Below are 44,332 nucleotides of genomic sequence, written 5' to 3'. Positions count from 1 at the left end.
CCTTCAAACGTCTATAAGCAGCTTGAGACCGCTGAGGACCGCCTTCGGAAACTGCTCGCAGCCCCTACTTCTCATGACGGGGAAGTCAAGAAGGCGTCGCTCAAAGTGGGAGGGCTCGAAGATGAGGCGAACACTATAGAAGCGGAACTGGCAATGCAGCACAAGCTTCTAGCTGATGCGCACAGTGCTTTTAAATCGAAATCATTGCGAGCGAAATTCGCAGCCCCGAAAGCAATAGCGAGCAAGTTGGACGAAATATCGACTCAACTGTCGACCATCATCTCAGAAGCCGACGGGGATGCCGGGGTGCAATATGTAAAGCAAAACCAAGATAGAATTTCTTCTCTTGACAAAATGCGCGACGAGTTGGCGTCCATCGTAAGTGGCTGGGTTCACCAGTGACTAAGGCGGGCTCAGTCGCACCGGAAAGTAACCCGCTTAGGCACTTCGTCAAACTAGCGCTCTCGGAAATCCGGCGGCCTCGACTGTCACTTTCGCATTCGGACAGACGCAGTGAGCTAAGGCGAGCTGGTTTGGCGCAACGCAGTTAGACTACGCCACTGCGGGCGCGAGCGGGGCTCTGCCTGGTGCGGGCGTGACTCTTTGCCGGAGCAGGGTGGGGGTCGAGCGAGCTCATCAGATAGGTAGGGCGGAAGCCAGTGCGGTGGGAGTGTGCGTCTCCAGCACCGCCTTTTGGTCTGCTTTGCCCGAGGGGCCTCTGTGCCAAACTGCTTCTGACACGCACCAACCACGCCCCACCCCCCTCGTCCGGCTGCCGCCGCCCCACATCTGTCGCATACTCCCTATATGCGATCCATCTGGAAGGGCGAGGTCTCGTTCGGTCTGGTCAACGTGCCGGTCAAGGTGTACGCGGCGACGGAGGACCACGATCTGCACGCGCGGCAGGTGGACAAGAAGGACGGCGTCCGGATCCGCTACAAGAAGGTGCGGGATGACAACGGCGAGGAGGTGGAGTTCTCCGACATCGCCAAGGCGTATGAGTCCGAAGAGGGCGAGATGGTCATCCTCACCAAGGAGGACCTCGCCAGCCTGCCGGTGGAGCAGAACCACGAGATCGAGGTGACGGAGTTCGTCCCGGCGGATCAGGTGGATCCGGTGGCGTTCGACAACGCGTACTTCCTGGAGCCGGCGTCGCGCTCGAACCGGGCGTACGTGTTGATGCGCGAGGCGCTGCAGCAGACGGACCGCCTCGCCATCTGCACGTTCACGCTGCGCAACCGCACCCGCCTCTGTGCCCTCAGGGTGTACAAGGACGTGCTCATGCTGCAGACGCTGCTGTGGCCTGACGAGATCCGCCCGGCGATCCTGGAGGGCTTGGATAAGGAGGCGAAGGTCCGGCCGCAGGAGGTCAAGATGGCGGCGTCACTCATCGAGACCATGGCGGCGGATTTCGAGCCGGAGAAGTACGAGGACGACTACCAGAATCAGCTCAAGGAGTTGATCGAGGCCAAGGCGGCCGGCGGTGAGGCGTTCACGGTGGAGGAGAAGGACACCTCGGGCGACGAGGACGGCGACGACGAGGTGGCCGATCTGCTCGCGGCGCTGCGGGCGAGTGTGAAGGACCGGGGCGGAAAGGCGGACGACCCAGACGACCAGGACGACCAGGACGACGACGAGGACGACGACGAGGACTCCGGCTCCGCCAAGAAGACCGCCAGCAAGAAGGGCGGGAGTAGCTCGGCAAAGAAGACGCCGGCCAAGAAGACTGCGGCGAAGAAGGCGCCCGCCAAAAAGGCCGCGGCAAAGAAGTCGACGGCCAAGAAGTCGACGTCCTCCAAGTCGGACTCCGGCAGCTCCGGCTCGGGCACCGCTAAGAAGTCGACAGCCTCGAAGTCCACGGCCAAGAAGGCGCCGGCGAAGAAGTCGACGGCCCGCAAGACGCCGGCCAAGAAATCTGCCTGATGGCAGGCCCGCAGTTTGCGGCCGAGGTCGCCGAGTACGTCGAGGGCCATCTCGACTGGCTCCGCGACCTCTATCGCCACTTCCACAGCCACCCGGAGCTGAGCATGGCCGAGCACGCGACGGCGGACCGGATCGAGCAGGAGCTCACCGCGCTGGGCCTGGAGCCAAAGCGGATCGGCGGGACCGGCGTCGTGGCGGTCATCAGCAACCCGGCCCACGCCGGGGCCGGGACCAGCGGCGAAGTCCCCACCGTCCTGGCCCGCGCCGACATCGACGCGCTTCCGCTCCAGGAGGACACCGACCTGGAGTACGCCTCCGAGACGCCGGGCGTTATGCACGCGTGTGGCCACGACGCACACGCGGCCGCGCTACTTGGCGCCACCCGCATCCTGGCCGAGAACCGAGACGCCTGGTCCGGCACCTACATCGCGGTGTTCCAGCCGGGGGAGGAGACGGCCGCCGGTGCCCGCGCGATGGTCGACGACGGCCTGCTCGAGCGGGTCCCGCAGCCGGACCTCGCGCTGAGCCAGCACGTCATGCCCACGGCGGCGGGCACGATCGGCACGGTGGCGGGCCCGGTGCTCTCGGCCGGCGACTCGCTCAAGATCACGATCCACGGCCGCGGCGCGCACGGGTCGATGCCGCATACGGCGGTGGACCCGGTGGTGTTGGCGTCGTCGATCGTCTTGCGCCTGCAGACGGTCGTCTCGCGCGAGGTGGAGCCGGGGGAGTTCGCGGTGCTGACGGTCGGCTCGCTCGCAGCGGGAGCCAAGGCCAACATCATCCCGGACTCGGCGGAGCTGCTGCTCAACATCCGCACCTACGATCCGGCGGTGCGCGAGCAGCTGATCTCCGCGATCGAGCGCATCGTCCGCGGAGAGTGCGCGGCCGCGGGCGCCCCGGCCGACCCGGAGTTCGACTACTACGACCAGTATCCGCTCACCCGTAACGATCCGGGCGTCACGAACACGGTCACCGCGGCGTTCGTCGAGCACTTTGGCCCGCGCGCGGTGTACGAGGCGAGCCGGGTCACGGCGTCGGAGGACTTCTCGCTCGTCCCGGACGCGTTCGGGGTGCCGTACACGTACTGGACCGTTGGCTCGGTCGATCCGGCCCGCTACCGGGACGCGGTCTCGCGCGGCGCGGTGAGTCAGGAGATCCCGGCGAACCACTCGCCGCACTTCGCGCCGGAGGAGGAGTCGACGCTGCTCACCGCTACGCGCGCCCAGGTGGTGGCGGCGCTGGCCTACCTGGGCGCCGAGCGCGGGTCCGTGTAGGAAACGACGACAACGACGACGACGAGAACTCCGGCTCCGCCAGTTAGGCCGCCAGCACGATGAGCGCGAGCAGCTCGGCAAGGAAGACACCGGCCGGAAGTGCCGCAGCGACAAAGGCGCCCGCCAAAATGGCCGTGGCAAGGGAGGGCGAAGAAGTTGGACTTGTGGGGACCACCGAGTGGTCACACCCGCTCAGGTTCTCGCAGGACGAGCGGTCCGAAAAGCTGCCTTCGCGACCACTCGGTGAGCTGCGCGGGTCCCGCGGCACCGGGAACGGGCCGCTCGCGCCCGCCGCTCAGGCGTGCGCGGCGACGACCTCGTCCATCGAGTCCCCGGTGTGTGCGGCCCACCGGCTGAAGACCGCCGCTGTCATGGCCGCGGCGGCGTAGAGCGCGGCTGCCGGCCCGTGTTCGCGGACCACGGTGCGGATGCCGGTGGCGGCGTCGCAGTCGAGCAGCACCGCCTCGCACAGATCGGCCATGCCCTCGGGAGCGTCAGCCACACGTGCCCGGTCCTTCACCGCGCCGATGACGTCCGCCGGTAGTTGCGGCGCCAGCGTCTGGGCGAGCTGGGCGAAGCGCGTCGCCACGGTCAGTGCGTCGGGGATCGGCGGGGGAGTGGTCTCGGCGGTCAGCTCCAGCTCCTCGAGGAGCGCGCCGGCGGCGGAGATGTCGTCGCGGGCGTGGGCATCCAGGACAGCGCGGACGCGGGCGACCGCGGCGGCGTGGCGCTGCTTGGCGCGCTCCATCCCGGCGTCGAGGTCGGCGACGGTCGCGGTCCACACATCGACGCCCTCGCGGGCCAGGAGAGGGGCGAGGAGCTCGAACTGGGCGCGCTGATCCGGGGATGCCATGCCCCCATTGTCTCCGGTCGCTCTGCCGAGGCGTGGCCGGCCGCCCCCGCCTGCCCGCTCGGCCGCCGGTGCATGCGACCGACCTCCGGCAGCCCCCGCATGCGTGCCCGCAGCTCGCGCCCGCCGGACCACCCGGCTAACCCTCCTCGCGCCGCCTCACATTGGCGAGAACCCGGGACACGCCGGCCAGGAAGTCCCGGCTGCGCCGCGCGGCCTGCTGCTCAAGGAGCAGCAGATCAAGCGCCCGGATCACCGCGGACAGATCGGCGCCGGCGCCCAACCGATCCAGAGCCACTGCCGCCGCGACCGCCTGCCCCTCATGGAACGCCAGATCCGGCAGCACCGCCTCGACGGCCCGGGACAGCTCGCCCGCGGGCCGATCGTCGAACGCCGCGCTCACGGAGACGCGGTACTGCTCGAACCGGTCCCGGGCGGCGTCGAGCTCCTGGCGTAGGTTCGCGGTCGCAGACATGGTCGTCAAGCCTACGACGACGACGAGGTCACCCCGCCTTCACGGTCCCGCGGTCACCGCGACTGCGCGAGCGGTCACGCCCCGAAAGCCGCGGGATAGCGGATGACGCCCTCCGGGACGGCAGGGGAGTCGTCGAGGGGCAGGGCCATCAACGCCTCGTCGGGGACGTCGAACGACGCGCGGATACCGAAGCCGGAGGCGCGGCGGAAGCCGAATCGCGGGTAGTAGCCGGCATGGCCCAGCACCACGACGAGCGACTCGCCGATCGCTCGTGCCGCGGTCAGGGCCGCGCGGATGGCGGCCGAGCCCGCGCCGGTGCGCTGGAACTCGGGCAGCACTGAGCACGGCGCCAGCGCGAGGGCGGGCTCGTTCCCGACGTGGCAGCGGGTGAGCAGCGCGTGGCCCACCGGATGCCCGCCGGCGGTCGCGGCGATCATCGACAGCCCGTCGATCCACGCGGCCGGGTCAGCACGGAGGGCGTCGACGAGGTCGGCCTCGGCGGCGGTGGGAAAGGCCCGCAGGATGATGTCGCGGATCGCGGGGATGTCCGCGTCGGTCTCTGCGCGGGTGGTCCAGGTGTTCATGCGGTTCCTATCCGGGACGTTCCCGGCGAGAAGAATTGGGCGAGGTCGCGAACGTTCCGCCCGGGCGATACCGCTGGTCGCTGTCCGCGTCTCGGATCGTCGGAACAGCGGACAATGAAACACTTAGCTGTGCTCCGTATAACTGACGCTTGTGAACTGGCGCGGCCGTTCCTATAGTGGGCCTCGTTGGCGAAACATGATCCCCCCTCATGTCGCCGACCCCGCCGCGTCGCGCGGCACACGCGGACCGTCCCCGGTCGCGAGCCGCGCCAGCTGCTGCTGGCCAGCGGGGCGATCGCGCCGAACGAGGCCACCCTGCCGGTCCCCTCACGCCGGGCCTGCCAGAAGTCGTACGAGAGCTGGCGCCTCCTCGTCCATTACGACCATCGCGCCGTCTGACTCGGTGTGCGGTCGCGCGCCGCCCGGGATGGGACCGTCCACGCCGTCGAACGGACAGTGGCGCCACGTGGTCGGCAGGCACGACACCAGGTGCCGCGGGGTGCCGGCGTCGGCCCAATCGCGCCGCCTCCGCCCGGTCCCGTCGAGGTCCGCGTGCCCGCGGGCTCCCAGTCGATTTGCGGGCCCCGGCAGAGCGGGATCGTCCACCTGGCCTTCAGTCACGCGCGCCCAATAGTGAGCACGGAGTGGGCGACCAAGCCGAGGGTGTGCGCCAAGGCGAGTCGGGGCTTTTGGTGTCCCCGGGTGACGTGGCGGCGCTAACCCGGGCGCTGGAGCGTCTGCTAGCGGATCCGGCGGAGGTACGGGGCCAGCACCGCCAGCGCGACGCGGACAAGCCCGGGCACCTCGCTGAGCGCGTGGCGAGTTCGCCGGTCCAGGTTTGGCCGCCTTTGGCGCGCGTACGGTCGAGTTCATGACGACCTTAGTGTTTCTCCCCGGCCTGCACGGCGATGCGCAGACGTGGTCCCCGGTCATTGACGCCCTGCCTGACGGGTCAAGTGCCACGGCGCTCGACTTGCCGGCCGTGGCAGACCTCGACGCGCTCGTCGACCAGGTGGCGGAGCAGGTCGCGGCCGGCAGCGTGGTGGTCGGGCATTCGCTCGGTGGGGTGGTGGCCATGCACCTGGCGGAGCGTTATCCGGCGCTGCTGGCCGGGCTCGTGCTGGTCACCGCGCCGGTGGGGGCCGAGGACCCGGAGTCCGCGACAGCGCGGGCCGAGCGGGCGGCGGGCCTGAGCCAGGCGGAGTACGAGGAGATCGCCCTCGACGGCATGGAAGCCGTCTACTACGGCGACCGCGGCCACGACCCTCAGGTCCGCGCCGAACGGCTGCGGGCCGCGCGGGTGTACGGGCCCGAGCGATTCGCCGCCCACTCGGTGGCGATCGGGTCGCGGCCCGACCGCTGGGACTTCCCCGCCAAGGCGTCGTGCCCGGTGCTGATCGTCGGCGCCTCGGACGACCAGGTGGTGCCCACCGACGAGCAGCGGGAATGGGCCGAGGCGAATTCGGCGCCGCATGTGACGTACGTCGAGATCCCTGAGACCGGACACATGCTGCCCGTGGAGGCGCCGGGCGAGCTGGCCAGCGCGCTCAGCGACTGGCTCAGCTCCCTCGAGGGCTGACCCCGCCAGACCCGCGGCCGTGTGGGGTTGCAGGTCGGCCGGGGGAGGTGGAGCTCGTCGTCGTCGCCCCTTCCCGATGCTCACCCATCAGACCGCCGCCGCTCGGATACCCCGGCGAGAAGCGATGTAATGAACGGGACGCGCGTAGGGCTCAGCGGTACAGGGGCGGGAGGTGCGGCAGGAGCTCCGGACACAGAGAGCGCACCGCCTCGGCATAGAGGCGCCTGTGGTGCTCCACCTGCTCCTCACTCGACAGGCCGTGCGCGTCCAGCCGCATCGCGACCCACGTCTTGCGGACCCCCATGTAGAAGCCGCCGAACCCGTCATAGTTCGGATCCCGGATGTCCTCGCACGCCCGCACGCCGTACGCATACGCCTCGTCGATCGTGAAGGTCCACGGCGTCAGGTCGGTCGCCGCCTTCATCGCCACGGCCTGACCGGACGGGGGAGTAGGGGACGGGGACGCCTGCGCGGCCTCGCCGCCCATCCGGGCCAGACCGGCGACGACGACCAGAAGGACGAGGACAGCGCACAGGGCGCCGACCTCGAGGCGCACGATCCTCTTCCGCGACGACGTGGACACCCGGGGGTCACTCCCGCCCGGACGGGCGTCGCGCCTCGCGGGGCCAGGGCTCGGCGTCGTCCGGGTGGATGCTGCGGGTCTCCGACCGGACGTAGGTGCGGGGCAGCAGATCGCGGACGTGGATCTTCGGCAGCGTCTTGGTCACCGCCAGCGTCACGTACATGACCGTGTTGATCGCGACGAACGCCGCGAGGACGGCGAACCAGTCCGAGGACAGCACCGACTCGGGCAGGAGGAGCCCCGCGAGGATCATCTCGTGCGGCGCCCCACCGCTGACGGGCGCGCTCACGCCTCGGCCATCCGGGTCGCGCCGTCGGCGTCCCGCACCACGTGGCCCCAACTGGCCTGGCGGGCGAGGAGGATGTCGACCACGCCCTTGAGGAACACGACGTTGAGGAACGTGGCGTAGACCAACTCCGGGATCAGCGTGAGGGCCACGACCTTGGCGCGCAGGTCGGACCGCCACACGCCGACGAGCCGCCGGCCGGCGTCCGCAGGGGTTGACCCCGCCGGACCCGCGGCCGTCTGAGGTCGCGGGTCGGCCGGGGGAGGTGGAGTTCGTCGTCGTCGCCCCTTCCTGATGCTCACCCGTTAGATCGCGGGTGCGATCGGTTCTTCGCGGGACGGAGTGGTGCTGGGAAGTGCGGTGCTCTGGGTGGCGGTCGTGTCGGTCCGCTCGGTGGGGCCGGTGGCGCGGTGCTGGGCGGGGTTGCTCATTGTGAGCGGTGCCTCGGTTCCGGTCTGGGAAAGCGCCGGCTCGAGGAAGTCGCGATCCCGCTGGCCGGTGGTGGCGGGGGAGTCGGCGCGGAAGTAGTCGTTGACGTCCGGGCGGTAGAGCAGCGCCAGGATCGCGATGGCCACGAGCGCCACCGCGAGGGAGGTGAGCGACATGAACGTGGGGTGTGCCGCGGCCAGGATGAGCTCGCCGCTGCCCAGCGCCGCCGCCTGAGGCGCCACCGCGCTCCACAGTCCGATGACCGTGCTGCCGGCCAGAAGTGCGGTGAAGATCGCCCGCCCGGCGCGCGAGCCGCTGAAGGCGTACACCGCGATCGTCGCCCACGCCGTGGCGACCACGAACGAGGTGTCGATGATCCAGCCGGCCGACGACGCCGCAAGGCCCGCCGCCTCGTCGACCGCCGGCCACGAGTCGGAGAGGAAGCGGTTGATCGCCGTGGCCTGCACGACGCCGCGGAGCACGAGCAGCGTCACCAACGCCGCCGACAGGCCAAGGACCAGCCACAACTGCCAGGGGCGGGAGGTGGGTGGTCGGGTGGGGACGGGATCGCGGTCGCCTGGCGCGGGCTCGCGGCGGATCGGGCCGCTGCGCGGCGTGGGACGGGTGGGGGAGACGGACGTCGGGCGGCTCATGGCGGACACCTCTCGGGACGGCGGCCGCACATCGAGGGGCGGGTCGCGCGGGGTAGGACGAGGTGATCGTCCGTCGAGGGGTGGGCGCGTCGATAGCGTGTGGCGCACCTGATTCTTAAGTCAGGAGCCGTCCGGGTCCAGCCATCCGGGGCAGTAGGCGCCGGTCATTGCTTCGACCTCGTCGCCGTATTCACCACGACTCGCGGCACAGGCCGGGCCACGTGTCGTACCCACCCGGTAGAAAGACCGTCGAGCAAAGGAGGGCACGTGCCTGAGGAGATCGAAGTCCGGGTGGTGACCGCGTGACCCTTCTCGACCAGCTGCCCACGCTTTCAAAGTGGGACCCCGGCGTGGCCGGTGAGAGCGGACTCGACCCGCTGGGACTGGCGCCGATCGCCGACCGGATCGCCGACCGCATGGCGCCCGGCTTCCGCGCCCGCATGAACCACCCGCACTTCCTCACGCTGTCGGCGATCTCGGCAGTCGTCTGCCAGCCCTTCAGCGAGGAGACCGGACCGGACGGCACCACCAAGCCCGACATCGCCGCCGAGTGGGTCCTCCTCATGCACATCGGATCCGGCGATCCCTCGGACCTCAACGGATTCCCCGGCCGGGACAAGACGCGCGCCGCGATCACCACCGGCACCCCCCTCTCGCCGGCCACCTACCTCCGTGGCCCGCGGGTGTTCGGATTCACCGGCGTGTACCGCCCGCTCGCGCAGGACCTGGGGATCGTCGATCCGGAAGGTTTGCCCCTCGCCGCCGCCGAACGGCTGGTGGAGGCCTGGGAACGCGACCAGGGACTCGACGGATTCCTCAGAGACGACCCCCAGACCGCCGGAGGGCGGGCGCGGCGAAGCCTGGACCGGCGCGTCCGGGCCAGTCTCAAGGCGGGGCACTGTGACAAGACCCGGGCCGTCACCGGGCTGAACCGGAAAGCCCTCGTGGCGAGCAACGCGGGGCCGCGCACCCGGCAGGTGCTGCGCGAACTCATCAGCGGCGGGGACCACGACCAGCGGCCCGAGCTCGTCGGCCTGATCTCCGCGGTGGTGGAGGACGGCTCGGGGACGGACTGGGCTGATCACCAGCTGGCCGCGGCGGCCCGATTCGGCGCGGAATCCGGGCTGCAGGCCACGCTCCGGGCCGCCGACCACTTCGAGTCCCTGGCGCGCCGGATCGACCACGCGTTCCGCACCCACCTGACCTCCTCCACGGCCGTCACCCACACGGGGCTCGAGTCGAGCACCGCGCTGCGGCAGGCGAGCGACGGGATCGCGGAGGCGTGCCACGCCGCCATGGCCGCCGTCGAACGGATCGACCGCGACGGACCCGAACTGGCCGAGCGGCTGGCCGAACTCACCGGCGAACTGGAGTCGGCGCGCGGACCGGTCGACCTGTTCGATCGGCTCATCGTCTCCCACCACCGGGTGCAGGCCGCCCGACGCAAGGCCCCGTGGTTCGAGCAACTCAAGGACGGATGGATGCCCCGCGGCCAGCACCGCGCCGACGCCGGCGATCCGGGCGACGGGCGCTGGCTCCACCCGTACCGGCTCACCACCATCCGCGACTTCCTGGAGCGCGTCCGATGAGCGCCACCACCACGCCCCTCCTCGACCACTGGGCGCCGCCCGCCGACGCCGGACGCCCGGTGGCGGTGCTGGCCACCACGTTCGCCCTCGACGAGGACTTTGTCGATCGCGACTGCCTCAGCCGATTCCTCTCAGTCAACGCGGTGGAGGAGTCCCTGCCGGGAGCCGAGGACGTCGGCGGCGGGCGGCCCACCTCGCGGTCCGTCGACGACGTGGTTGCCCGGCTGGAACTGGAGGAGAAACTCGCGGACGCGGCCGTCACGGTGATCGCCGACCGCAGCGCCGACGCGCACCGCTCCACCCTCCGGTGGGACCTGCTCCAGGTGGCCGTGCCGGGCGGCGCGCTCCTGCACTCCAAGGTGACCGTCCTGCTGTGGGAGCACTCCGCCCGGGTGATCATCGGCTCGGCCAACCTTACCCGCGCCGGATACCGCACCCAGGCCGAACTCGCGCTGGCCGCCGAGGTCCGCGCTGACACGCCTTGCCTGCTCCCGCGCGCAGACCTGCGCGAACTGGCCCGCGAGCTCGAGTCGTATCTCGGTCTGCTCCCCGGCAGGACCGAGGGGGTCGCCGCCGTCGACCGGGCCCGGCGCACGCTGGCGGCGTTCCGCGACCGGATCGACCTCGTGCCCGCCGAGAAGCGGGGCGGCGCGCTGCGGGTCCGCCTGGCGCCCACCTCGCCCGAGGTGCGTCCGCTGGATCGGTTCGCCGACGTGTGGGGCGGGGGCCGCAAAGCCACCGAGATCCGCCAGGTCTCCCCGTTCTACGACGCCGCCTCCGATGCGGCGGGCGAGGCGATCCGTGCGACTACCATCGCCCGCAACGGCGCCGGACGGCACCGCCACACCGTGCTCACCCTGCCCACCCTCCGCGGCACGCTGCCCGTCTCCGAACCGCTGCGCGCCCGTGCCCGGCAGGGGCTACTGGAGGTGCGGCTGCTCGACGACCCGACTCGTGAACAGCGCCAACTGCACGCCAAGTGCCTGACGATCATCGGACCCGACGGCACCGCCGTGCTCATGGGCAGCTCCAACCACACCCGCTACGGCCTGGGGCTCGACGGGCAGCGCCAGCACCGCGAACTCAACGTCTGGCTCCACGCCCGCGCCGGCTCACGAGAGGAACGCCGGCTCCAGGGCCTCACCCCCGTCGGCGAGCCGGTCCCCACCGACCTCGACTGGGTGGACGGGGACGACGAGGACGAGACCGACGCGCTCCAGCTCCCGGTCGCCTTCCACCTGATCATCGCCCGCCGCGCCACCGACCGGCGCTGGACCCTCACGTGCACCGTCGACCCAGAACGACTCGCCACACTGGGACCGTGGCGGGTGACCGACCCCACCGGGACGCTCCTCATGAGTGCGGAGCGGTGGCGCGCGGAGGGGTGCCCTGCGCAGTGGGTGAGTCAGGTGGGTGGCGACGACATCCCGACCTCCCTCGCCGTCACCACGGACGCCGGCACCGCGCGATGGTCGGTGCTCGTCGACGACCGCGGTGAACTGCCGCCCGGCCCGAGCGTGAAGGACCTGACCACGGCCCAGCTGCTCGCCGCGCTGGCCCGGGGCAGCACCCTGAGCGCGGCGGTGGCCGAGATCCTCGCCGGGCGGCTCGTCTCGCCGGGGGAGGAGTCCGACGACGACGTGCTCGCTCGCTACGACGACCCGGCCCTGCTGTTCCGCCGTGGACGCGCACTCGGCGCCGCACTCGACCAACTCGAGCAGCGGCTCGCCCGCAGACTCAACCAGGTCGACCCGGTGGGCCACCTGTCCAGCCGGCTGCGGACCCCGCTCGGTCCGCTCGGGCTGACCGAGCACGTCCGCGCCGACGTCGAGGACGGCCGCATGGACACCCCCGAGGCCGTGTTCACGCTCGCCGAGATCGCGCTGGCCATGGGGCGGGTGGACTGGGCGGCCCTGCTCGCGGCGCCGGTGCGGGGCGCCGGAGCCGACGAGCTGGCGGCCGCGTTCGACGGCCTCGAGCTGGCGATCGACGGGCTGGGAGAGCTGCCCGCGGACCTCGACGACTACGTGCGCGTCGCGGTGGGACGGAGCCGGGAATGTCTGGAGGCGCTATGTGGGAGCTGAGTCCGCGGGTGAAGGCCGAGGCCCCCGCCGAGTATGCGGCGGGCTGGGAGAAGCAGCGACGGGCCGCCGCGGAGATCCTCCGGCGATTCGGCCGCCAGCCCGGCGTGATCCTGGCCGACCAGGTGGGCATGGGAAAGACCTTCACCGCCCTGGCCGTCGCGGTCTCGGCGGTCCTCGCCGACCCCGGGCGGCCGGTGGTGATCTCGGTCCCCAAGGCCGTGGGGCACAAGTGGATCAACGACTGGAACCGCTTTGCCAAGACGTACCTCGACCCCGACACGGCCCGCGAGATCCGCGGCCCCCAGGAGCCGATCGCCCGTCCGGGCGCGTTCTTCTCCGCCCTCGCCGAACCCCCCGAGACGCGGCGCCACCTCCTGGTGGTCACTCACCAGGCGCTGTCCAACAACGCGATCGGGCAGTTCGCCGAGCTCGCCGCGGTCTGGGCGGCCACCGGCGGCGACGACTGCGGCGACGAGGGGTGGGCCTACCGCCGCCAGTTCGCCAAGTGGTCCGGGCGCCGCGAGTGGGCGGTCACCGGACGCGACGGCTTCTCGCCCGAGACGGTGAGCGAACTGCTGCAGACCCCGCCCGAGCAGTGGAGACGCCGCTGGCAGGAGCTGACCGGACGGCCCCTGCCCTGGGACCCCGTCCCCGCGGCGGTGATGCGGGCACTGCAGCGGCTCGACCCGGCGCCGGTGCTGGAGTTGCTCGACCGCAGCCCCAAGAGGCGGTCGGTGGACGAGGCCAGGGACGCCGAGCGGCTCGCCGAGACCGGCGGCGCCCTCAAGGATCTCAGCCGGAGGCGCTGGCAGGAGGCGATGGTCGGCGTCGACAGTGACCTGTCGCTGCTCATCCTCGACGAGGCCCACCACACCAAGAACAACGGCACCCAGCTGTCCAGGCTGTTCGCTCCGCCGAGGCCCGGGACCCCCGACGGGATCCTGTACCGGGCGGCCGACCGGATGCTGTTCCTCACCGCGACGCCGTTCGAGCTCGGTCACGACGAACTGCTGCGGATACTCGGGCGCTTCACCGCCGCGCGGGCGAAGGACCTGCCCGAGGCCTTCACGGACGAGACCCAGCACGACCTGCGGTCCGCACTCATCTCGGCCCGCCGCACCTCGAGGCAGCTGGAGCGCTCCTGGGGCCGCCTCACCGAGGACGACGTCCGCCACTTCGACACCTGGACCGTCGACGAGATCCCCGACGACCTGCCCGCCGACGTCCGCACCGCCTGGGGCGACGCACAGAGGGCGGTGGCCGCGAGAAAGCGCATGAACGAGCTGGTGCGCACCTGGGTCATCCGGCACGAGAGGCCCCGCAACCGCACGGCGATCGAGGGCGCGCGGGTCATCCCGGGCGTCGATGCGGCCACCGGGATCCCGATCGACGACGAGCTGGCCCTGCCGTTCCTCCTGGCCGCCCGCATCCATTCGCTCGCCTCGCGCGGCAGCGCCAACCCACCCAACTTTGCGTACGGCATCGCCTCGTCCTTCGAGGCCTACCTGCGGCTCAGCGCCGGGGACGGCTCCGGCGCGGACGAGCCGGTCGCGGACGACCCGGGCGCGGACGGCTCGGCCCTGGCGACGGCGTCCGAGCCCTCCGCCCTTGACGCGGAGATGCGCTGGTACGACGAGCGAGTCCGAGCGGCGATCGGCATCGGCTCCGGCGTTGGCGTCGGTGCCGGCGTGGGCGTCGCAGCCAGGCACCCCAAGGTCGAGGCCACCACCCGGCGTGTCATGGACCACTGGTTGAAGCGCGAGAAGATAGTCGTGTTCTGCTGGTTCCGGCGGACCACCCGCGCGGTCCACTCGTCGATCGAGGCCGCCCTCCGCGACGAAATCAGAGCCCGCGGAGCCCGCGCGTTCGGAGTGGACCCTGCCGACGGCGAGGAGATCGACAAGGAGTACCTGCGACTGGCGAACCGCCTGTTCCGGCGGGACACCAGCAGTCGAACGAACCTGGCCTACCGGAAGATCCACGACAAGCTAGAGGAGCATTTCCGGAGCAAGACCAGTCCTGAGGCGCACCCCGAGCTCGCGTCCTGGACGGCAGAAGCGGTCATCCGGAACTTTCGCACTCCTCAGCACCTCGCGCGGGTGGGCGGTCTCACCCGCGACCTCGACGCGGACGGCATCCTGGCCGACGTCTTCGCCCCCGGAGCGTCGAGGCGCTCCCTCGCCGACGCCTGGACCGACTTCATCGAGCGAGTCGATTCCCCCAGCGGGCACCCCGAACTGTTCCGCGACCTACTCGGGCGGGACCTGGAAGCGCCGGCGGAGCAGACGGAAGACGCCGACGAGCCGGACCGCAACGCCGAGAGCGGCCGCGGCTCCGAGCTGGGCGCGGTGGGCCTCGCGGACGGCAGCACCGACCCGGACATCAGGCGCAGACGTGCGAGCGTGTTCACCACCCCCTCCGCCCCGGAGGTCCTCGTCGCCGGTTCGGTCATGGGGGAGGGGATCGACCTGCACACCGAATGCGACGTGGTGATCCACCACGACCTGGACTGGAACCCGGGGATCATCGAGCAGCGGACCGGCCGGATCGAGCGGATCGGATCTCTGGCCGAACGCCGCGGCACCGGGATCACCGTCTACGTCCCCTACCTTGCGGGCACGCACGACGAGAAGCAGTTCCGCGTCGTCCGCGACCGGCAACAGTGGTTTGACCTCGTCATGGGATCACGACCGGAAGGCGGTCTCGAGGACTCTGACGAAGAAGCCCGGGTGCCCCTGGCTCAACCCATTGTGGAGGCCATGGCGATGAATCTGTCCGTCGGTTAGATCGCATCAATGCTCGGGCCCCGTGCGAGTGCTCAGGCAGGCACAGTCGAGTGCGGTAAGCCCTTCGGGCCGCGTGTCCCGGGGTTGAGGAGGGCTCGCACCGGTCGTAGCGTGATGCCATGGCTGGTATCAGCGCGCGGCGTGTGGTCGTCGCCCTCGACTGTCCCAACGCGCGCGAGCTCGCCGAGTTCTACGCGTCGATGCTCGGCTGGCGGATACACGACGGCGAGAATCCGGACTGGGTCGACGTCCTGCCGCCAGAAGGTGAGTCGGGCGCGCTCGCGCTCGCCTGCCAGACCGTCCCCGACTTCCGCGCGCCCACCTGGCCGGACGGTCCGGTCCCCACGCAGGTGCACCTCGACTTCCACGTGAACTCGATCGCGGACGCAGAGCCGACCGTCCTCGCCGCCGTCGCCCGACGGCACGATCACCAGCCCAGCCAAGACGGGCGATTCGTGGTGTACCTCGACCCCGTCGGGCACCCGTTCTGCCTCTGCGAGGAGTGAGACCGCGCGAAGTCCACCGCGCGACCAGGCGGCCCGTGCAGGCCGCCCGTCCGCTCGATCGCGGGGCTCCCCGCAGAGGGCCCTCCCAGCATGTCCCGCCTCCGCGCGTGATGCGGGGCGCGGGTGGGGATGACCTTGTCGTCGTCGTCCCGCGGTCTTCCCCCGTCACCCCACGGCGATCCCTCTCTTATCCGGCAACCCTCCGCCGCCGCGCGACGCTCCTTAAAACCCGTAGCGCTACGGGTACCCGGGGCCGATCGACGCCGAGACACTGGGGCGTGGAAGCACCAGCCATCAGGAGGGCACTATGACCGACAGGATTCGACGGGCACTGGCGGGAGGGCTACTGGCCGCGGCCACGGCCACCGGCATCGCTCTGGCGGGAGCGGGAACGGCCAACGCCTACAACTTGCCGCCCGAGCCCACCCATCAGGGGACCGAGGGCGAGTAGGCCTACTACCAGGGCGGCGGCGACCCCACCATCCACCGCTTCACCTGGACCGGCGGCGCGTGGCGCTACGACGGATGCGTCGGCGTCGGCTACTACGAACAAGTGCGGTAATCGCCACTCCCGCCGCCTGTCCTGGGGTTCACTGTCACCGAGGGGTCCGCCGCGTCGGGTCAGCGATGACGGAGAACCCCGGGGCAGGGGCAGGGGCAGGGGAGCGATGCAGGGCCGGACAACTGAACTCGAGTGGCTCACCGAGCAGCTGGAGGCGGGTGGCTCCGGCCCGCCGCGGCTGACGCTCGTCAAGGGCCCGCTCGGCTCCGGCAAAACGGCCCTGCTGTTCAGCGCGCTCGCCGAGCTCGACCGGCCGACGCTCTTCCTGCGCGGAGACCCCTACCCGGACACCGAGACCCCCCTCGCGGCCGCGCGACAACTGGTGGAGCGGCTGTTCGACCAAGACCTCGAGCGCGTCGTGGCCGACCATTCCCCGGCCGCCATCCACCGACAGTGCTGCCGGTTCCTCGAGGCGAGCCCCCGACTGCTCATCATCGACGACGCACAGTGGATCGACCCCGCCTCCCTGCGGCTCTTCGCCGCCGTCCTCCCGCACGCCGCCGACACCGTCCTGGCCTACCGGACCGGGATGACACCCACATCCCTCATCGACGCCGCGCGGCGGGTGGGCGCGACCATCGAGCACCTCACCGTGGGACCACTCGACGACGACGAGGTCGCCGCCCTCGCCGCCGACCTCGATCCCCGGCAACGCCGGACCGTCGTGGAATCCGCCGCCGGCAGTCCGCTGTTCGCCCGCACGCTGATCGGCGCCTTTCGGCGGAACCCGCACGCCACCACGCTCGAGCATGTGTTGCACGAGGGGGCCGGGGCGGGCGGTGACGCGTTGAGCTCGGTGGTCGGCGCGGACCTGGCCCGGCTCGACCCGGGCGCCCGGCGCACCCTCACCGCGATCGCCGTGCTGGGCAGCGCCGACCCCGCGCAGCTGGAGGCGGTGGCCGGCGTCGCTGACGTGGGCCGGCACCTGGGCGTGTTGCGCGACTGGGGTCTCATCTCGACGTGGGCGGCTGAGCCCCTCCACCCGCTCGTGCGGTTCACCGCCTACTCGCGCGCGTCCGCCGCCGAGCGCGCCGCGCTGCACCGCGCGGCCGCCGCTCTGCCCGGCCAGGACGCGTTCGCCCGGGCCGGCCACCTGGCCTCGCTCGGGCCCGCGGCCACCGCGGAGAAGATCAGCGTGATCCTCGACGCCGCCGAGCGCGCCGCCGACTCCGACCCGCAGGTGGTGGAGCGATGGCTCGCGGGGGTCGGGGGCGCGGCGGCGGTTTCCGGTGGCGCGGCGCCTGCGGCGGCCGGGCACCCCGGCTCGGGCTCCTCCGGTATGGCGCCTGCGGCGGCGGGGCACCTCGGTCGGCGGTGCGATCTGGTCCGCGCGCGGGCGCAGGTGATCATGGGCCAGCCGGACAGGGCGATCGAGGCGCTGCGGTGACTACACGATCGGGGCGAGCTCCTCGCGGACCCAGCTGCGCAGGCGGGTCGGTGTGGTGGTGACGATCGAGCGGGCCTGCTCGGGTACGAAGTCGTCGCGTAGGCCGGTCGACATGCCCAGGAGTGCGTCCGCCCAGGCCGGTGGCATGCCCGCGCCGAGGTACTGGTCGCGCATCTGCTCGTCGGTGATGCGCTCGGCGCGGACCTCGCGACCCAGCTCCTCCGTGAGGATTCTCGCGACCTGGGCCCACGACAGGTCCTCGGGGCCGTGGACGGCCTGCACGCGCCGCCCGCGCCAGTCGGTGTTGAGCAGGGTGAGCGTCGCGACCTCCGCGATGTCCCGCGGGGCGACCCAGCTCATTTGCGCGTCGAGGGGAAGCACGGTCTGGAGCCGGCCGGCCCGGAGTGATTCCACCTCGAACAGCAGGTTGGTGAAGAAGTAGCCGCAGCGCAGATGGGTGACGGCAGCGGTGGTCTGGTCGAGGGCGACTTCTGTTTCCGCGAGGCCGTCGATCTCGCCCGCGCCGTGGCGCTTCTCCGCCCCGACGCTGCTCTGGAAGACGACCCGGCCGATCCCGTTCGCCTCGATCGCGGCGACGATGGACTCGGTCGCGCGGCGGTAGTCGTCCAGCGGATCGGGGGATTCGGCGGGCGGGTCGACCCAGTAGACGGCGTCGGCGTCGGCCGTGGCGGCGATGACCTGGTCGGGGTCGCGGGAGTCGGCCTGCCTCGGTTCGGCGTGCTCGGCGAGCTCGGCGGGGATCTGGTCCGGGTGGCGGGTGAGCAGGACCGGCCTGGCCCCGGCGCGGATGAGCATGCGCGTGAGGTGGCGGCCCACGTTGCCCTGCGGGGTCGTGATGGCGATCTTCATGGGGTCCCTTCTGCCGGGCGCGTTCTTTTGCGCGGGTTGGCGCGTGCAGGTTGCTGCGTGCGGTTTCCACGCTAGGGGTGGTTGCGGTCTGGTTTGGTCCGGATTGCGGGCAGTTGTGGGCTTGCATCGCCGTCGAGGAGGTACCTGGAACCGCGGTCTCCGAGAAGTCCCGCCCACGGCCATCTACGGGTAAACTTCCATAGCACTGGAAGAAGGACGGAATGATGGCAGCAACGCTCGAAGGCGCGGAGGACACCGCCCGGTCAGCGGCCGAGACGCTTGCGGCCACGATCGAGGCAGGGGTCTCGGAGGATCGGCGTCAGACCGACGAGTTCATCACCGAGCTCACCGATTTCGCGTTGGAACTGCTCCACTCGTGGCCGTCTACAGCGCCGAGAGTTCACATCGACGGTCTGTTGTCCCTACTCATCCGTGCGCGGACTGCACATGAACAAGACGACGCCGACGACCTGCTCGTCGCCCTCGTCGGGATGCGGACTGTCCTGTCGCGGATACAGCGTCAGAAGCGCCTCGCCCGGATCGAAGATCCGCAAGAAGCGCTCGCGCTCCTCGACACCTCTCTGGATGGGTGGAGTGCTGACGACATCGCGCGGGTTGTAGGAGCACAGTCGCGGGTCCTGGCCAACTGGCGGGCCGGAGCGGTGCCGCGTAGAGCCGCGCTCGAGCGGTTGCAGATGGTGGCCGAGCTCGTGGTGGAGTTGCGGACGGCCATGACGGCTCGCGGGGTCCGAATGTGGTTCGACAACCCGGTGCCGCAGCTCGACGGACGGTCACCGCTCGAGGTGCTCGAGGAGGGCGACCTCCGGGCGCAGGCAGAGCTTCTGGAATTCGCGCGCGGTGGCCTCCGTTAGGAAGGCGCCCCCGCGGATACACGTGGAACGGGCCGCGTTTCGCCAGGTGGGGCACGCGCAGCCACCGCTCTGGCACGACGCCGGCCTCGGCGGCGTGCCCGTGCAGTCGAGCGGTCGCTGGCATCGGAGAGGCGAGGGCTACGCCCAGTACCTGGCGTTGTCGCCCGCGGGGGCGTGGGCGGAGCTGGTCCGCTACTTCGCCCTGCGGACTCCAGAGGCGGTAGTCGAGCAGCGACGATCGCTGTGGCAGGCGTACGTGGTTCTGGACGACGTCGCCGACCTGTCGACGTTCGACGACTGGACGGCGTGCGGTCTGGACCCCGAGGTGGCGGTAGCCGATGACCACGCCGAGTGTCAGAAATTGGCGGCATGGCTGCAGGGTGAGCGCTACCGTGGGGTGCTCGCGCCGTCAGCGGCACTACCCGGCAGCGTCAATCTCACCGTGTTCGGGGGCCGCTATGAGCAGCTGGCCGCTGATGACCCGAGCGCCGTGCGAGGACGTGATCCTGACCGATGGCTGCGCGTGGCGCTGGCGGCGGAGGGGGCCCACCCTCCGAAAGAGCTGGTGACACGGACCCGGTACCGAGGCCAACCGCATGGCGGATACGAAGACTGGGCAGCTGGCACGGGGTAACTGTGCGGGGACGGGTGTGACCACTCGCGGGCCGGAGGGGGGCGCAGCGGCGGCGTCGTCGCAGCAGGACCCGCTCCAGCCGGCGGGAGCGGGCCCGACCGGGCAGTGGAGGCGCTCGTCGTCGTCATCCCTTTCGCGCCGGCAGGTGCTGAACCTCGACGGACAGCGAGCGCCACGAGATTCCCGGGATCGAGTGCAGGGGAGCGAACGGGTCGGCAGCGTGCTGCCAGGCGACCGCCAGGCTGTCCGCGATGAGGTCGGCGTCGGCGGGGTGGGCGCGCGTGGCGAGGCGCCGCAGGAGTTGGACGTCGGTGAGCTTGACCGTGACCGTCCAGGTGAGCGTGCCGCGGTCGGACGCCTCGGGGACCACAGTGCTGGTGCCGTCGAGCACCCGGAACGCGCCCTCTTCGAGGAGTTCCTCCAGGCCGCGCGTCGGCCAGATCAGCCACGGCAGCTGTTCCAGCGGCGGCAGGGCGGGATCGGGGCCCGCCTCCTCGCTCGCAGGATCCTCGATCACCTCGCCGGAGAACGCGTCAACCACCACGGTGTCCTCCTGGTACCGCGTCAGTTCGGCTGTCACCGCCGCCGGGTCGTCAACGGACACCGCCGCGGTGACAGTGCAGGACCACGTCTCGCGGTTCCTCCCGCGACGGGGACGCGCAGGCGAGGACTGCGGCGCGGGCTCGGGTTCGGGTTCGGGTAGGTCGAAGAGGCCGGGTTCGACGTTGTCCATGGCGGGTGAGCCTACTTCTCCGGCCCGGGATGCCCCGGTACGGCGCTCGAGTCTCGTATCGTCGATGAGGTGACGCCCTCGACAGATCGCCCGTACGGGCCAGGCGACCTCTCCGCAGATGAACTGAAACAGGCCGTTCTCGACGCGCTGGCGAGCGCGGGGGTCCCGCAGACCGAGCTGATGGCCTCGCTGGCGGCTGGGGCGGACTACCAGTCGCCGTGGGAACGCCCGGCCGTCAACCGCCGGCACCCGAGGCGCGAGACACCGGTGACGTACCGCGTCAAGGTGGAGCTGCTGGACTCATCCCCGCCGATCTGGCGACGTCTGGACCTGCGCAGCGACCTCATGCTGCCGCGCCTGCACCTGATCCTGCAGGAGGCCATGGGCTGGACGAACAGCCACCTGCACGAGTTCATCCATTCGGCATCGCGCCAGGACCGCGACGCTGAGCACTTCGGCTCCATGGACTACCCCGACGCCGGGGAGATGGGTGAACTCGACGAGGCCGACGTGCGGCTCGACGAGCTGGCCCACAGCGTGGGCGACAAGTTCCTGTACTGGTACGACTTCGGTGACAGTTGGTGGCACCGCGTCACCGTGGAGAAGGTCCTGGAACATGACGACGACGAGGTCCCGGATGCAACGGTGGTGGCCGGTCGCCGGGCATGCCCGCCGGAGGACTGCGGGGGGATCTGGTCCTACAACGAGTGGATAGCCGGGGACGCCGACCCGGACGGCTGGGACCCGCACACCCTCGAGTTCTGGGCGGGGTGGGACGCGGAAGCGTTCGACCTCGACGATGCCCAACAGCGAGTGGCCCGGGTCGCGGAGATGCCCGCCACCCTCCGGGAAATCCAGCTGGAGGAGGCCGAGAAGCTGCAGATCCTGCTCGAGCGGATCGGGGACGGCGTCAGACTCACCGCGGCCGGGTACCTGCCGCCGGCGGTGGTCGAGCAACTGATGGTCGACACCGGGTGGGACCGCCAGTGGATCGGGAAGAACAACCGCGAGGACCTCACGTTCCCGATCTGGCAGCTGCGGGACTGGGCCCGGGCGCTGGGGCTGGTGCGCAAGTACAAGGGCGAGCTACGGCCGACCCGCCGGGGCGCGGCGCTGATGAACGACCGCGAGGTTCTCGCCGACCTCATCGCCCGCAGCATCCCGCACGACCGGCTCTACGGCACACCGCTCGACTGGTTCTGAGGTACTGGAGGGTGACCCGCCCGTATGGGGGGCGTGGCCAGCTGCCGTTCGGTGCAGTCGGCAACGGCGTATAAAGTGGAGTCTAGTCCGCTTTGGAGATCGCCGCGTACGCAACGAAGCGCGCGGCCGCGGCCACCGGTCGCTCCCGCCAACAATGAAGACCTCACCCACCCGGGACGTCACCATGACCACTGCACGCGAGAACCCCGACAACGCTGAGCCCGCCGAAAGCGCTGAGCCCCCCGAAAGCGCTGAGTCCCCCGAAAACGCTGAGCCACCTGAAGTCCCGGAACCAGCGGTGCGCGCTCGCGGCCTCGGGCTGGTGGGCGACCACGGCCGGGTCTTCGGCCCCCTGGATCTGGATATCGACCGCGGCGGAATCACCGTCCTGCGCGGCCACCCCGGCAACGGCCGCACATGCCTCCTGCTCACCCTGGCCGGTCGAATGGCACCCACCGAGGGGCGGCTCGAGGTGCTCGGTCACACGGGCAGTCGCGAGATCTTCACCCGGTCGGCGATCGCCGGATTCTCGGGCATCGACGAGCTGGACCCGGCGGTCACGGTCCGCACGGTCGTGGCGGAGCAGCGCGCGTGGATGAGCCCGTGGTGGCGCCCGCGTGGCCGCACCGGCCCAGCCCAACTCGAAGAGCTCCTCGGCCCGGTGTACGGGGACCTCCGCCTGCCCGGGCTGCGCACCTACATCGGAGACCTCACCGAACTGGATCGCCTGCTGCTGCGCATAGCGCTGGCCCGCTACGAGGGCACGCCGATACTCGTAGTGGACGACATCGAACAGGTCCGCGTTCCCGCGGAACGCGCACGAGCGCTGCAGCGCCTGGCCGAGATCGCCGACGCCGACCAGAGCACCGTCATCCTGTCTTCCGTGGACTCCCTGCCCGCGGGCTCGCCCGAGCACCACATGGTCACCGTCCCCGCCACCAAGGAAGGCCTCGCATGATCTCCGGACTGTCCATCGGCAGTGAGCTCAAACGCTTCGGCCGCGGACGGCTACCGCGAGTGGCGATAGTCGTGCTGGTGCTCATGCCCCTGCTCTACAGCGCCCTGTACCTCGCCGCCTTCTGGGACCCGTTCGGCCGGACCTCCCAGTTGCCGGTCGCGTTGGTCAACGACGACACCGGGACGCAGGTCGACGGCGAACCACTACGCGCCGGCGACCAGGTGGTGGACGAACTCCTGCAGAACGACCAGCTCGACTGGCGACTGGTCGACGCCGCCGAGGCCGAAGCCGGACTGTCCGATCACCACTACAACTTCGTGGTTCGCCTGACCCCGGAGTTCAGCGAATCCGTCGCCTCACCCACCGGGGACGACCCGCGGCAGGCCGCGATCACCGTCACCTACGACCAATCCGGCAACTACCTGTCCAGCCTCATCGGACGCAGCGCCACAGCCGAACTGCACAACGCGGTGGGCTCGGCCATCTCAGCGCAGGCCGTCGACAAAGTCCTCGTGGGTGTGCAGGATGCCGGCGCCGGGCTGCGCGAGGCCGCCGACGGTGCCGCGCAGCTCGACGACGGCGCGGGCACACTCGACGACGGCATCACCGAGCTGAGCGAAAAGTCCGCCGAACTGGACGCCGGCGCCCGCACCCTCGACCAGGGCGCCGCCACGCTCGCGGACGGCAACCACCAGCTGGCCACCAAGATCCACGAGGCCCGCTCCGGAGTCGACCAGCTGGCCGGCGGGATCGGCACTGCCGCCGACGGCGCGACGCAGCTCAACGAGGGCGTCCAGCGCCTCGACGGCGGAGTGCAGCGGCTCGGGAACGGGGCCGCGCAGGTCAGCGGCGGAGTCGACCAGCTCGCCGGTGTCCTGGATCAGCTCTCGCAGGCACAGAACGCCGCGATCGCCCCGCTGCGGCAGGCCGCCGCGCAGATGAGGCAGGTCGAGGCCACCACCGGCCTGGCCACCGCTCCGGGGTCCGCGGGATCGGGGAGCTCCGCCGGATCGGCCGGGGTACCGGTCTCCGTGCAGTTGGAGACCCTGGCCGACCAACTCGAATCGCAGGGCCTCGGCGCCGGCTCGTCGCAACTGTCGGACCTGCACCGGCTGCGCGACGGCGCCCGCGAGTTGTCGTCGGCACTCAACGACCCCTCCGGCGAGTTCCTCACCGGGATCAACGCCCTGGGCGCCGGCGCGGCGCAACTCGACAACGGACTGCAACGACTCGACACGGGCGCCACCACCCTCGTCGACGGCGTGCGCCAGCTCGACGAGGGCGCCGCACGCTTGGACGAGGGCGCGGCCACCCTGGCCGCGGGCACCGGCGACCTCACCGACGGCACCGGCCGCCTCGTCGACGGCACCAGCCGGCTCGCCGACGGCTCACACACCCTCAAAGACGGCACCGGCCGGTTGTCGAGCGAACTGGCCGCCGGCGCCGACCGGGTCCCGCAGTGGAGTGACCAGCACCGCGAGGACATGGCGCGCACGATCGGAGACCCGATCACACTCACGTCGATATATGACAACCCGGCGGAGACGTTCGGCTACGGGTTCGCCCCGTTCTTCGTGCCGCTGGCACTGTTCGTGGGCGGGATCATGATCTGGCTGCTGCTCACGCCACTCCAGCCGCGCGCCGTGGCCACACGGTTGCACCCGCTGCGGGTCGTGATGGCCTCGCTGCAGCCGGCGCTGCTGTTGGCGCTCGGGCAGGCGGTGGTGATTCTGCTGGTGCTGCGCTTCGGTCTGGGCATGACGCCGGTTCACCCGATGGGCGCACTGGCCATCATGGCGCTGTCGGCGGTGGCGTTCATCTCACTCATCCAGATGCTCAACGTGGTGTTCGGCCCGTCGGTCGGCAGAGTGCTGTCCATGGCACTGCTGATGCTGCAGCTGACCTCGGCGGACGGCATCTATCCGACCGCGGTCGAGCCCGCGTTCTTCCGCTGGATCCACCCGTTCAACCCCATGACCTACACCGTGCAGGGGCTACGGCAGACCATCATGGGCGGCAGCCCCTCGCAGATGTGGATTCCGGTGTTGGTTCTGACGTTGGTGACGGTGGGTGCGATCGGCATCAGTACATGGGCGGCGCATCGCAATCGTGTGTGGACGCTGGAGCGGTTGCACCCGCCGGTGGCCATGTAGCGCGGAGTTACTCCTCCGTCGTGATGAACTGGGCGAGCGACTCGGGGCCTATAGCGGCCCGCCGAGGCGCCAGTAGCCGGTGAACTGGACGCGGTCGGGCTCCTGGCCGCGGGCGAGGAGATGCCGGCGGACGGCCGTGACCATCCCGGACTCGCCGGCCACCCACGCGAACCCGGCGGGGAGCTCGACCGCGGCCATCGCGTTGATGAGCTCATCCGCCGAGCCGGGCGCCGCCGCCACCACCCGAACCCGGACGCGGTCGGCGTCGGCGGGGGAGACCGCGGGCAGAACCGTGCGGGGGAGGGCGGACGGGTCAGGCACCGCGGCCAGCACGTCGAGCGCCAACGTCGGCGGTCGCTCCTCGATCAGCCGGGCCAGCGCGGGCAGGGCGGTGGCGTCCCCCACGGCCAGCATCCGGTCCACCGCGGGAAGGGCCCGGCACACCCGCGGGCCGACGATCGTCAGCGCGTCACCCGGCCGGACCGACTCGAGCCAGCGCACGCCCGCGCCCGAGGCGTGGCGGACCAGGTCCACGGCGAGGGCGCCGTCTCGCAAGGACCGCACGGTGTACTCCCGCACCAGCGCGGCGCTGCCCGGTGGGTGGCCCAGCCCGCCACCCGGCGCGGGAACGGGGAGGGTGACCTCGCCCGTCACGGGATCGGGCAGGCAGAAGACCACGACGTCGTCGAAGGACGGGCTGCGCACGGCGGGCACGAGGCCGGTGTCGCCGGCCGCGGCGGAGGCGGTGGCGCATGCGGAGCTGGCGGCGGCGAACTCCCCGAGCTCGTCGCCCTCGAGCGTCACGCGCACCAGCTCGGGAGCGAGGGGTTCGACGGCGCGTACTCGGACCCGCCGCAGCGCGGTCGGCTGCCAGCTCTCCGCCCGGTGGGGGTTGCGCGGGCGCGGGGTCTCGCGGTCGGACGGGCGCCGTGCGGGTTTCTCGGACATGCCGGTCTGGTCAACCACGGCGACCCTCCCGCCACAACAGACCCAGGAAGAACAGCCCGCCGAGCACCACCGTCACCACGCCCACCGGTAGCGGCTGGGCGAACGCGTGCTGAGCCACGAGGTCGGAAGCCAGCAGCAGCACCCCGCCCAGCAGTGCCGCCGGCAGGACCCGATCACTGCGGGTGAGCAGCCGCGACAGGTGCGGAGCCACCAACGCCACGAACGAGATCGGCCCGGCCGTCGCCACGGCCGCCCCGGCCAGGACCGTGGCCGCCGCCAACAGGACCAGCCGCGTGGAGCGCAGTCGCACGCCCAGGGCCACCGCGACGTCGTCGCCGAGCGCCAGCGCGCGCATGGCCCGGGACCGACTCGCGATGACCACCGCGGCCACGAGCAGCACCCACGCCAGCGGCCAGAGCTCGGACCAGCCGCGACCCTGCAGCGAGCCGGTGAGCCAGATCTGGGCGGTCACGGCGCTGGCCACGAACCCCCTGGAGAGCAGGTGCGCCACGTACGCCATCGCCAGGGCGCCCAGGGCCACGCCGAGCAGGACCAGGCGGGCGCCGCTGAGCCCGCGCCACCACGTCAGGGCCAGGATGAACCCGGTGGTGAGCGCCGCGCCCGCGAGTGCGCCCGTGGCGACCTGCGCGATCCCGCCGCCCAGCACGAGGATCACCGTCGCCCCGCCCGCCGACGCGCCCTGGGTGATGCCGATGATGTCCGGGCTGGCCAGCGGATTGCGGGTGAGCGCGCAGAACAGCGCGCCCGACGTCGCCAGAGCCGCGCCCACCGCCAGCGCGACCAGCGCCCGGGGCAGGCGGCGTTCGTGGATGAAGAAGTTGGTGGTGCGGTCGGGTGCGTCGCCGAGCAGGGTCGCCACCGCGTCGGGGACCGAGATGATGAACTCGCCGATCACCAGCGAGGCGGCCACGAGTATGACGACGACGACGGCGAGGATCGCAGTGACCCACGCAGTGCGCAGGTGCAGCCGCACCGAGAATCGGCCGGCGGCGAGGAGGCGTTCGTCGCTGGGCAGGGCTGTTGCGGGGCGCGGTGCGGTTATCGTCATGCGACACCCACCCGTCGGCCCGCGGCCAGGTACGCCACCAGCAGCGGCGCGCCGATGAACGCCATGACCACGCCCGCCGGGGTCTCCGAGCCGCTCGCGATCACGCGGCCGACCACGTCGGCCACCAGCAGCAACGCCGGGGCCACCACAATGGACAGCGGCACCACCCGGATCAGGCTCGGGCCGACGAGACCGCGGACGAGGTGGGGCACGACCAGTCCCACGAAGCTGATGGGGCCGGCCAGCGCCGTGGCGGTCCCGGCGAGCAGTGCGACGGCGACGAGCGACCACACCCGCACCCACCCGGGGCGCACGCCCAGCGCCACCGCCGAGTCGTCGCCCAGGGCGAGCGCGTCCAGGCCGCGCAGGAGCAGCAGGGCGATCACCGCGCCCGCGACGACGAGCGGGATCACGCCGGTGACCTCGTCGATCGACCGCGCAGTGAGCGAGCCGACTTGCCAGAAGCTGTACGCCTGCAGGACGGTCTCGTCCAGCACGACGAACGTTTGGCTGAGACCGGACAGCACCGCTGCCAGCGCGACGCCGGCCAGGGTGAGCCGAACAGGGGAGGACGCCGCGAGCGCCGAGGTGCTGAGCAGGAGGATGATCGCGGACGCCACACCGGCGCCGGCCAGTGCGAACCACACCGTGGAGGCCAGGCCGAGGCCGCCGGTGAGCGTCGCTCCGGCGACCACCCCCAGCGCGGCGCCGGCATTGACGCCGAGGATTCCCGGGTCGGCGATCGGATTGCGGGTCATTGCCTGCATGAGCGCCCCGGACGCGCCGAGCGCCGCACCGCACACCAGCCCGAGCACGGTCCGGTTGGCCCGCAGTTCGCCGACGATCCCCACCACGCTCTGCGTGCCCTGGCCGAGCAGCGCACCCACCACCTCGGCGGGCGGGATCGGGCGGGCACCGATAGCGAGGCTGGCCACGACCGCGGCCGCCAGGGCCAGGACGGCCACGATCAGTCCGGGGAACAACCCGGCTCCGCGGCGGGGCTGCTGGCCAGCGCTTGCTGCCGGGGCGGCTGCCCGGTCGGCGGCCGGCACCGCGGGCCGTGCGTCGGCGTCGGAGTCGGGGAGAGGTCGTGGGGCCACGGTGGAACCCTAGACCAGACTCATTGTTAGGTGAGCCTTGCCTGTGTGGTTTGATCTGTAGTCATGACCAGAATCTCACGCCGGCGCCGCTCGGTGCCCGCCCTGATCGCCATGGCCCTCGCCTCTGCGGTGGCTCTGTCCGCGTGCTCCGGCAGCAGCGACACCGCCGAGGCACCTTCGGACGAGGCCTATACCGTCACCCACGCGATGGGCGAGACCGTGATCGACGGGACGCCCGAGAGGGTCGTCGTCCTCGACTCTCCGCACCTCGACGCGCTCGTCGCGCTCGGCCACACGCCCGTCGGGATCACCGAGTCCGGCGCCGGCTCCGGCGCCCCGCCGTACCTCGGTGACGTGGACGCCGAGATCGTGGGCCTGACCTCCGAGCCCGACATCGACGCGATCGCCGCCCTTGCCCCTGACCTCATCATCGGCGCCAAGGTCCGCCACGAGGCCATCTACGACGAGCTCTCCGGCATCGCCCCCACCGTGTACTCCGAGAACTCCGGCACCGACTGGCAGGAGCAGGCGCGGATCACCGCCGCCGCCGTCGGTGAGGACGAGGAGATGGAGCAGCTCATCGACGACCTCGACACCCACATCGCCGAGGTCGGCGAGCAGGTGGGCGCCGAGGGCACCACGCTGTCGATCGTCCGGTTCCGCCCGGACAACTTCCGCCTCTACGGACCCGAGACGTTCTCCGGCTCGATCCTGTCCCAGATGGGCTTCGACCTGGGCGAGCGCGAGTGGAACGAGTACTCCATGGCCGAGCTCTCCCCGGAGCTGTACGAGCAGATCACCGGCGACGTCGTGTTCTTCACCAACCCCGGCGGCGACCCGTCGGCGACGACCATGGCGACCGTGACCGGGCTCTGGGGCGACCTGCCCGCCGTGAAGTCCGGCCAGACCTACGAGGTCGAGGACGAGACCTGGATGGTCGGCATCGGCGTCCTGGGCGCCGGCGAGATCCTCGACGACGTCCAGGAGATCCTGGGCTGATGCGCCCCACCTCCCTCGACCGTGATGCCCGCGCCGGCGCCCAGCTCGAGCGCGGGCGCGGGCTCACGGTGGAGGGGGCGCGGCTCGCGTACGAACGGCGCGTCGTGGCCACCGACCTCGACCTGGAACTGCCCGAGGATGCGTTCACGGTGATCGTCGGCCCCAACGCCTGCGGCAAGTCCACGCTGCTCAAGGCCCTGGCTCGCGTGATCGCTCCCGGCGAGGGACGGATCCTGCTGGACGGACACGATCTGCACCGGCTGCGGACCAAGGCGGTCGCCCGCCGGATCGGGCTCCTGCCGCAGGGCGCCGTCACTCCGGAGGGGATCCGGGTCGACGACCTGGTGGCGCGTGGCCGGCACCCGCACCACAGCCCACTACGCCAGTGGAGCCGCGCCGACGACACCGCCGTGACCGCCGCGATGGCCTCCACCGGGGTGTCCGATCTGGCGACCCGGTTCGTCGACGAACTCTCCGGCGGCCAGCGCCAACGCGTGTGGGTCGCCATGCTGCTGGCCCAGGAGACGCCCATCCTCCTGCTGGATGAGCCCACCACCTACCTCGACATCGCGCACCAGTACGACCTGCTGGACCTGCTCCGAGACCAGCACGAGAGCGGTCGCGCGGTGATCGCCGTGCTCCACGATCTCAACCAGGCCGCCCGCTACGCGACGCACCTGGTCGTGATGAAGGACGGCCGCGTGGTGGCCACCGGCGCCCCGGCCGAGGTCCTCACCGCCGAGCTGGTGGAGCAGGTTTTCGGGCTCCCGTGCCTGATCGCCGCCGACCCGGTGACGGGAACGCCCACCGTGGTGCCGCTCGATCGGCGCAGGCGGAGCTGATCGCACCGCTACGCTGACCGGACCTCATCCGCTCACCCTGGGAGATTCATGTCCGCACTGCGCACGTCCATGGCTGCTGTCGGTGCCGCGATCGCGGCAGGCGTTGCGGGAAGTCTGATCGGCGCGGCGCCCGCCACCGCACAGCCGGCCGCCCCGCCGATCCCGCGGGGTATGCCGCAGGTGGTGACCGATGTGCTCGGCCCCCGGGACCCCGGGTTCTGGAACCCGGCGGTGAACGGCACCCGCGTCCTCACCCCGGTCGAGCCTGGTGTCGAGGTGGCGTGCGCGACGGGCTTCGAGCCGGTGATCTCGTGCTCGACGCTCGACATGCGCGACTTCACGCCGCAACGCAGCCTGGGGTTCATCGACGTGCCCACGCTCGGAGGGCCCGCACTGCGGATGTGGTTCGACTATCCGCGGTGGGGCGACGGCTCGACCGGGGACGTGAACCGGCGGGTGATCGAGTGGTGGGAAAGCAGGAACTGACGTCACCGACGGCGACTGACCCGCCGCAGACAGTCGTACCCGGCCCTACCGGTCGGGCTTGAGGCCGTTCTCGATGCCCCACGCGACCGCCTGCGCGCGCGTGGCCACGTCCATCTTCCGGTACGCCGAGCGCACGTAGGTTTTCACCGTGTTGAGCGAGAGGTAGCACTGCTCGGCGATCTGCTCGTTGGACAGCCCCTGCACGATCAGGCTGACCACCTCGGCTTCTCGGTGTGAGAGGCCGGCCTCCTTGGCGGGCCACTTGTCGGGACCCATGATCGGCAGGCCCGCTCCCGTCAGGGTGACGCGCTTGCCGGCGGCGATCTGCTCGATGCCACTCACCAGCTCGGGAGCGGTCAGGGACTTGGACAGGAACCCGTGGGCGCCCGCGTCGAGGCTGTCGCGCACCGCGGCCGGGTCAGAGGTGAACGAGTAGACGGCGACCGCCGCGATGGTCGGATCCTGCAGGAGCTTCTCGAGGCGGTCGTCCTTGCCCAGGGACGAGGCGAAGGAGTCGTATAGGGCCACGTCCACGGTGGCCGATCCGCTGGAGACCAGGTCCTTCTCCACCATCTCGATCCGGTCGGAGTAGGGGGCGAGAAAGGCGTTGACGCCGGCGACGACGACGAGGTAGTCATTGACCACTGTGACCTTGATCGGCATCCGCAGATCTTAGCAACGGGCTCTGAACGGCCACGCCCTGCTAATACACCCCTAGGGGTGAAGTGTGCCCGGGTGGACCCGGGAGACAATTCGACGTTGATCTTCCGCCATCTGCGACAGGAGCACGAGTGCCACGGTTCAGGAATCTGAAACCCACATCGGAGTTCTGGGCCTGGAGGGACGACGGAGCGTGCGTCGGCGACCCCGATCTTTTCTACAGTGCCGAGGACGAGCCGAAGGGCGTGCGCCGTCGCAAGGAGAAGGCGGCCAAGGAGATCTGCGCCCGCTGCCCGGTCCTCGAAACGTGCCGCAAGTTCGCGATCGAGGCGGGCGAGCTCTACGGCGTCTGGGGCGGGATGACCGAACTCGACCGGCACAAGCTGGCCGGGCGGCAGCGGACCGGCTGAGACTCCCGCCCCCGCCCCCAGTGGAGTGACCGTCGCGCGCTACGGCGGCATGCGCCTGAAAAGCCCCGGATCAGTGCGGCGATGGTGCGCTGATTATCACGCCGGATCAGGCCCGACAACTGATAACCAGATGAGCGCTGGGCCCACGATCCGCGCCAGGCGCGTCGATAGGTCGCACCTGCTCACGTTGTCCCAGGACGGGTCACGGAGAAGTCAGTGTCTGTGACCACTCGACGAACAGCGGGCGCCGGACGGGCAAGGGCTCGCGTATCTGGCGCGCGGGCGCCGAATCTCGTGTGCACGGCCCCCACACACCGGGCGCGCGGACCCCGCTAACGAAGAATGTCCCGGGCCATCGACGAACGATGATCCGGGACATTCACTCTGAGCGGATGACGAGATTCGAACTCGCGACCCTCACCTTGGCAAGGTGATGCGCTACCAGCTGCGCCACATCCGCATCGCATTCCGGCCCGCCGGGGCGTTCCGTGCTGCGAGAAAGAACAATAGCGCACGCCGTGGAGCGGTTCCACGCGGGGTCCCCGAGCGCGCCGGACGGGGTCCTCGAGCGCGTCGGACGGGGTTCACGATGGGGCCGATCGCGGGCCCGACCACGGCTGCGCTGCGCCCGCACCGCCCCGGATGTCGAAATCCGGCGGACGGTTCCGTCCCCCTCGTGAAGCGACCACACTGGGTCGCACAGCGTGAGGAGGACCATCATGGCCAAGTACCTGTTGCTCAAGCACTATCGCGGCTCGGCGCCGGAGGCGCCCACCTATCCACCGCTGGGCGAGTGGGCGCCCGAGGAGATCTCCGCGCACTTCGAGTACATGGAGGATGTCGCCAACCGGCTTCGAGAGAGCGGGGAGTACGTGGACTCCCACGCACTGTCGGAGTCGGGGACGTGGGTGCGGTACGACGGCGAGGGCAAGCCCCCGCTGACCGACGGCCCCTTCGCCGAGACCAAGGACCTCATCGCCGGCTGGATGATCATCGACGTGGCCGACTACGACCGTGCGGTCGAGCTGGCCGGCGAGCTGTCCGCGGCACCCGGCCCCGGCGGCGCGCCGATCCGGGAGTGGCTCGAACTGCGGCCCCTGCTCGCGGCGCCCACGGAGATGGAGGACTGACCGATCGTGGCCGGGCACGATGCCGTGGCCGGGCCCGGCTCACCGTCCGGCCTGGACCTGCGGGCGCTCATCCCGCAGGTGATCGGCGTCCTCGTCCGCCGCGGAGCCGACTTCGCCGCGGCCGAGGACGCCGTGCAGGACGCCCTCGTCGAGTCCCTGCGCAGCTGGCCCGCCGACCCGCCACGCGATCCCCGGGCCTGGCTGATCGCCGTGGCGTGGCGCAGGTTCCTCGACGCGGCCAGGTCGGAGTCGGCCCGTCGGCGCCGCGAGGGCCTGGCGACGGCGGAGCAGGCGGTGACCTCGTCGTCGTCGTACTTTCCGCTCGTCCCACGCGACCGGGGTGACCGGGGTGACCCACGCGACCGGCGCGACCGCGACGACACCCTCTGGCTCTACTTCCTGTGCGCGCATTCGGCGCTGTCGATGCCGTCGGCGATCGCGATGACCCTGCGCGCGGTCGGCGGCCTGACGACGCGGCAGATCGCGCGGGCGTTCCTCGTCCCCGAGGCGACCATGGCGCAGCGCATCAGCCGCGCCAAGCGCACGCTGGCCGGCCAGCGGCTCGACCGGCCCGGCGACGTCGCGACCGTCCTGCGCGTGCTCTACCTGGTGTTCAACGAGGGCTACACCGGTGAGGTCGACCTGGCCGCCGAGGCACTGCGCCTGACCCGGCAACTGTCGGCGGCGATCGACCACCCCGAGGTGCGTGGGCTGCTGGCGCTGATGATGCTGCACCACGCGCGCCGGGCGGCGCGGTTCGGGGGCGACGACGACGAGCTCATCCCCCTCGCCGAGCAGGACAGACGCCTGTGGGACGCGGACGCCATCGCGCAAGGGACCGCGATCCTGCAGGCGGCGCTCGCGCGCGATCAGCTGGGGGAGTACCAGGCGCAGGCCGCGGCGCTGGGTGGGCGACGGTCAGCGGGGCCCCTCCGGCCGCCGGCGTAGCCGCACACACTCTGGCGTCTGCGCGCAGCCGCTCCTGCGGATGGCGTCTCGCTCCCGGGGATGTGCGCGAATTCCGCAGCCGCCTCTGGCCATGGCGTCTGGCCTGCGCTTCGGGGCGCGCGAGACGCCATGGCCAGAGGCGGCTGTGCAGCGCTCGGTGGTCCGCTCATCCGGCCCGGCGTAGCGTGCGGGCATGACCGATTCCCAGCAGATCCCGAGCAGCGACAACGGACAGCGGAGCGGAGATTCCAGCGGCGAGACCCTCGGTGCGCCGGTCCCCGAGGGGCGGGCGGCCGGCGGTGGGTCGCTGCAGCGTGACCCCGACGACTGGGTCACCGGCGACGAGCCCATGACCGAGGCGCAGAAGAGCTACCTGGACACCCTGGCCCGCGAGGCCGGCGAGGAGCTCCCCGCGACGTTGACCAAGGCGGAGGCGTCCGAGCACATCGACCGCCTGCAGAAGGGCAACCCGCGCACCGACCGGGCGTAGGCGTCCCGCTCCGTGCAGCGCCACGCGCGGATGGCACCGACGCGGTGCTTTGAGGATCCGCGAGTGCGCGAAGGCTAATGCGGCTAACATTGTTGGTGGCCGTCAGGTGTGGACTCCTTGGCGGCGTCTACGTGAAGAGGATGCGAGGGGCCGGGCCCGCACGAGTCGCCCGGGTCACGCAAGTGGGTCTCGCCCACGGACTGAACAGGTTGTAAAATTCCGCTCAGAAGGCGGGTGGTCGCGATGACTGTTCAGAATCGGGTGATGTCGCAGAAGGCCGTGTCGGGAGATCGCGCGGAGCGTGCACTGCGAGAGCTCGACGACCCGCTGTTCGCCGACCTCGTCGTCAAGGAACTGCGTCGGCGCAGCTCGTTCACCGGCGTCGCCGGACAGGTCGACGGGACCCTGCGGGCCGCGCGCTCGCGGGCCCGGGAACCGCTCCGCGGGCCGGCGGGCGCCAACAGTCGCCGCTCCGTGGTCCCCTGCGCACCGCGCAGCGCCGCGTTGCAGGCGCCCCACGTCTGTTCATACGAGGCGGGCGAGATCCTCATCCGGCGGGGCGTCCTGTCCGACTCCGCGCCCACCGACGCACTGCGGACCTTCGCCCGCCAGGGCCGGCTCATCGTCCTGCGCGGCGACCGCAGGTGGGTCTACCCGCGGTTCCAACTCGACCACTTCGACCCGCGCCGCGCAGACGACATCGTCGCCGTGGTCAACCGGATGCTCGACGCCGGGCACGCCCCGGAGGCCGCCACCGTGTGGTGGACCACGCCGACCAGCTCGCTGCCCGGGCGGCGCGCGCCCATGGACCTACTGGGTCAGGACCACGCCGCGCTCCGCGAACTGGCCGCGGCCTACGTCACCGGCGCGGAAGTCTGACCACGACTTCTGTTGACGGCGGGGAGGTCTGACCGCGCCCGACCGGATCGTGATGCCGCAGGCCCGGGGGTGAGCTCGGCCGCGCGCGGCCGCTCCGACGTACCGCCGCGCCCTAGACTCCCCACATGATGGTTCTCGCCGCGTCGCCTCCGACCGACCCCTCCGCGGGGTACGACGGGTTCATCGGCTGGATCCTCTCACTCATGGAGACCCTCGGCGAGCTCGGCGTCGGTATCGCGATCCTGCTGGAGACCTTCCTGCCGCCCATCCCGTCCGAGGCCGTCCTTCCCGGCGCCGGCTTCCTGGCCTACGACGGCCGGATGAGCTTCTGGCTGGCCTGGGTGGCGGCGACCGCGGGTGCGCTGCTCGGCGCGTGGATCTGGTACGTCGTGGGCGCGGCGCTCGGCCGGGACCGCACCCGCCGCCTCGTCGGCCGGATCCCGCTGCTGGACCACGACGACTTCGACAAGTCGGAGGCGTTCTTCCAGAAATGGGGCGGCGTCGCCGTACTGGTGGGGCGCTGCGTCCCCCTCGTGCGGTCGTTCATCTCCATCCCCGCGGGCATCGAACGGATGCCGTTCGCGCACTTCAGTGCCTACACGCTCCTCGGGTCCGGCGTGTGGAACGCCATCTGGATCGGCGCCGGATACCTCTTCGGCCCCGCCATCAAGCCCGCGCTCGAGCAGTGGAGCGGCATGCTGTCCAACGCCGTGCTGGCGGTGATCGCGATAGCCTTCGTGTGGTTCGTGGTCAAGCGCGTGCGCCGACTCTCGCGGACGGCGATCGCCGAGAAGAAGTCGGTCGGTAGCGACCACTGAGCCGTGACCGCGCGTGGGCCGGACCGGGTGTCGTCCATCCGGCCCGGACGGCGCTCCGAATCCCCCGTGGTCGCCGGAACCACCGACGCGGCCCCTGACGCCACCCGCGGACGCGGCGTACGTTGGGCCACGCCCGCACCACACGACCTGAGGAGATCGCCCATGTCCGATGCGCTCTACACCGTCGAGGCCCTGTCGACCGGCGGCGGCCGCGACGGCCACGTGGCCACCGCCGACAAGGCCGTGGACCTGACCATGGCCCCGCCCGAGGAGCTCGGTGGCTCCGGCGAAGGCAACAACCCCGAGCAGCTGTTCGCCGCCGGATACGCCGCCTGCTTCCACTCCGCCCTGCAGAGCGCGGCCAGGCAGAAGAAGGTCAAGATCGACGGCTCGTCCGTCGGCGCACGGATCTCATTGGTGCGCTCGGGCGAGGAGAGCATCGACCTGGCCGTGCAGCTCGAGGTGATCATCCCCGGCCTCGAGGCAGAGCAGGCCGACGAGCTGGCCACACTCGCCCACCAGATGTGCCCCTACTCGCGCGCCGTCGAGGGCAACATCGAGGTCAACGTCTCGGTCGGCGAGGACTGAGCGCCACCTTCTCGCGGGGGCGTGTCAACAAAAGCCTGTTCTCAGCAACGGCGCTGCGCTAGCGTTGCTCGCACGGTCGGCGTCGTCCAGTCGATCCGGGAAGTCACGGGGGACCTTCCATGCGGAGCACATCGATCAGACGCGGCATCATCCTTCTGGTCGGCTCGATCGCCCTGGCTAGCTCAGCGTGCAGCACCGGCGGGGCCGGGTCCGCAGACGAATCGGCGATCGCGCCCCCGCCGCCGCCCGCATCGCAGATCGCCGGCACGCAGCCGGTCCTCGCGGTCGACATCGTGCAGGGCCTCCAGGAACAGCCCGTCGAGGTGAAGGTCCACGGCGACCGGGGCGTGTCGGTGACGTTCCGCGAGATCACGATCGCCGCCGGTACCGGCACGGGGAGGCACTGCCATCACGGTCAGCTCATCGCCGTGGTCAAACAGGGCGAAATCACCCACCACTCCGACACCTTCCCCGGAGGTACACGCACCTTCCGGGCGGGGGACTCGGTCGTCGAAGGCGCCGGTTACCCGCATGAAGTGCGGAACCAGGGCACCGAGGACGTCGTCCTCATGGTGACGTACGTGACCCCGGTCGGGAAGCCACTCATCGAGGAAGACCTCTCCCAGTGTGAATGACGGTGGGACAGCGGTCAGAGCATCTGCCGCAGCATGTACAGCAGGATGCCGCCGTGCTGGTAGTACGTCTCCTCCGCCGGGGTGTCGATGCGGACCTTTGCGGTGAACTCGATCGCGTCGTCGCCCTCGCCCGCGCGGACCGTGACCTCGCCCGGAACAGAATCCTGGCCGTCGAGTCCGGTGATGGAGAAGACCTCATCGCCCTTCACCCCGAGGCTCGAAGCGGACTCGCCCTCGGGGAACTGCAGGGGCAGCACGCCCATACCGATGAGGTTCGACCGGTGGATCCGCTCGAACGATTCCGCGATCACGGCTCTGACCCCGAGCAGCTTCGTGCCCTTGGCCGCCCAGTCGCGCGATGAGCCGGAGCCGTATTCGGCGCCGGCGATGACGACCAACGGCACGCCGTCCTCGGCGTAGCGGATCGACGCATCGTAGATGCTGGTCTGCTCGCCGCTGGGGAAGTGGGTCGTGACGCCGCCCTCGGTGCCGGGCGCCAGTTGGTTGCGCAGCCGCACGTTGGCGAAGGTGCCGCGGATCATCACCTCGTGGTTGCCGCGCCGCGACCCGTACGAGTTGAAGTCCGCCGGCTCGACGCCCTGCTCCTGCAGGTACTTCCCGGCGGGCGAGGAGGCCTTGATGGCACCGGCCGGGGAGATGTGGTCGGTCGTCACCGAGTCGCCGAGAAGAGCCAACACGCGGGCGCCGGTGATGTCCCCGATGGGCTCCGGCTCCGCGGACATGCCGTCGAAGTACGGTGGCCGCCGGATGTAGGTGGAGTCCTCGTTCCAGTCGAACTTGTCGCCCTCCGGCACGCTCATCCCGCGCCAGTTCTCGTCGCCCGTGAAGACGTCGGCATAGCCCTTGGTGAACATGTCGGCCTCGAGGTTGGCGTCGACGACCTCCTTGATCTCGGCCGAACTCGGCCAGATGTCGCGGAGGTAGACCGGCTCGCCGTCGGAGCCGGTCCCCAGCGGATCCTCGAGCAGGTTCTTGCGCATGGTCCCGGCGAGGGCATAGGCGATGACCAGCGGCGGGGACGCCAGGAAGTTCATCCTGACCTCGGGGTGGATGCGTCCCTCGAAATTGCGGTTACCGGACAGGACCGCCGCGACGTTGAGGTCCTTGTCATTGACCGCCTCACTGACGGCCGGCGTCAGCGGCCCCGAGTTGCCGATGCACGTCGTACAGCCGTACCCGACCAGGTCGAAGCCCAGCTGCTCCAGGTACGGGGTGAGGCCGGCCCGCGCGTAGTAGTCGGTCACCACGCGGGAGCCGGGGGCCAGGGTCGTCTTGACCCACGGTTTGGGCGCGAGTCCCTTCTCGACCGCCTTCTTGGCGAGCAGTGCCGCGCCGATCATCACCGAGGGGTTGGACGTGTTGGTGCACGAGGTGATCGCCGCGATGACGACGTCCGCGTGGTCGACGATCACCGGGGAGTCGCCGCCCAGCACGACCTCCGCCGGGTCGCTGGGCCAGCCGAGCTTGGCGTTGGCGGTCAGCTGCTCCTCGGAGTAGCGGCGCGGCGGCTCATCCGTCGCCGTATCGGGATTGAAGGCGATCGGGTCGCTGGCCGGAAAGGTGTCCTCCGCGGCGTCGTCCACGCTGCCGGGCCGCCCCCCGGACCGTTCCTTCTCCTCCGCGAGGTTGCCGAGGACCACGGCCGGCGCGTCGCCCAGCTCGATACGGTCCTGCGGGCGCCGGGGACCCGCGATCGACGGCTCGACGCTCGCAAGGTCGAGCTCGATGACCTGGGTGTACTCGGCCGGATTGTCCGGGTCGTGCCAGAGCCCCTGCTCCTTGGCGTAGACCTCGACCAACTCGATCTGCTCCTGAGACCGGCCGGTCAGCCGCAGGTAGTCGAGCGTCTCCGAGTCGATCGGGAAGATCGCACACGTCGCCCCGTACTCCGGGCTCATGTTGCCGAGCGTGGCCCGGTTGGCCAGCGGCACGCTGGAGACGCCGGGTCCGAAGAACTCGACGAACTTGCCGACCACGCCGGTCTTGCGCAGCAACTCCGCGACGTGGAGGACCAGGTCCGTCGCGGTCGTGCCCTCCCGCAGTTCACCGGTCAGCTTCAGGCCGATGACCTCCGGGATGAGCATGCTCATCGGCTGGCCGAGCAGAGCTGCCTCGGCCTCGATGCCGCCGACGCCCCACCCCAGCACGCCGAGGCCGTTGACCATCGGTGTGTGTGAGTCGGTGCCCACCAGCGTGTCCGGGTAGGCCTGCCTCATGCCCTCGGTGCCCTCGCGGGTGAAGACGACCCGGGACAGGTACTCGAGGTTGACCTGGTGGCAGATTCCCGTGTTCGGAGGGACCACGAGGAAGTCAGCGAACGACTCCTGCGCCCACCGCAGGAGCTGGTAACGCTCCCGGTTCCGTCCGAACTCGAGGTCGGCGTTGACCTGGAAGGCGTCCGGACGGCCGAACACGTCGGCGATGATCGAGTGGTCGATCACCAGCTCACCGGGGATCAGTGGGTTGATCTTCTTGGCGTCCCCGCCCAGATCGGTGATCGCGTCGCGCATCGCGACCAGGTCGACGACGCACGGCACCCCGGTGAAGTCCTGCATCAGGACGCGGGCGGGCGTGTACTGGATCTCCCGATCCACCTGGTTACGGGGATTCCACTGCCGGAGCGCCTCGACCTGCTCGGCCGTCACCACGCGACCGTCCTCGTTGCGCAGGAGATTCTCCAGCAGGATCTTCAGGCTGTAGGGGAGTGTTACCTCGGTGGAGACCCGGTCGAGTCGGTAGATCTCGTAGTCGACGCCTCCGACTGCCAGCGCGTCTCGCGAATTGAAACTGTCGACACTCATGATCGGCCCCTTCCTTGTGTGGCGCCGATGGAGCCGTGCGAGTGAGGGGCTCACCGGCGTTGAGCCCGACCCTACCCCTGTCGATGAGAAGTTATAAGCGGTCACGCGTTCCGCGGAGCGGGCCGAGAACCGCGGTCGCGAAGTCGGTCCCGAACGGCCTTCGCGGCCGCTTTCATCAGTCAGCGTGGCGGTCCGGCGGCGGGACGTTCCGAGCGATGGCGGGAGCGCGCGCGGCCGAACAGCGGCTCGAGTCGTGCGTCCTCGTCCGGGGTCGCGATGCGGAACGGCGGTTCGGTCGGGGTCGGGAGGCTCCGCCGGTCCTGCCCGCGCGTGGCCCTCAGGCTCGCCACGACCGACACGGTGAGGATCGTGGCGATGACGGCCAGCGAGAGCGGGGTAGGGATGTAGAAGACGTCGATCTTCAGCAGCATCTTCACGCCCACCCACATCAGCACCAGCGCCAGGCCGATCTTGAGGTACACGAACCGATGGACCAGATCGGCGAGCAGGAAGTACATCGCGCGCAGCCCCAGGATCGCGAACGCGTTGGCGGTGAAGACGAGGAACACCTCGTCGGTGACGGCGAAGATGGCGGGAATGGAGTCGACGGCGAACACGATGTCAGTCGTCTCGACCAGCACGAGCACTGCCAGCAGGGGAGTGGCCATGATCAGTCCGCCCTTGCGGACCAGCAGTCGCTGTCCGTGGAAGGTGTCGGTCATCGGCACGAACCGGCGGAACGCCCCGAGGACCCTGGACTGGTCGGGGTTGAGGTGCTCGTCGCGCTGACGGATCATGCGGAAGCCCGTGTACAGCAGGAACGCGGCGAAGATGTAGAGCACCCAGGAGAAGTTGGCGATCAGCACCGCGCCGCCGGCGATGAAGATCCCGCGGAAGATCAGAGCGCCCAGCACACCGAGGAACAAGACCCGGTGCTGGAACTGCGGGGGCACCGCGAAGTGGGCGAAGATGATCGCCCACACGAAGACGTTGTCCACGGCCAGGGACTTCTCGATGAGGTAGCCGGCGAAATACTGTTGGCCGAAGTCAGCGCCCCAGACGGCCCAGACGATCGCGCCGAAACCGACTCCGAGCGCGATCCAGACCGCCGACCACGTGGCCGCTTCCTTCACGCCGATGACGTGTGCCCGGCGGTGTGCGACGAGGTCGATCGCAAGCATCACGACGATGAAGGCGATGACGGCGAACCAGAGCCAGAGCGGGGTGTCCATAACGGGGACCTTTCGATCAGTGGGTGATCGAAGGTCTCTCCCGGCCACTGACTATGTGTGGCCCGCTCCGCCGGGCCCGGGGCCGTAGTGACGACGATGCGTGTGAGGGATACTTCCCTTCTGGTGGAGTCAGAGTAGCGGAAAAGACGAGTCGCGCGTAAAGGTGGCCGCCGATCAACCGGGGGGCCGGCGTGAACGCGCGGCCCCCCGATGCCGGTCGGCCGGGAGTCAGACGACCTCGTCGTCGTCGCCTTCAGGGTCGCCGTCGTCGTCGGGTAGTTCGATAGCCTGCTCCGCGACGTCCGCCGGGTTGGCCTCGCGGAAGGGGTCGTCGACGGTCACCTCGGGCTCGTACTCCTCGGGAGCGGTGACAGAATCAGGGCCCGGGGTGTACTCGTCCGGGTCGATGGGGTTCTCGGTGATCATCTCGTCCTCCTCGTGGCGTGGGGGCGCGTGGACCTCCACGTCTAGCAGCCTCTCGCCGGCCGCGCCACTGGACAGCGCGTCGGACCGCGCGAGGCAGCGGTCGACCCGGGCGTGCGGGAGCACTTCCGTGCGCTGGCCGGGGCGCGTCAGGAGTTGGCGATCGCCAGGATGATCCACACCGGAAGCCAGAGCCCGAACGTCACTATCGTCAGGACCAGGTGCAGGGCGTGGTTGACCCGCTTCGCCGGGGCACCGTGCACGTAGACGGCCTGTTGCATCGGCGGGTAGCCGAACTGCTGCGGGTACGGGCCCGGTTGGAACTGCGGAGGGGGCACGTGCAGGTGTTGCGGGATGTACGGGTCGCCGTACCCGTACGGCGAGGGTGCCCCGTACGGCGCGGCCGGCGGCATGCCGTAGGGGAAACCGCCCTCGTGGGCCAGCGGCTCGACCGGTCGCGCGAACGGCGGGCGCTCGGCAGGGAACTGCTCCGCCGGGTACGACGCCGTGGGGAACTGCTCGGTGGGGTTCAGATGGTCCGGCAGCGCCGAGCGGCCCCGGTCGTCGTGGCCGCCCTCGGTCCACGGCCCGTCCTGCCGCCGCGGGTGCTGCTCGTTCATGGTGACTCGATTCGAGACTCGGGGCCGGGTGGGACTCCCACCAACATAACCCCCACCGCCGCATGTCCACGCCGTGCGGACCGAAGATCCGGGTCGGGATCAGGGTCACCCCGACCCCCGGTGCGCGCGTCTCGGGGGGACACCCCCCGGTCACCGACCCATCCCGACGCGGGAGGACTCCGAATCCCTGACGGTCACCTGGATGCTGCCCCTCGCACGACTCCTGAAAGCCCCTCCTGGGAGGGCGAGCTCGTCGTCGTCATCCACGCCGCCCGGTGAGCGCGGAGATGGCGCCCGCGGCCGCGGTGTGCGGACCGGCGTGTGCTACCTGTGGCGCACCGACGGCACCGGCGGGGGACTGACCCCCTGCTGGACGCACACGGTCGACCCCTCCAGGAGCACGCGCTGTAAGCCGTTCGCGCAGCGGTTCCGCTCCGCCCGCGCCGGTCAGCCGATCGCGGCGAGGAGATCAGCGCACGCCTTCTCGCACCGACGGCACGCCTCGGCGCACAGTCGGCAGTGCTCGTGCATGTCGGCGTGCTGCTCGCAGTCGTCGGCGCAGGCCGCGCAGCCGGTCCGGCACGCCACCAGCTGCGCCTTGACCACCTCGAGGTTGCTGCCGGTGCGGCGGCTGAGCAGCGCTGCGGTGGCGGCGCAGACGTCGGCGCAGTCGAGATCGGTGCGGATGCAGTCGCGCAGGTCAGCGACCGACTCCTCGCCCAGGCAGGCGTCCGCGCATGACGAGCAGATCGTCGCGCACGCTGCGGACGCCTCGAGGGCCTCTGCGAGCAGCTTGACGTCGAGCCCGTCGGTCGGATTCGGATGGGACCTGATCATCTCGGAAGTGCTCATGCGCCCACGCTACCGTTGTGAGCAGCTGTGACAAGGTCCGAAATCGCGGTGGAATCCGCGAGATGAGGAGTGCGAGTGAAGCTGGCGAACTCGCCGAAGGGCTTTCGCGCCCGACGCGGCCGCCCGCCGACGGTCGCACGCCCTGTTGGCCGAGGCATTCGTCCGGCGGTAACGGAGACTCGATCGTGTCGTCGGGCATGCGGGGTTCGCCGGCAGGCACCGATTCGCACCTCGGCGAGGGGCGCGTGGAAGGCGATCAGTCGAGGTCGGGGCGTCGGCGATTGCGCTTGATTTCGGCGCGTCGACGTTCGCGCTGGAGTCGTCGGCGGCGCGAGCCGAGGGTGGGCCTGGTCGGTCTCCTGGGGGCCGGCGGCGCCACGGCGTCGCGCAGCAGGTCGGCGAGTCGCTGCCGTGCCGTAGCGCGGTTGCGCCGTTGGGAGCGGTTCTCCTCCACGGCCACGGTGAGGACGGAGCCCGACAACCTCGCGGCGAGCGCCTGAAGCGCCCGGGTGCGCTGAGGCTCGTCCAGGGCCGTCGTCGTGGCGAGATCGAGGCTGAGCTGGACCCGCGAATCGGCGGTGTTGACGTGCTGCCCGCCCGGGCCCGACGACCGGGAGAACCGCTCGAGCAGTTCTCCGGTCGGGATCACGAGACCGCGGGAAGCGCCGGGCCCCGGGGGGACTCGCAGGTCGTCCATGACGTCAGTGTCCCGCATAGGGGCGCGGGACGGTGGGCCGACTGGGCCGCACCTGGCCTCACCGGGCCTCACCGGACTCCCGGGCGTGCGGCGACACTCAGGGGTCGGGCTGCTCCACGTCCCGCGTGCGGGTTTCGTCGGCCAGCCGCGGCTCGACGCGTCTGTCCGGGTGGAAGCCGGCCTTGTCCGCGTAGAACGCGCGGATGCGGTCCATGTCCGCCGCGACGTCGCCTGTCAGCTCGATCGTGGGCCCCAGCCCGGTCGTCATGGTGGCCCGATCGACGTACCCGAGCGTCACCGGGAGGCCCGTCTCCCGCGCGATCCGGTAGAAGCCGGACTTCCAGCGTGAGTGCCCACTGCGCGTGCCGTCCGGCGTGATGACCAGGCAGAACGTTTCTCCGGCGTGGACCTGCCGGACCATGTCCTCCACGACCCGGGCCGGGCTCCCGCGGTCCACGGCGACCCCGCCGAGCGCCCGCATGAGCGGCCCGCGCCAGCCGGAGAAGAGGCTGGCCTTGCCCAGCCAGTGAACGTCGATGCCCAGACGCCATGCGATGCCGAGCATCAATACGAAGTCCCAGTTGGACGTGTGTGGGGCGCCGAGGAGGATCGTCGGTCGATCCGGGCCGGGGCTGGTGGACAGCGTCCAGCGGCTGAAGCGCCAGAAGAGGCGAGCGGCAAGGGAACGGATCACCCCGCCACCCTAGG

The 44,332-nt window shown here is 70.8% G+C and carries 47 protein-coding genes and 1 tRNA gene; 27 read left to right on the top strand and 21 right to left on the bottom strand.

The window, feature by feature from the left end:
* The 3 genes from DCI01S_RS17570 to DCI01S_RS10580 form a co-directional block, all read left to right on the top strand.
* The coding region (locus DCI01S_RS17570; protein WP_167349556.1) for a hypothetical protein at window positions 1-402 on the top strand (402 nt) is incomplete at its 5' end.
* Window positions 403-807: 405 nt separating this feature from the next.
* Window positions 808-1,923, top strand: coding sequence for a non-homologous end joining protein Ku (gene ku, locus DCI01S_RS10585; protein ID WP_061229183.1), 1,116 nt, complete (start codon window positions 808-810; stop codon window positions 1,921-1,923).
* Window positions 1,923-3,200, top strand: coding sequence for an amidohydrolase (locus DCI01S_RS10580; RefSeq protein ID WP_061229182.1), 1,278 nt, complete (start codon window positions 1,923-1,925; stop codon window positions 3,198-3,200). Before ku ends, DCI01S_RS10580 begins: the two co-directional genes overlap by 1 nt.
* Window positions 3,201-3,495: 295 nt before the next feature.
* Here the strand turns inward: DCI01S_RS10580 and DCI01S_RS10575 are convergent, their stop codons facing one another.
* The 3 genes from DCI01S_RS10575 to DCI01S_RS10565 all read right to left on the bottom strand — a co-directional run bounded on the left by DCI01S_RS10575 (window position 3,496) and on the right by DCI01S_RS10565 (window position 5,109).
* Window positions 3,496-4,053: a hypothetical protein gene (locus DCI01S_RS10575; RefSeq protein WP_061229181.1), complete on the bottom strand. Its 558-nt coding sequence runs from the start codon at window positions 4,051-4,053 to the stop codon at window positions 3,496-3,498.
* A gap of 136 nt (window positions 4,054-4,189) precedes the next feature.
* Entirely contained in the window at window positions 4,190-4,525 is a 336-nt protein-coding gene (locus tag DCI01S_RS10570; protein ID WP_061229180.1) for a hypothetical protein, read from the bottom strand.
* Window positions 4,526-4,599: 74 nt separating this feature from the next.
* Entirely contained in the window at window positions 4,600-5,109 is a 510-nt protein-coding gene (locus DCI01S_RS10565; RefSeq protein WP_061229179.1) for a GNAT family N-acetyltransferase, read from the bottom strand.
* Between the two features lie 186 nt (window positions 5,110-5,295).
* Here DCI01S_RS10565 and DCI01S_RS17230 point away from each other — a divergent pair, with 186 nt between their 5' ends.
* Entirely contained in the window at window positions 5,296-5,508 is a 213-nt protein-coding gene (locus DCI01S_RS17230) for a hypothetical protein (protein ID WP_129591157.1), read from the top strand.
* Between the two features lie 472 nt (window positions 5,509-5,980).
* Window positions 5,981-6,688, top strand: a complete 708-nt coding sequence (locus tag DCI01S_RS10560) for an alpha/beta fold hydrolase (protein WP_061229178.1) — start codon at window positions 5,981-5,983, stop codon at window positions 6,686-6,688.
* A 151-nt stretch (window positions 6,689-6,839) separates the two neighbouring features.
* On the opposite strand, the gene DCI01S_RS10555 is transcribed toward DCI01S_RS10560, so the two are convergent.
* The 4 genes from DCI01S_RS10555 to DCI01S_RS10540 form a co-directional block, all read right to left on the bottom strand.
* Window positions 6,840-7,271: a hypothetical protein gene (locus DCI01S_RS10555; protein ID WP_061229177.1), complete on the bottom strand. Its 432-nt coding sequence runs from the start codon at window positions 7,269-7,271 to the stop codon at window positions 6,840-6,842.
* Between the two features lie 7 nt (window positions 7,272-7,278).
* Window positions 7,279-7,560, bottom strand: a complete 282-nt coding sequence (locus tag DCI01S_RS10550; protein WP_243699735.1) for a hypothetical protein — start codon at window positions 7,558-7,560, stop codon at window positions 7,279-7,281.
* Window positions 7,557-7,739, bottom strand: coding sequence for a hypothetical protein (locus DCI01S_RS10545; RefSeq protein ID WP_061229176.1), 183 nt, complete (start codon window positions 7,737-7,739; stop codon window positions 7,557-7,559). Before DCI01S_RS10545 ends, DCI01S_RS10550 begins: the two co-directional genes overlap by 4 nt.
* A gap of 123 nt (window positions 7,740-7,862) precedes the next feature.
* A complete protein-coding gene (locus DCI01S_RS10540) occupies window positions 7,863-8,639 on the bottom strand; it encodes a hypothetical protein (protein WP_061229175.1) in 777 nt (258 codons plus the stop codon).
* Between the two features lie 302 nt (window positions 8,640-8,941).
* Between DCI01S_RS10540 and DCI01S_RS10535 the strand changes: the two genes are divergently transcribed.
* The 6 genes from DCI01S_RS10535 to DCI01S_RS10515 all read left to right on the top strand — a co-directional run bounded on the left by DCI01S_RS10535 (window position 8,942) and on the right by DCI01S_RS10515 (window position 17,553).
* Window positions 8,942-10,228 (top strand): hypothetical protein, encoded by a 1,287-nt coding sequence (locus DCI01S_RS10535; protein WP_061229174.1) that lies wholly within the window; start codon window positions 8,942-8,944, stop codon window positions 10,226-10,228.
* Window positions 10,225-12,312: a phospholipase D-like domain-containing protein gene (locus DCI01S_RS10530; protein WP_061229173.1), complete on the top strand. Its 2,088-nt coding sequence runs from the start codon at window positions 10,225-10,227 to the stop codon at window positions 12,310-12,312. Before DCI01S_RS10535 ends, DCI01S_RS10530 begins: the two co-directional genes overlap by 4 nt.
* On the top strand, window positions 12,300-15,098 hold the full coding sequence (locus DCI01S_RS10525; RefSeq protein ID WP_061229172.1) for a helicase-related protein: 2,799 nt from the start codon (window positions 12,300-12,302) through the stop codon (window positions 15,096-15,098). Before DCI01S_RS10530 ends, DCI01S_RS10525 begins: the two co-directional genes overlap by 13 nt.
* A 119-nt stretch (window positions 15,099-15,217) precedes the next feature.
* On the top strand, window positions 15,218-15,604 hold the full coding sequence (locus tag DCI01S_RS10520; RefSeq protein WP_061229171.1) for a VOC family protein: 387 nt from the start codon (window positions 15,218-15,220) through the stop codon (window positions 15,602-15,604).
* Between the two features lie 307 nt (window positions 15,605-15,911).
* Window positions 15,912-16,055, top strand: a complete 144-nt coding sequence (locus DCI01S_RS17225) for a hypothetical protein (protein WP_156482577.1) — start codon at window positions 15,912-15,914, stop codon at window positions 16,053-16,055.
* 217 nt (window positions 16,056-16,272) lie between these two features.
* Window positions 16,273-17,553: an AAA family ATPase gene (locus DCI01S_RS10515; RefSeq protein WP_061229170.1), complete on the top strand. Its 1,281-nt coding sequence runs from the start codon at window positions 16,273-16,275 to the stop codon at window positions 17,551-17,553.
* On the opposite strand, the gene DCI01S_RS10510 is transcribed toward DCI01S_RS10515, so the two are convergent.
* Window positions 17,554-18,423 (bottom strand): NAD(P)H-binding protein, encoded by an 870-nt coding sequence (locus DCI01S_RS10510; RefSeq protein ID WP_061229169.1) that lies wholly within the window; start codon window positions 18,421-18,423, stop codon window positions 17,554-17,556.
* A 224-nt stretch (window positions 18,424-18,647) separates the two neighbouring features.
* Between DCI01S_RS10510 and DCI01S_RS10505 the strand changes: the two genes are divergently transcribed.
* Both DCI01S_RS10505 and DCI01S_RS10500 read left to right on the top strand, forming a co-directional pair.
* Window positions 18,648-19,295, top strand: a complete 648-nt coding sequence (locus tag DCI01S_RS10505; RefSeq protein ID WP_131886032.1) for an antitoxin Xre/MbcA/ParS toxin-binding domain-containing protein — start codon at window positions 18,648-18,650, stop codon at window positions 19,293-19,295.
* Window positions 19,282-19,929: an RES family NAD+ phosphorylase gene (locus DCI01S_RS10500; protein WP_061229167.1), complete on the top strand. Its 648-nt coding sequence runs from the start codon at window positions 19,282-19,284 to the stop codon at window positions 19,927-19,929. Before DCI01S_RS10505 ends, DCI01S_RS10500 begins: the two co-directional genes overlap by 14 nt.
* A gap of 124 nt (window positions 19,930-20,053) precedes the next feature.
* Here DCI01S_RS10500 and DCI01S_RS10495 read toward each other — a convergent pair whose 3' ends face one another.
* Window positions 20,054-20,662, bottom strand: coding sequence for a hypothetical protein (locus tag DCI01S_RS10495; RefSeq protein ID WP_061229166.1), 609 nt, complete (start codon window positions 20,660-20,662; stop codon window positions 20,054-20,056).
* A 69-nt stretch (window positions 20,663-20,731) separates the two neighbouring features.
* On the opposite strand from DCI01S_RS10495, the gene DCI01S_RS10490 reads away from it, so the two are divergent.
* The 3 genes from DCI01S_RS10490 to DCI01S_RS10480 all read left to right on the top strand — a co-directional run bounded on the left by DCI01S_RS10490 (window position 20,732) and on the right by DCI01S_RS10480 (window position 24,976).
* Entirely contained in the window at window positions 20,732-21,865 is a 1,134-nt protein-coding gene (locus DCI01S_RS10490; protein ID WP_244881700.1) for a plasmid pRiA4b ORF-3 family protein, read from the top strand.
* A gap of 298 nt (window positions 21,866-22,163) precedes the next feature.
* Window positions 22,164-22,823 (top strand): ATP-binding cassette domain-containing protein, encoded by a 660-nt coding sequence (locus DCI01S_RS10485; protein ID WP_061229165.1) that lies wholly within the window; start codon window positions 22,164-22,166, stop codon window positions 22,821-22,823.
* Entirely contained in the window at window positions 22,820-24,976 is a 2,157-nt protein-coding gene (locus DCI01S_RS10480) for a YhgE/Pip domain-containing protein (RefSeq protein ID WP_061229164.1), read from the top strand. The genes DCI01S_RS10485 and DCI01S_RS10480 overlap by 4 nt, the downstream gene beginning before the upstream one ends.
* 48 nt (window positions 24,977-25,024) lie before the next feature.
* Here DCI01S_RS10480 and DCI01S_RS10475 read toward each other — a convergent pair whose 3' ends face one another.
* Genes DCI01S_RS10475 through DCI01S_RS10465 form a run of 3 tightly spaced genes read right to left on the bottom strand, consistent with a single transcriptional unit; the run spans window position 25,025 to window position 28,093 of the window.
* A complete protein-coding gene (locus DCI01S_RS10475) occupies window positions 25,025-25,942 on the bottom strand; it encodes a siderophore-interacting protein (RefSeq protein ID WP_061229163.1) in 918 nt (305 codons plus the stop codon).
* Window positions 25,935-26,993: a FecCD family ABC transporter permease gene (locus tag DCI01S_RS10470; RefSeq protein ID WP_061229162.1), complete on the bottom strand. Its 1,059-nt coding sequence runs from the start codon at window positions 26,991-26,993 to the stop codon at window positions 25,935-25,937. The genes DCI01S_RS10475 and DCI01S_RS10470 overlap by 8 nt, the downstream gene beginning before the upstream one ends.
* Entirely contained in the window at window positions 26,990-28,093 is a 1,104-nt protein-coding gene (locus DCI01S_RS10465; RefSeq protein ID WP_232303073.1) for a FecCD family ABC transporter permease, read from the bottom strand. The genes DCI01S_RS10470 and DCI01S_RS10465 overlap by 4 nt, the downstream gene beginning before the upstream one ends.
* Window positions 28,094-28,156: 63 nt before the next feature.
* Between DCI01S_RS10465 and DCI01S_RS10460 the strand changes: the two genes are divergently transcribed.
* From DCI01S_RS10460 to DCI01S_RS10450, 3 genes are read left to right on the top strand one after another with little or no spacing between them, the layout of a single operon-like run.
* Window positions 28,157-29,092 (top strand): ABC transporter substrate-binding protein, encoded by a 936-nt coding sequence (locus DCI01S_RS10460; protein WP_061229161.1) that lies wholly within the window; start codon window positions 28,157-28,159, stop codon window positions 29,090-29,092.
* On the top strand, window positions 29,092-29,934 hold the full coding sequence (locus tag DCI01S_RS10455; protein ID WP_061229160.1) for an ABC transporter ATP-binding protein: 843 nt from the start codon (window positions 29,092-29,094) through the stop codon (window positions 29,932-29,934). Before DCI01S_RS10460 ends, DCI01S_RS10455 begins: the two co-directional genes overlap by 1 nt.
* Window positions 29,935-29,982: 48 nt before the next feature.
* Window positions 29,983-30,420: a hypothetical protein gene (locus DCI01S_RS10450; RefSeq protein ID WP_061229159.1), complete on the top strand. Its 438-nt coding sequence runs from the start codon at window positions 29,983-29,985 to the stop codon at window positions 30,418-30,420.
* A gap of 45 nt (window positions 30,421-30,465) precedes the next feature.
* Here the strand turns inward: DCI01S_RS10450 and DCI01S_RS10445 are convergent, their stop codons facing one another.
* Window positions 30,466-31,083 carry a response regulator transcription factor gene (locus DCI01S_RS10445; protein ID WP_061229158.1) on the bottom strand — a complete coding sequence of 206 codons (618 nt, stop codon included), beginning with the start codon at window positions 31,081-31,083 and terminating at the stop codon, window positions 30,466-30,468.
* A 128-nt stretch (window positions 31,084-31,211) separates the two neighbouring features.
* On the opposite strand from DCI01S_RS10445, the gene DCI01S_RS10440 reads away from it, so the two are divergent.
* On the top strand, window positions 31,212-31,490 hold the full coding sequence (locus tag DCI01S_RS10440) for a WhiB family transcriptional regulator (protein ID WP_007634069.1): 279 nt from the start codon (window positions 31,212-31,214) through the stop codon (window positions 31,488-31,490).
* Between the two features lie 387 nt (window positions 31,491-31,877).
* On the opposite strand, the gene DCI01S_RS10435 is transcribed toward DCI01S_RS10440, so the two are convergent.
* Window positions 31,878-31,950: transfer RNA gene (locus tag DCI01S_RS10435), tRNA-Gly, on the bottom strand.
* 259 nt (window positions 31,951-32,209) lie between these two features.
* Between DCI01S_RS10435 and DCI01S_RS10430 the strand changes: the two genes are divergently transcribed.
* The 7 genes from DCI01S_RS10430 (at window position 32,210) to DCI01S_RS10400 (ending at window position 36,978) form a co-directional block, all read left to right on the top strand.
* On the top strand, window positions 32,210-32,620 hold the full coding sequence (locus DCI01S_RS10430; protein WP_061229157.1) for a YciI family protein: 411 nt from the start codon (window positions 32,210-32,212) through the stop codon (window positions 32,618-32,620).
* Between the two features lie 6 nt (window positions 32,621-32,626).
* Complete coding sequence (locus DCI01S_RS10425; RefSeq protein ID WP_375545260.1) at window positions 32,627-33,568, top strand: RNA polymerase sigma factor; 942 nt, start codon at window positions 32,627-32,629, stop codon at window positions 33,566-33,568.
* A 193-nt stretch (window positions 33,569-33,761) separates the two neighbouring features.
* Window positions 33,762-34,058: a DUF3072 domain-containing protein gene (locus tag DCI01S_RS10420; RefSeq protein ID WP_061229156.1), complete on the top strand. Its 297-nt coding sequence runs from the start codon at window positions 33,762-33,764 to the stop codon at window positions 34,056-34,058.
* Window positions 34,059-34,322: 264 nt separating this feature from the next.
* Window positions 34,323-34,937 (top strand): hypothetical protein, encoded by a 615-nt coding sequence (locus DCI01S_RS10415; protein ID WP_109149218.1) that lies wholly within the window; start codon window positions 34,323-34,325, stop codon window positions 34,935-34,937.
* Between the two features lie 125 nt (window positions 34,938-35,062).
* Window positions 35,063-35,755 carry a DedA family protein gene (locus tag DCI01S_RS10410; RefSeq protein WP_061229154.1) on the top strand — a complete coding sequence of 231 codons (693 nt, stop codon included), beginning with the start codon at window positions 35,063-35,065 and terminating at the stop codon, window positions 35,753-35,755.
* 162 nt (window positions 35,756-35,917) lie between these two features.
* A complete protein-coding gene (locus tag DCI01S_RS10405; RefSeq protein ID WP_061229153.1) occupies window positions 35,918-36,343 on the top strand; it encodes an organic hydroperoxide resistance protein in 426 nt (141 codons plus the stop codon).
* A 119-nt stretch (window positions 36,344-36,462) separates the two neighbouring features.
* The gene (locus DCI01S_RS10400) at window positions 36,463-36,978 is read left to right on the top strand and encodes a cupin domain-containing protein (protein ID WP_061229152.1); all 516 of its coding nucleotides are present in this window, start codon (window positions 36,463-36,465) and stop codon (window positions 36,976-36,978) included.
* A gap of 14 nt (window positions 36,979-36,992) precedes the next feature.
* Here DCI01S_RS10400 and DCI01S_RS10395 read toward each other — a convergent pair whose 3' ends face one another.
* From DCI01S_RS10395 to DCI01S_RS10365, 7 genes are all read right to left on the bottom strand, one after another.
* Window positions 36,993-39,800 (bottom strand): aconitate hydratase, encoded by a 2,808-nt coding sequence (locus DCI01S_RS10395; RefSeq protein ID WP_061229151.1) that lies wholly within the window; start codon window positions 39,798-39,800, stop codon window positions 36,993-36,995.
* A 179-nt stretch (window positions 39,801-39,979) separates the two neighbouring features.
* On the bottom strand, window positions 39,980-41,032 hold the full coding sequence (locus DCI01S_RS10390; protein WP_061229150.1) for a TerC family protein: 1,053 nt from the start codon (window positions 41,030-41,032) through the stop codon (window positions 39,980-39,982).
* Window positions 41,033-41,260: 228 nt separating this feature from the next.
* Window positions 41,261-41,581: a hypothetical protein gene (locus DCI01S_RS10385; RefSeq protein WP_232303074.1), complete on the bottom strand. Its 321-nt coding sequence runs from the start codon at window positions 41,579-41,581 to the stop codon at window positions 41,261-41,263.
* Window positions 41,582-41,604: 23 nt separating this feature from the next.
* Window positions 41,605-42,075 carry a hypothetical protein gene (locus DCI01S_RS17220; RefSeq protein WP_156482576.1) on the bottom strand — a complete coding sequence of 157 codons (471 nt, stop codon included), beginning with the start codon at window positions 42,073-42,075 and terminating at the stop codon, window positions 41,605-41,607.
* A 447-nt stretch (window positions 42,076-42,522) separates the two neighbouring features.
* Window positions 42,523-42,927, bottom strand: a complete 405-nt coding sequence (locus DCI01S_RS10375; protein ID WP_061229149.1) for a four-helix bundle copper-binding protein — start codon at window positions 42,925-42,927, stop codon at window positions 42,523-42,525.
* A gap of 256 nt (window positions 42,928-43,183) precedes the next feature.
* Window positions 43,184-43,624, bottom strand: coding sequence for an alternative ribosome rescue aminoacyl-tRNA hydrolase ArfB (gene arfB / locus DCI01S_RS10370; RefSeq protein WP_061229184.1), 441 nt, complete (start codon window positions 43,622-43,624; stop codon window positions 43,184-43,186).
* A 97-nt stretch (window positions 43,625-43,721) separates the two neighbouring features.
* Window positions 43,722-44,318, bottom strand: coding sequence for a 1-acyl-sn-glycerol-3-phosphate acyltransferase (locus DCI01S_RS10365; RefSeq protein WP_061229148.1), 597 nt, complete (start codon window positions 44,316-44,318; stop codon window positions 43,722-43,724).
* Window positions 44,319-44,332 lie beyond the last annotated feature (14 nt).

The sequence above is a fragment of the Dietzia cinnamea NBRC 102147 genome (assembly GCF_001571065.1).
Classification (GTDB): domain Bacteria; phylum Actinomycetota; class Actinomycetes; order Mycobacteriales; family Mycobacteriaceae; genus Dietzia; species Dietzia cinnamea.
The sequence above is the reverse complement of the archived record's forward strand: the minus strand, read 5'-3'. Positions and strand labels throughout refer to the sequence as shown.

Bases quoted from the DNA above. Each gene is read 5' to 3' on its own strand.
- DCI01S_RS10540 (WP_061229175.1), bottom strand. From the start codon at position 8,639: ATGAGCCGCCCGACGTCCGTCTCCCCCACCCGTCCCACGCCGCGCAGC.
- DCI01S_RS10405 (WP_061229153.1), top strand. From the start codon at position 35,918: ATGTCCGATGCGCTCTACACCGTCGAGGCCCTGTCGACCGGCGGCGGC.
- DCI01S_RS10580 (WP_061229182.1), top strand. From the start codon at position 1,923: ATGGCAGGCCCGCAGTTTGCGGCCGAGGTCGCCGAGTACGTCGAGGGC.
- ku (WP_061229183.1), top strand. From the start codon at position 808: ATGCGATCCATCTGGAAGGGCGAGGTCTCGTTCGGTCTGGTCAACGTG.
- DCI01S_RS10420 (WP_061229156.1), top strand. From the start codon at position 33,762: ATGACCGATTCCCAGCAGATCCCGAGCAGCGACAACGGACAGCGGAGC.
- DCI01S_RS10395 (WP_061229151.1), bottom strand. From the start codon at position 39,800: ATGAGTGTCGACAGTTTCAATTCGCGAGACGCGCTGGCAGTCGGAGGC.
- DCI01S_RS10570 (WP_061229180.1), bottom strand. From the start codon at position 4,525: ATGTCTGCGACCGCGAACCTACGCCAGGAGCTCGACGCCGCCCGGGAC.
- DCI01S_RS10515 (WP_061229170.1), top strand. From the start codon at position 16,273: ATGCAGGGCCGGACAACTGAACTCGAGTGGCTCACCGAGCAGCTGGAG.
- DCI01S_RS10530 (WP_061229173.1), top strand. From the start codon at position 10,225: ATGAGCGCCACCACCACGCCCCTCCTCGACCACTGGGCGCCGCCCGCC.
- DCI01S_RS10525 (WP_061229172.1), top strand. From the start codon at position 12,300: ATGTGGGAGCTGAGTCCGCGGGTGAAGGCCGAGGCCCCCGCCGAGTAT.
- DCI01S_RS10460 (WP_061229161.1), top strand. From the start codon at position 28,157: ATGACCAGAATCTCACGCCGGCGCCGCTCGGTGCCCGCCCTGATCGCC.
- DCI01S_RS10495 (WP_061229166.1), bottom strand. From the start codon at position 20,662: ATGGACAACGTCGAACCCGGCCTCTTCGACCTACCCGAACCCGAACCC.
- DCI01S_RS10505 (WP_131886032.1), top strand. From the start codon at position 18,648: ATGGCAGCAACGCTCGAAGGCGCGGAGGACACCGCCCGGTCAGCGGCC.
- DCI01S_RS10430 (WP_061229157.1), top strand. From the start codon at position 32,210: ATGGCCAAGTACCTGTTGCTCAAGCACTATCGCGGCTCGGCGCCGGAG.
- DCI01S_RS10520 (WP_061229171.1), top strand. From the start codon at position 15,218: ATGGCTGGTATCAGCGCGCGGCGTGTGGTCGTCGCCCTCGACTGTCCC.
- DCI01S_RS10480 (WP_061229164.1), top strand. From the start codon at position 22,820: ATGATCTCCGGACTGTCCATCGGCAGTGAGCTCAAACGCTTCGGCCGC.
- DCI01S_RS17220 (WP_156482576.1), bottom strand. From the start codon at position 42,075: ATGAACGAGCAGCACCCGCGGCGGCAGGACGGGCCGTGGACCGAGGGC.
- DCI01S_RS10400 (WP_061229152.1), top strand. From the start codon at position 36,463: ATGCGGAGCACATCGATCAGACGCGGCATCATCCTTCTGGTCGGCTCG.
- DCI01S_RS10445 (WP_061229158.1), bottom strand. From the start codon at position 31,083: ATGCCGATCAAGGTCACAGTGGTCAATGACTACCTCGTCGTCGTCGCC.
- arfB (WP_061229184.1), bottom strand. From the start codon at position 43,624: ATGGACGACCTGCGAGTCCCCCCGGGGCCCGGCGCTTCCCGCGGTCTC.
- DCI01S_RS10410 (WP_061229154.1), top strand. From the start codon at position 35,063: ATGATGGTTCTCGCCGCGTCGCCTCCGACCGACCCCTCCGCGGGGTAC.
- DCI01S_RS10560 (WP_061229178.1), top strand. From the start codon at position 5,981: ATGACGACCTTAGTGTTTCTCCCCGGCCTGCACGGCGATGCGCAGACG.
- DCI01S_RS10450 (WP_061229159.1), top strand. From the start codon at position 29,983: ATGTCCGCACTGCGCACGTCCATGGCTGCTGTCGGTGCCGCGATCGCG.
- DCI01S_RS10575 (WP_061229181.1), bottom strand. From the start codon at position 4,053: ATGGCATCCCCGGATCAGCGCGCCCAGTTCGAGCTCCTCGCCCCTCTC.
- DCI01S_RS17225 (WP_156482577.1), top strand. From the start codon at position 15,912: ATGACCGACAGGATTCGACGGGCACTGGCGGGAGGGCTACTGGCCGCG.
- DCI01S_RS10375 (WP_061229149.1), bottom strand. From the start codon at position 42,927: ATGAGCACTTCCGAGATGATCAGGTCCCATCCGAATCCGACCGACGGG.
- DCI01S_RS10470 (WP_061229162.1), bottom strand. From the start codon at position 26,993: ATGACGATAACCGCACCGCGCCCCGCAACAGCCCTGCCCAGCGACGAA.
- DCI01S_RS10565 (WP_061229179.1), bottom strand. From the start codon at position 5,109: ATGAACACCTGGACCACCCGCGCAGAGACCGACGCGGACATCCCCGCG.
- DCI01S_RS10455 (WP_061229160.1), top strand. From the start codon at position 29,092: ATGCGCCCCACCTCCCTCGACCGTGATGCCCGCGCCGGCGCCCAGCTC.
- DCI01S_RS10390 (WP_061229150.1), bottom strand. From the start codon at position 41,032: ATGGACACCCCGCTCTGGCTCTGGTTCGCCGTCATCGCCTTCATCGTC.
- DCI01S_RS10510 (WP_061229169.1), bottom strand. From the start codon at position 18,423: ATGAAGATCGCCATCACGACCCCGCAGGGCAACGTGGGCCGCCACCTC.
- DCI01S_RS10415 (WP_109149218.1), top strand. From the start codon at position 34,323: ATGTCGCAGAAGGCCGTGTCGGGAGATCGCGCGGAGCGTGCACTGCGA.